The organism is Novispirillum itersonii (assembly GCF_014205675.1).
GTDB lineage: Bacteria > Pseudomonadota > Alphaproteobacteria > Rhodospirillales > Rhodospirillaceae > Novispirillum > Novispirillum itersonii_A.
In genome coordinates this window covers 57672-115212 of record NZ_JACIIX010000001.1, presented here as the reverse complement: position 1 = coordinate 115212, position 57541 = coordinate 57672, and the positions used below count along the sequence as shown (strand labels likewise).

At 66.9% G+C, this 57541-nt stretch carries 48 protein-coding genes (2 of these 48 only partly in view); 16 read left to right on the top strand and 32 right to left on the bottom strand.

The annotated features are described in order from the left end of the window. The 3 genes from FHS48_RS00470 to FHS48_RS00460 form a co-directional block, all read right to left on the bottom strand. Positions 1-388, bottom strand: the 5' portion of a protein-coding gene (locus FHS48_RS00470; RefSeq protein ID WP_184259954.1) for a LysE family translocator. It extends 236 nt beyond the left edge of the window; the window shows 388 of its 624 coding nt (coding positions 1-388); its start codon is at positions 386-388; its stop codon lies off the left edge, out of view. A gap of 76 nt (positions 389-464) precedes the next feature. Further along, positions 465-659 (bottom strand): hypothetical protein, encoded by a 195-nt coding sequence (locus FHS48_RS00465; protein WP_184259951.1) that lies wholly within the window; start codon positions 657-659, stop codon positions 465-467. Positions 660-748: 89 nt separating this feature from the next. After that, positions 749-1327, bottom strand: coding sequence for a cysteine hydrolase family protein (locus FHS48_RS00460; RefSeq protein ID WP_184259948.1), 579 nt, complete (start codon positions 1325-1327; stop codon positions 749-751). Between the two features lie 264 nt (positions 1328-1591). Here FHS48_RS00460 and FHS48_RS00455 point away from each other — a divergent pair, with 264 nt between their 5' ends. Next, positions 1592-2032, top strand: coding sequence for an Lrp/AsnC family transcriptional regulator (locus FHS48_RS00455; protein ID WP_184259945.1), 441 nt, complete (start codon positions 1592-1594; stop codon positions 2030-2032). A gap of 25 nt (positions 2033-2057) precedes the next feature. Here FHS48_RS00455 and FHS48_RS00450 read toward each other — a convergent pair whose 3' ends face one another. The 5 genes from FHS48_RS00450 to FHS48_RS00430 all read right to left on the bottom strand — a co-directional run bounded on the left by FHS48_RS00450 (position 2058) and on the right by FHS48_RS00430 (position 5498). Beyond that, positions 2058-2993 (bottom strand): GNAT family N-acetyltransferase, encoded by a 936-nt coding sequence (locus FHS48_RS00450; RefSeq protein WP_184259941.1) that lies wholly within the window; start codon positions 2991-2993, stop codon positions 2058-2060. Between the two features lie 139 nt (positions 2994-3132). After that, positions 3133-3672: a DUF2155 domain-containing protein gene (locus FHS48_RS00445; protein ID WP_260402274.1), complete on the bottom strand. Its 540-nt coding sequence runs from the start codon at positions 3670-3672 to the stop codon at positions 3133-3135. Further along, positions 3672-4154 carry an outer membrane lipid asymmetry maintenance protein MlaD gene (gene mlaD / locus FHS48_RS00440; protein WP_184259938.1) on the bottom strand — a complete coding sequence of 161 codons (483 nt, stop codon included), beginning with the start codon at positions 4152-4154 and terminating at the stop codon, positions 3672-3674. The genes FHS48_RS00445 and mlaD (FHS48_RS00440) overlap by 1 nt, the downstream gene beginning before the upstream one ends. Before the next feature lie 157 nt (positions 4155-4311). Beyond that, a complete protein-coding gene (gene mlaD, locus FHS48_RS00435) occupies positions 4312-5103 on the bottom strand; it encodes an outer membrane lipid asymmetry maintenance protein MlaD (protein WP_184259935.1) in 792 nt (263 codons plus the stop codon). Between the two features lie 44 nt (positions 5104-5147). Next, positions 5148-5498, bottom strand: coding sequence for an NADH:ubiquinone oxidoreductase subunit NDUFA12 (locus tag FHS48_RS00430; RefSeq protein ID WP_184259931.1), 351 nt, complete (start codon positions 5496-5498; stop codon positions 5148-5150). Between the two features lie 551 nt (positions 5499-6049). On the opposite strand from FHS48_RS00430, the gene FHS48_RS00425 reads away from it, so the two are divergent. From FHS48_RS00425 to FHS48_RS00400, 6 genes are all read left to right on the top strand, one after another. Next, complete coding sequence (locus FHS48_RS00425) at positions 6050-6454, top strand: nuclear transport factor 2 family protein (RefSeq protein ID WP_184259928.1); 405 nt, start codon at positions 6050-6052, stop codon at positions 6452-6454. A gap of 3 nt (positions 6455-6457) precedes the next feature. Continuing rightward, positions 6458-6673, top strand: a complete 216-nt coding sequence (locus tag FHS48_RS00420) for a tautomerase family protein (protein ID WP_184259925.1) — start codon at positions 6458-6460, stop codon at positions 6671-6673. 108 nt (positions 6674-6781) lie between these two features. After that, on the top strand, positions 6782-7855 hold the full coding sequence (locus FHS48_RS00415; RefSeq protein WP_184259922.1) for an alkene reductase: 1074 nt from the start codon (positions 6782-6784) through the stop codon (positions 7853-7855). A 1210-nt stretch (positions 7856-9065) separates the two neighbouring features. Then, positions 9066-12770, top strand: coding sequence for a vitamin B12-dependent ribonucleotide reductase (locus tag FHS48_RS00410; protein ID WP_184259919.1), 3705 nt, complete (start codon positions 9066-9068; stop codon positions 12768-12770). 676 nt (positions 12771-13446) lie between these two features. Further along, entirely contained in the window at positions 13447-14607 is a 1161-nt protein-coding gene (locus FHS48_RS00405) for a DNA cytosine methyltransferase (RefSeq protein ID WP_184259916.1), read from the top strand. A gap of 2 nt (positions 14608-14609) precedes the next feature. After that, entirely contained in the window at positions 14610-15542 is a 933-nt protein-coding gene (locus FHS48_RS00400; RefSeq protein WP_184259914.1) for a DUF4928 family protein, read from the top strand. Between the two features lie 144 nt (positions 15543-15686). On the opposite strand, the gene FHS48_RS00395 is transcribed toward FHS48_RS00400, so the two are convergent. The 4 genes from FHS48_RS00395 to adh form a co-directional block, all read right to left on the bottom strand. Beyond that, positions 15687-16928, bottom strand: coding sequence for a PQQ-dependent sugar dehydrogenase (locus tag FHS48_RS00395; RefSeq protein WP_184259911.1), 1242 nt, complete (start codon positions 16926-16928; stop codon positions 15687-15689). A 528-nt stretch (positions 16929-17456) separates the two neighbouring features. Then, a complete protein-coding gene (locus FHS48_RS00390) occupies positions 17457-17840 on the bottom strand; it encodes a DUF779 domain-containing protein (protein ID WP_184259908.1) in 384 nt (127 codons plus the stop codon). A gap of 130 nt (positions 17841-17970) precedes the next feature. Continuing rightward, entirely contained in the window at positions 17971-19122 is a 1152-nt protein-coding gene (yiaY, locus tag FHS48_RS00385) for an L-threonine dehydrogenase (protein WP_184259906.1), read from the bottom strand. Positions 19123-19683: 561 nt separating this feature from the next. Further along, positions 19684-21204 (bottom strand): aldehyde dehydrogenase, encoded by a 1521-nt coding sequence (adh, locus tag FHS48_RS00380; protein WP_184259904.1) that lies wholly within the window; start codon positions 21202-21204, stop codon positions 19684-19686. Between the two features lie 693 nt (positions 21205-21897). Here adh and FHS48_RS00375 point away from each other — a divergent pair. Both FHS48_RS00375 and FHS48_RS00370 read left to right on the top strand, forming a co-directional pair. Next, positions 21898-23811, top strand: coding sequence for a sigma-54-dependent Fis family transcriptional regulator (locus FHS48_RS00375; RefSeq protein WP_184259902.1), 1914 nt, complete (start codon positions 21898-21900; stop codon positions 23809-23811). 560 nt (positions 23812-24371) lie between these two features. Beyond that, on the top strand, positions 24372-25586 hold the full coding sequence (locus tag FHS48_RS00370) for a WD40 repeat domain-containing protein (protein WP_184259900.1): 1215 nt from the start codon (positions 24372-24374) through the stop codon (positions 25584-25586). 24 nt (positions 25587-25610) lie between these two features. On the opposite strand, the gene FHS48_RS00365 is transcribed toward FHS48_RS00370, so the two are convergent. Next, positions 25611-26942 (bottom strand): globin-coupled sensor protein, encoded by a 1332-nt coding sequence (locus FHS48_RS00365; RefSeq protein ID WP_184259898.1) that lies wholly within the window; start codon positions 26940-26942, stop codon positions 25611-25613. 472 nt (positions 26943-27414) lie between these two features. Between FHS48_RS00365 and cbiE the strand changes: the two genes are divergently transcribed. Together cbiE and FHS48_RS00355 are read left to right on the top strand one after the other, a co-directional pair. Further along, positions 27415-28653, top strand: a complete 1239-nt coding sequence (gene cbiE, locus FHS48_RS00360) for a precorrin-6y C5,15-methyltransferase (decarboxylating) subunit CbiE (protein WP_184259895.1) — start codon at positions 27415-27417, stop codon at positions 28651-28653. Positions 28654-28774: 121 nt separating this feature from the next. Then, positions 28775-29398 carry a YjbE family putative metal transport protein gene (locus tag FHS48_RS00355; protein WP_416046491.1) on the top strand — a complete coding sequence of 208 codons (624 nt, stop codon included), beginning with the start codon at positions 28775-28777 and terminating at the stop codon, positions 29396-29398. 240 nt (positions 29399-29638) lie between these two features. Here FHS48_RS00355 and FHS48_RS00350 read toward each other — a convergent pair whose 3' ends face one another. The 8 genes from FHS48_RS00350 to dctP all read right to left on the bottom strand — a co-directional run bounded on the left by FHS48_RS00350 (position 29639) and on the right by dctP (position 39383). Further along, positions 29639-31705, bottom strand: a complete 2067-nt coding sequence (locus tag FHS48_RS00350; RefSeq protein ID WP_184261329.1) for a DEAD/DEAH box helicase — start codon at positions 31703-31705, stop codon at positions 29639-29641. A 399-nt stretch (positions 31706-32104) separates the two neighbouring features. Beyond that, positions 32105-33628: an aldehyde dehydrogenase (NADP(+)) gene (locus tag FHS48_RS00345; protein ID WP_184259889.1), complete on the bottom strand. Its 1524-nt coding sequence runs from the start codon at positions 33626-33628 to the stop codon at positions 32105-32107. Positions 33629-33640: 12 nt separating this feature from the next. After that, positions 33641-34372 carry a ribonuclease activity regulator RraA gene (locus FHS48_RS00340; RefSeq protein ID WP_184259886.1) on the bottom strand — a complete coding sequence of 244 codons (732 nt, stop codon included), beginning with the start codon at positions 34370-34372 and terminating at the stop codon, positions 33641-33643. Positions 34373-34410: 38 nt separating this feature from the next. Next, complete coding sequence (gene araD, locus FHS48_RS00335; RefSeq protein ID WP_184259883.1) at positions 34411-36144, bottom strand: L-arabinonate dehydratase; 1734 nt, start codon at positions 36142-36144, stop codon at positions 34411-34413. Positions 36145-36148: 4 nt separating this feature from the next. Continuing rightward, a complete protein-coding gene (locus tag FHS48_RS00330) occupies positions 36149-36331 on the bottom strand; it encodes a hypothetical protein (protein ID WP_184259879.1) in 183 nt (60 codons plus the stop codon). A gap of 10 nt (positions 36332-36341) precedes the next feature. Then, on the bottom strand, positions 36342-37658 hold the full coding sequence (locus FHS48_RS00325) for a TRAP transporter large permease (protein WP_184259876.1): 1317 nt from the start codon (positions 37656-37658) through the stop codon (positions 36342-36344). Beyond that, positions 37648-38169, bottom strand: a complete 522-nt coding sequence (locus FHS48_RS00320; protein ID WP_184259873.1) for a TRAP transporter small permease subunit — start codon at positions 38167-38169, stop codon at positions 37648-37650. The genes FHS48_RS00325 and FHS48_RS00320 overlap by 11 nt, the downstream gene beginning before the upstream one ends. A 161-nt stretch (positions 38170-38330) precedes the next feature. Further along, entirely contained in the window at positions 38331-39383 is a 1053-nt protein-coding gene (gene dctP, locus FHS48_RS00315; RefSeq protein WP_184259870.1) for a TRAP transporter substrate-binding protein DctP, read from the bottom strand. A gap of 130 nt (positions 39384-39513) precedes the next feature. Between dctP and FHS48_RS00310 the strand changes: the two genes are divergently transcribed. Further along, on the top strand, positions 39514-40248 hold the full coding sequence (locus FHS48_RS00310) for a GntR family transcriptional regulator (protein ID WP_184259867.1): 735 nt from the start codon (positions 39514-39516) through the stop codon (positions 40246-40248). Positions 40249-40345: 97 nt separating this feature from the next. On the opposite strand, the gene FHS48_RS00305 is transcribed toward FHS48_RS00310, so the two are convergent. Together FHS48_RS00305 and FHS48_RS00300 are read right to left on the bottom strand one after the other, a co-directional pair. Further along, positions 40346-41416, bottom strand: coding sequence for a MaoC family dehydratase (locus FHS48_RS00305; protein ID WP_184259864.1), 1071 nt, complete (start codon positions 41414-41416; stop codon positions 40346-40348). 18 nt (positions 41417-41434) lie between these two features. Continuing rightward, on the bottom strand, positions 41435-42313 hold the full coding sequence (locus tag FHS48_RS00300; RefSeq protein WP_184259861.1) for an HpcH/HpaI aldolase/citrate lyase family protein: 879 nt from the start codon (positions 42311-42313) through the stop codon (positions 41435-41437). A 307-nt stretch (positions 42314-42620) separates the two neighbouring features. Between FHS48_RS00300 and pdxY the strand changes: the two genes are divergently transcribed. Further along, positions 42621-43493, top strand: a complete 873-nt coding sequence (gene pdxY, locus FHS48_RS00295; RefSeq protein WP_184259858.1) for a pyridoxal kinase — start codon at positions 42621-42623, stop codon at positions 43491-43493. Between the two features lie 248 nt (positions 43494-43741). On the opposite strand, the gene FHS48_RS00290 is transcribed toward pdxY, so the two are convergent. Further along, a complete protein-coding gene (locus tag FHS48_RS00290) occupies positions 43742-44734 on the bottom strand; it encodes a helix-turn-helix domain-containing protein (RefSeq protein WP_221443305.1) in 993 nt (330 codons plus the stop codon). Positions 44735-44798: 64 nt separating this feature from the next. Here FHS48_RS00290 and FHS48_RS00285 point away from each other — a divergent pair, with 64 nt between their 5' ends. Continuing rightward, positions 44799-46154: a cytochrome P450 gene (locus FHS48_RS00285; RefSeq protein WP_184259856.1), complete on the top strand. Its 1356-nt coding sequence runs from the start codon at positions 44799-44801 to the stop codon at positions 46152-46154. Between the two features lie 190 nt (positions 46155-46344). On the opposite strand, the gene FHS48_RS00280 is transcribed toward FHS48_RS00285, so the two are convergent. Together FHS48_RS00280 and fliI are read right to left on the bottom strand one after the other, a co-directional pair. Beyond that, entirely contained in the window at positions 46345-46770 is a 426-nt protein-coding gene (locus FHS48_RS00280; protein WP_184259854.1) for a hypothetical protein, read from the bottom strand. A 14-nt stretch (positions 46771-46784) separates the two neighbouring features. Then, complete coding sequence (gene fliI, locus FHS48_RS00275) at positions 46785-48134, bottom strand: flagellar protein export ATPase FliI (protein ID WP_184259851.1); 1350 nt, start codon at positions 48132-48134, stop codon at positions 46785-46787. A gap of 364 nt (positions 48135-48498) precedes the next feature. Here fliI and ctrA point away from each other — a divergent pair, with 364 nt between their 5' ends. Beyond that, on the top strand, positions 48499-49203 hold the full coding sequence (ctrA, locus tag FHS48_RS00270; RefSeq protein ID WP_184259848.1) for a response regulator transcription factor CtrA: 705 nt from the start codon (positions 48499-48501) through the stop codon (positions 49201-49203). Positions 49204-49300: 97 nt separating this feature from the next. On the opposite strand, the gene FHS48_RS00265 is transcribed toward ctrA, so the two are convergent. Continuing rightward, the gene (locus FHS48_RS00265; protein ID WP_184259845.1) at positions 49301-49750 is read right to left on the bottom strand and encodes a PACE efflux transporter; all 450 of its coding nucleotides are present in this window, start codon (positions 49748-49750) and stop codon (positions 49301-49303) included. Positions 49751-50211: 461 nt separating this feature from the next. Between FHS48_RS00265 and FHS48_RS00260 the strand changes: the two genes are divergently transcribed. Continuing rightward, complete coding sequence (locus FHS48_RS00260) at positions 50212-51687, top strand: methyl-accepting chemotaxis protein (protein ID WP_184259842.1); 1476 nt, start codon at positions 50212-50214, stop codon at positions 51685-51687. 41 nt (positions 51688-51728) lie between these two features. Here FHS48_RS00260 and FHS48_RS00255 read toward each other — a convergent pair whose 3' ends face one another. The 5 genes from FHS48_RS00255 to FHS48_RS00235 all read right to left on the bottom strand — a co-directional run. After that, positions 51729-52451: an ArsR/SmtB family transcription factor gene (locus tag FHS48_RS00255; protein ID WP_260402273.1), complete on the bottom strand. Its 723-nt coding sequence runs from the start codon at positions 52449-52451 to the stop codon at positions 51729-51731. A 47-nt stretch (positions 52452-52498) separates the two neighbouring features. After that, positions 52499-53458, bottom strand: a complete 960-nt coding sequence (locus FHS48_RS00250; RefSeq protein ID WP_184259839.1) for a substrate-binding periplasmic protein — start codon at positions 53456-53458, stop codon at positions 52499-52501. 204 nt (positions 53459-53662) lie between these two features. Continuing rightward, positions 53663-55111, bottom strand: coding sequence for a DnaJ domain-containing protein (locus FHS48_RS20570; protein WP_184259836.1), 1449 nt, complete (start codon positions 55109-55111; stop codon positions 53663-53665). Beyond that, entirely contained in the window at positions 55108-55557 is a 450-nt protein-coding gene (locus tag FHS48_RS00240) for a hypothetical protein (RefSeq protein WP_184259833.1), read from the bottom strand. The genes FHS48_RS20570 and FHS48_RS00240 overlap by 4 nt, the downstream gene beginning before the upstream one ends. A gap of 199 nt (positions 55558-55756) precedes the next feature. Next, positions 55757-57541, bottom strand: partial view of a hypothetical protein gene (locus FHS48_RS00235; protein ID WP_184259830.1) — the 3' portion only. Its footprint extends 108 nt past the window's final position; the window shows 1785 of its 1893 coding nt (coding positions 109-1893); its start codon lies off the right edge, out of view — the gene reads right to left on this strand; it ends in the stop codon at positions 55757-55759.

The window sequence follows — 57541 nt, the reverse complement described above, 5'->3', positions numbered from 1 at the left end:
AGATGATGTCCTTGGGGTTGGACACCGCAATGACGAATCCCCGGCGGAAGCCCCCCACCGCCGGGGATGTCCCGGCCCCGTCCGGGGCCGGAGCGGGCCGGGATCGCAACATCTCCCGGCCCATAACCGCGATATAGGCCGCCCCGGCCAGTTTCAGGGCGGCAAATGCCAGATCATTGACCGTCAGAACCCCCTGCACCATCAGGGCGGACAGGGCGATCAGCACCAGTGATGCCAGATTGGTTCCGGCGATGGTGCGCAGGGCGCGGCGCTGGCCCCCGGCCAGACCGGCCCCGGTGACCAGCAGCGCCACCGGCCCGGGGATGATGATCATCGCGATCACCGACAGGGCATAGGCCCCCAGCACATCCGCCTGAAGGCCAGTCATCTTCGGCTCCGTCCACGCTTTAAGGGTGAAGAACTCTATACGGTTTTCGTCTTTAAAGGGAATAAGGAAGACCCGGTCACAGCACGTCGGCCAGCAGGATGATCAGCATCAGCGACGCCAGATTGGCCCCGGCGACGGTGAACAGCAGGCGGCGCAGCGGGCCGGTCAGGCCATCCCAGGTGACCAGCAGGGCGAGGGGGATCGGCATGATGATCACCAGCAGCAGCAGCAGACCGTAAAAATCGGGGAGAGAGACCGGGAACAGGGGCATGCTGATCCTCGCTGATCCTCGCTGATCTTCCGGGGGAGGGGGCGGGAAAAAAGGGGAGTCTCCCGCCCCCTGCTCAGGCCGGGGCTGTCTCAGTCCGCCAGTGCCAGCACCACCGCATCGGTGGTGGTGACGGTGCAGAACTCAAACCCCAGCGTCGCCACATGGGCGGCATGGACCTGTTCCGCCGGGATGGTGCCGCCGCGCCCGTCCGGCAGGTCGAAGCAGTCGCAGGCGTCGGCGACCAGCGTCATCCGCCAGCCGAAGTTGCTGCCGGTGCGGACGGTGGTGGACACGCACATGTCGGTGGAGATGCCAAACACCACCACCTGCGTCGCCCCCAGCCGCTTCAGCCGCAGGTCAAGGTCGGTGCCGATGAACGACGAATTGACCGATTTGCTGATCACCGCCTCGCCGGGGGCGGGCTCAAAGCCGGGGCGGAAGGCGTTGCCCGGCTGGCCGGGGCGCAGGGTGGAGGCCGGTTCCGTCGAATCATGGCGGACATGCAGGATGGTGCCGCCCGCCCGCCGCCATGCCGCCAGCAGGGCCAGCCCGTTGCTGTCCACTGCCCGGTTCCAGCGGCGCGGCCAGCGCGGTTCATCGAAGGCCTGCTGCATATCCACCGGCAGCAGCACGGTGGTCTTGATGTCAAACTCGGGAAGAACGGCCATCGGGGCAGATCCTGTGCGGGAGAGCGGGGGCGGGAGATCGGGGGGAGCCGGTGTGGATCTGATCCTGCCGTGCGGCGCTGCCGGTTTCATCCGGCAAGATACCGGCGCCACCGGCATTCTGCCGGTTTGGGGGCCCCTGATGCGGTCTGCCGGATAGCGTCTGACGGTTTCAGTGATAAGATAGAACAGGATAGACGGGCGGCATGCCCTGCCGGTGGGACAGGATCGTGGTGTGACAGGGCTGGGGTGGGACAGGACAAGAGAATGGCTGCGGACACCACACTGGACGAAAAAGACCGGCTGCTGCTGGCGGCCCTGCGCCGCGATGCCCGCCGCCCGCTGGTGGCGCTGGCCCGGGATATCGGCCTGTCGCGCAGTGCAACGCAGGACCGGCTGAACCGCCTGCTGAAGACCGGCGTCCTCAGCGGTTTCACCACCGTCGAGCCGCAGGCCCCGGAAGCCCGGGCCTGTGCCCATCTGCTGATCCGCCATCACCCCGGCCACAGCTGTGCGCCGCTGCTGCCGCACCTGCGGCGGATGCCTGCCGTGGTGGCGATTCATGCGGTTGCCGGGGCCACTGACATGATGCTGCGGGTGGAGGCGGCGACCATCCGCGAAATCGAGGAAACCCGCTCCGCCGTGTTTGCCCTGCCGGGCATTGCCGAAATCACCACCCTGATCGTGCTGGACCGTTACCTCGGCTGATCCCCGGCTTTCTGGTGCGGGGCGCTTACAGCGGCAGGGTCCGCTGCATCAGGCGGTCGAACCGTTCCGCCAGCATACCGAAGCGGTTGAACAGGATGCCCTGCATCGGCAGGTTGTTGGCATCGGTGGCCAGACCGGTCAGGCTGTCATCGCCGTACAGGTCGGCCTGCCGGGCTGACAGATCGATCATCGCCACCGCCAGCCAGCCTTGCCGCGCCACCTCCGGCAGCACCCAGCCACTGTGGTAAAAGGCCTGTGTCCGTGCGGTATCCTGCCAGTGGGCCTTGGCCCAGCCGACCACCGCGCCGTGGCGATACAGCACGGCGGACAGGTCCGGGGCATCCAGACCGTGCATCAGGAACGGATCATAGCCATCCGGCACCGCCCCGGAGGCGACCAGAGCGCGGATCGCCGCCGCGTCGTCCTCGGTCAGGTCGGTCCATGGGGTCAGGGCATAGCCCCGGCGCACCAGCGCCGCCCGGTGGCGGGCGAAGGTCTTCCCCGCCGTCCGCCCCCATCCGGCCCGGCCAAAGCCCCGCACCTCGCGGGTTTCCGCCGCAGGCCAGCCGTTGGCGGCCATGAAGGCGTCATAGGCGTCGATCCCGGTGGCGGCGCTGTTATGCTGCGCCATCAGGGCGGGGGCTCCGGCATGACGGGCACAGTCCGCCGCCGCCCGCAGCAGGGCGGAGCCGATCCCCTGCCGCCGCCGGTCCGGCAGCACCATCACCGACAGCAGCCGCCCGGTGTGGCCGGGGGGGAGATGCAGCAGGGCCAGACCAACCGGGGTGCCGCCGTCATCGGCCGCACACACCGCCTGCACCGCCACCGGCGAGGACGGGTCGGCACTGTCGGCTCCCTCCGGCGGTTGCAGCCAATGCCGCCAGCGCGGATAGGTCAGGCTGGCATGGCCCGGCAGGGCGCAGGGCAGCGGGTGGACGGACAGCACGCAGGCAGCGGACATCAGGATCCCTCGACAGACAGAACCGGGGCCGAAACCATGCAGCCCCGGGCGAGTATACGCCACGGGGCTGCGGTCAGGGCGGGGGTCCGGGGTCGGGTCAACGGGGGTTGATCCGATCCCGGTCTTATCCGTTGGGGAATTATCCGTTGGGGGTGGGGGCGGTGCCCGGTTTGACCGGGGCGGGCTGGGCCGGGGCCACCGGTGTCGGCACCACAACGGCGGGGACCGGCGGCGCGGCGGGATCCTTCGCGGTCGCGTCCTTTCCGGCCACATCCTTGCAATCCAGCATCCACAGGTCATAGACCGGATGTTCCAGCGCCGACAGCGCCGGGCTGGAGGCGAACAGCCAGCCCCGGAACACGTCCTCGGTCGGCTGCCCGGCCTTGGTTTCCCACACATCGACATAGGCCGCGCTTTCCGGCGGCTCTTCCGGCGGGGTCTGCTGGCAGGCGCGGACGATCACCTGAAGGGTCTGGATGGTGACGGTCTGGTTGACCGGCACTTCCAGCGTCTGCACCCGGGCCGCGCCTTTATCCAGCCAGCGCAGCACGGCGGTGTTGCGCGACAGCGGTTCCCCCGCCATGGCCGGGTGGATTGCCAGTGTTGCGGCCATTCCGGCACAGGCGGCAAGGCCGGTCAGCAGCAGTGGGCGGAAAAAACGGCGCGGACGGGTCATCATTACGGCTTTCCGGCTCCCGGCGGGGACTGCGGCGGCGGGTCCTTGGTGGCGATGAAGATCAGCTCGCTGACCAGATCCTCCACCGACTGATAGTCGCGGGTGCGGCTGAGGGAGGCGTTGTTTTCCAGAAAGGCCCCGGACTGGCCGGGTTCCAGCTTGACGAACTTGCCGCCCAGCAGCCCGTCGGACGCCACCGAGGCGACGGTGTCAGCGGGCAGCTTCACATCGGGCAGCACCGACAGGGTGACGACGGCCCGGTAGGTGCGCGGGTCCAGCATCTGGCCGGTGACGGTGCCGACCTTGATGCCGGAGATGCGGACATCCGACCCGACGTTCAGCCCGCCGACCTTATTGAACACCGCCTTCACCGTATACCCGGACACCGGGCGCAGGCTGGCGGAATTGACCGCAAAGGTCAGGAAGCTGCCAGCAACCAGCAGCACCACGGCCCCCATCACGGTTTCGATCGGATTGCGGCTCATCTGTGCCCTTTCAGTGTTCCGGCACACCCGGCCGGGGGCCGGAATGACGGTGTGGCTCTGGGTCTTGACGGACTGTCCGACGGGTTAACGGACTGTCCGGTTAACGAACTGTCTGGGTAACGAACTGTCCGGGTGCCGGTCCCGGTGACGAATAGGGTCAGGCCGGTCCGGTTGACGGGGCGGACATCAGGCCGCTGGTCTGGCCTTTGGCACCCGGCCCGGTTGCGGGCGGCTGGGCCGGTGGCTGCCCCGGCGCGGTGCCGAAGCCGGGCTTGCCCGGAAGCGGATCGGGCGGCGGCAACACCCCGTTGGGGGTGGTGTCGGGCAGGTGTTCCAGCGCCTTGTCACCCTCTTCGGTCCGGTTGTTCAGCAGGTCGCGCAGCGACGGCACCAGTCCGCCCGGGGCCAGCAGGGCGTCGTCCCCGTCCCCGTCGTTCCCATCCGGGGCGGCGGCCGGGGCTCCGGCCCGTTCCAGTGCTTTCTGGCGGGCCTGTTCAACGATCCGGGCCAGCAGGTCTTCCAGCACCATCGCATCCTGCACATACTCAAACCGGCCACCCGGCTTCAGCATGTCCTCTTCCCCACCGGGGTGGATCTCGACGTACTTGGGGCCGAGCAGGCCGTCGGTCTCGATCACCGCCGCGCTGTCCATCGGGATTTCCACCCCGGTGTCCAGACGCAGGCTCAGTTCAGCGCGGAAGCCCCCGGCCAGTGCCTGTCCGGCCACCTCGCCGATCCGCACCCCGGCCATGCGCACCGGCGCGCCGATGGCGATGCCGTCGGTGCGCTGGAAGCTGGCGGTCAGGGTGTAGCCGTCGGCGCGGTCCTCCCGGCCCCGGTCTGCCGCATTCAGCGCAAGGGCCACCGCCAGAACCCCCAGAACGAGGGCTCCGATCAGGGTTTCACGCAGGTCGGTCAGGGCAGGGCGGGGGGCATGCGAACGTGACATGGATTCCGTCTGTCAGCAGGGGGCGGAAGCGCGGACCCGTCAGATCAGGCCGGACGCCACGGCTCGTAATCGCCGGTGGCCCCGGAACGGACACCGCCCGCACGGTCATCGCCCGGCGGCACATAGGCGGCGGCGGACCCGGTCGGGTTGGCGCTGTGGTTTTTTTCCCACGGGCGGGTTTCGGTGTCGATCGGGGTGTCGGTGGTGTAATGCAGCCACGCATGCCACTGCGGCGGCACGCGGGAGCCGTCGATGTCACCCTTGTAAATCACCCAGCGGCGGCGGCGGCGGCCCGCCTTCGGGGTCCGCTTGTCTTCATAATAGCGGTTGCCGAATTCATCGGTGCCAACCAGACGGCCATTCAGCCAGGTATCGATCAGGGTGCCGGTGATCATCCTTGCACGCTCCATTGACTCCGCCGGGGGCACCCGTCTCTCTTTCGGGGGCCGGTGCGGTTTTACGCCTACAGCACAACAGGCCCGCTCGGGGCGGGGCCTTGTAAATCGGCGCGACTATGGACCAAAACCCCGCCGGGGTCCAGCCTAAGGAGTCATTTGCAGCCCTGTCGCCCCGGCGGGGTGGGGGGACCAAAACCCCGCCGGGGTCCAGCCCAAGGAGTCATTTGCAGCTCTGCCACCCCGGCGGGGCAGGGGGACCAAAACCCCGCCGGGGTCCAGTCCAAGGAGCCCTTTGCAGCCCTGCCACCCCGGCGGGGTGGGGGGACCAAAACACCGCCGGGGTTCAGTCCAAGGAGCCCTTTGCAGCCCTGCCACCCCGGCAGGATGGGGGCCGAAACCCTGTTGCGGCGCGATGGGGCCGGTTACGGATCGGGAACCTGATAATCCGGTAACCAAAGGAAATCAGGTTGGCACCGGGGACGCCGCTGCCTATCGTTATGTCAGCGCTGCTGCTGCTGTCAGCCTGCCCCCTTTCAAGGATTAATCCGATGCCCCTCCAGCCGTCTCCGGCGGCGGATGCCCCGGCTTTTGCCCGCATCACTGCCGTTCTGCATCAGTATTTTGATGCCCTGTATTTCTGTGACACCGGCCTGTTGCAGGCGGTGTTTCATCCGCAGGCGATCTATGCCACGGCGGATGAAGCGCCGTTCCTCTACCGCACCATGGCGGAATATCTGCCGGTGGTGGCGGCCCGGCAGTCCCCGGCCTCCCGCGGGGAGCCCCGGTGCGACCACATCGATGGCATTGATCTGGCCGGGGACAACACCGCCCGCGCCCGGGTCCGCTGTTCGATCGGGTCCCGCGATTTCGTCGATTTCCTGACGCTGGTACAGGTCGACGGCCAGTGGCGGATCATCGCCAAAGTGTTCCAGATCATCGAAAACGAGGTTTGAACCATGCCCTATGTCAACATCAAGATCACCCGCGAAGGGGCCACTCCGGCCCAGAAGGCCGAGCTGATTCGGGGCGTTACCGACCTGCTGGTCCGGGTGCTGGATAAAAACCCGGCCACCACCTTTGTGGTCATCGACGAGGTGGCGACGGAGGACTGGGGCGTCGGCGGTCTGCCGGTGGAAGAGTACCGCCGCAGTCTGCGCAGTGACACCCGCTGACACTTTTCCCTCTCGCGCGACCGGCGGGGCTGTCCCTAGATGGGGTTTATCTTCCCTGTCTTCTCCGGGCGGCCCTGATCCGGGCCTGCCCCTGCCGGAGTCTCCGTTATGACCACTCTGTTTACCCCGCTGACCGTCGGCGATCTGGTGCTGCCCAACCGTGTCATCATGGCCCCGCTGACCCGTGCCCGCGCCGGGGCCGGGCGGGTGCCGACCGCCCTGATGGCGGAATACTATGCCCAGCGGGCCTCGGCCGGGCTGATCCTGTCGGAAGCCACCTCGGTCAGCCCGCAGGGGGTCGGTTATCCCGACACGCCCGGCCTGTGGTCGGAGGAGCAGGTGGTGGGCTGGCAGGGCGTGACCCGCGCCGTCCACGCCGCCGGGGGCCGGATCTTCGCCCAGCTCTGGCATGTCGGCCGGGTGTCGCATTCCAGCCTGCAAGACAATGGGGCGCTGCCGGTGGCCCCCAGTGCCATCGCCATGACCGGCCATGTCAGCCTGCTGCGCCCGAAGCAGCCTTATGAGGTGCCGCGCGCGCTGGACACCGCCGAGCTGCCGGGAATCATCGACGATTACCGCCGGGCCGCCGAGAATGCCCGCCGCGCCGGGTTTGACGGCGTGGAAATCCACGGGGCCAACGGCTATCTGCTCGATCAGTTCCTGCATGACGGCACCAACCACCGCACCGATTCCTATGGCGGCAGTGTTGAAAACCGCGCCCGCCTGCTGCTGGAGGTGACGGATGCGGTGATCGGCGTGTGGGGCAAGGACCGGGTCGGGGTCCACCTGTCGCCGCGTGGGGATGCGCATGAGGTCAGCGACAGCGATCCGCGCGCGCTGTTCACCCATGTGGCGACGGAACTGGGCAAGCGGGGCATTGCTTTCCTGTTTGCGCGGGAATCGCTGGACGGGCCGCGTCTGGGGCCGGACCTGAAGGCGGCCTTCGGCGGGGTGTATATCGCCAACGAAGGATTTACCGCCGAGACGGCGGAACAGGTGATCGCCGCCGGGGAGGCCGACGCGGTCAGCTTCGGCAAGGATTTCATCGCCACCCCGGACCTGCCGCGCCGTCTGGCCGCCAGGCAGCCCCTGAATGAGGTGCGGGCGGATAGTTTTTACGGGGTATGGCTGGAGGATAAGAGCATTGGCTATGTCGATTATCCGGCCCTGACCACGGCCTGAGGGTCGGTGTCTGCCGTTGAGGGGCTTTTCAGAAGCGGGTCGGGAACCTCCCGGAGGCCCGGCATCGCCGGGCCGACTGGGCCATTGAGGCCCCGCGCGACCATTCGCGCGTGAGGCAAGGGGGCGGACGCCCCCGCCCGCCATCTGAGGGGCCAAACATACAAGGGACTGTTCAGAAGCTGATCAGTAAATTCCCGGAGGCCCGGCTTCAGCCGGGCCGACTGGGCCATTGAGGCCCCGCGCGTGAGGCAAGCGGGCGGATGCCCGCGCCCGCCGTGTGAGGGGCCGAAAAAAGAAAGCGGAGCGTAGCGACTGGCGCGTTGAGCGCCCGCGCGACCATTCGCGCGTGAGGCAAGGGGGCGGAGGCCCCCGCCCGCCGTCTGAGGGGCAGATAAACGGAGGGCCAGCGGCCCGACTGGCCCATTGAGGGCCCGTGCCCGCGTGGGCACGTGAGCCAAGCGGGCGGAGGCCCGCGCCCGGCGTCTGAGGGGCCAAACAAACCAAGGCCCGGCTTCAGCCGGGCCGAGTGCGCCCCGTCACAGGCAGGGCAGGGCGGTTGCGGTAGCCTCCACGACATCTGGTATCCCATGTCATTTTTTCCTGCCAGCACTGGTGTTTCGCCGGTGCTGCGGTCCCCCTGTGTCCGAAGGCTGGAACCGTTCCGGGGCAGCGGAGTCGGAACGGGGGCAGCGCCGGATCCGAAGGTGTTTTCCCCCGGTGGCGGCGACGCGGCCCACGGACCAGCAGGGCGGTTTTTGCAACTGAAAAAAGGGACTCCGGACCGTTAAAAAAGGGATTGATGTGACGGGTCGTGATGCGTAGTGTTGTGGCCGCACCTGCACAAAACCACAATATGTTGTGCGGAAGCGGGATTTCTGTCCGTATTTCGGGGGGTGTCCCCTCCGGCTCGGGCCGGAGCCGTTCCGGTGGTTCCACAGGGTGCTTCCAGAGACACCGATCCGCAGAAGGCGGATGTCACGGGGTTACAGTCATCAGCGGCGTCGGGCCGGGGTGTTGCGCGGTGCGTGCGAAGGGGATGCGCGCCGGGGACACCGTGTTGCCCGGAGTGCGCCGCAGTCCTCGGCGGCGGGTCTGAGCGGGCCTGCCGATCCTCTTGATTATTCCCGGTCCGGCGACAGGGATGGCGCGGAACAAGGCCCGCGCCGGGACACCGGACCAGACAACAGGCACAGAAAGGCAGACGGCGGCGATGAAGTTCGAGCGCGTGTTCACTCAGGACGGTGTATCCCCCTATGCGGAGATTGAATTCCGCACCACCGCCTCCGAGATCCGCAACCCCGATGGATCGGTGGTCTTCCGGCAGAGCGAGATCGCCGTTCCGGCGGCATGGTCGCAGGTGGCCTGCGATGTGCTGGCGCAGAAATACTTTCGCCGCCGTGGTGTGCCCGCCGCCCTGAAGCCGGTGCGGGAGAAGGGCGTGCCGCAGTGGCTGTGGCGCCACACCGCCGATGCCGACGCGCTGGCCGCCCTGCCGGAAGAAGCCCGCATCGGCGGCGAGACCGACGCCCGGCAGGTGTTTGACCGTCTGGCCGGCACCTGGACCTACTGGGGCTGGAAAGGCCGCCACTTTGACGGCGAAGCCGACGCCCGCGCCTTCTATGACGAAATGCGCTACATGCTGGCGATGCAGATGGGCGCGCCGAATTCCCCGCAGTGGTTCAATACCGGCCTGCATTGGGCCTATGGCATCGACAGCGCCGGGCAGGGCCATTTCTACGTCGATCCGGAGACCAAGGCGCTGGTGCCGTCCTCTTCGGCTTACGAACACCCGCAGCCGCATGCCTGCTTCATCCAGTCGATTGCCGATGATCTGGTCAACGAAGGCGGCATCATGGATCTGTGGGTGCGGGAAGCCCGGCTGTTCAAATACGGCTCCGGCACCGGCACCAACTTCTCCAACCTGCGCGGCGAGAGCGAGCCGCTGGCCGGGGGTGGCAAGTCCTCCGGGCTGATGAGCTTCCTGAAGATCGGCGACCGCGCCGCCGGGGCGATCAAGTCCGGCGGCACCACCCGCCGCGCCGCCAAAATGGTGATCGTTGATGTCGATCACCCCGATGTTGAAGCCTTCATCGACTGGAAAGTGGTGGAGGAACAGAAGGTTGCCGCGCTGGTGGCCGGGTCGAAGGCCTGCCGCCGCCACCTGACCGCCGTGTTCAACGCCGTTACCGGCTGGGTGGCCCCGGGCGAGAGTGCCGCCACCGCCGAAGGCCGCTTTGATCCGGCGGTCAACCTGCCGCTGCGCAAGGCGATCCGCGCTGCCCGCAAGGCCGATGTGCCGGATAACTACATCCAGCGCACCATCCTGTTCGCGAAGCAGGGCTTCACCGCCATCGACTTCCCGGAATATGACACCGACTGGGATTCCGAAGCCTATCTGACCGTGGCGGGCCAGAATTCCAACAACTCCGTCCGCGTCACCAATGCCTTCCTCGATGCGGTGCGCACCGGTGCCGACTGGTCGCTGATCCGCCGCACCGACGGCAAACCGGCGAAAACCCTGAAGGCCCGCGCCCTGTGGGAAAAGATCGGCGAAGCGGCATGGGCCTGCGCCGACCCCGGCCTGCAATACGACACCACCATCAACGAATGGCACACCTGCCCGCAGTCCGGGCGGATCAACGGGTCTAACCCGTGTTCCGAATACATGTTCCTCGATGATACCGCCTGCAATCTGGCCTCGCTGAACCTGATGCAGTTCCGCAATGCCGACGGCAGCTTTGCCGTGGCGGCGTTTGAACATGCGGTGCGGCTGTGGACCGTGGTGCTGGAAGTCTCGGTGCTGATGGCGCAGTTCCCCTCTGCCCGCATTGCCGAACTGTCGTACCGCTACCGCACGCTGGGACTGGGCTATGCCAATATCGGCGGCCTGCTGATGGCCAACGGCATTTCCTATGACTCCGATGAAGGCCGCGCCCTGTGCGGGGCGATTTCGGCGCTGATGACCGGGGCGTCCTATGCCACCTCGGCGGAAATGGCGGCGGAACTGGGGGCCTTTGACGGCTTTGCCGATAACCGCGACGACATGCTGCGGGTCATCCGCAACCACCGCCGCGCCGCCCATGGGCTGGCCGATGGCTACGAAGGGCTGACCATCCGCCCGGTGCCGCTGGATGGCCGCTCCTGCCACGACCCCAAGGTGGTGGAAGCCGCCCGCGCCGCCTGGGACCGCGCCCTGACGCTGGGCGAGGCCCACGGCTTCCGCAATGCGCAGGTCAGCGTCATCGCCCCCACCGGCACCATCGGGCTGGTGATGGACTGCGACACCACCGGCATTGAACCCGATTTCGCGCTGGTGAAGTACAAGAAGCTGGCCGGAGGCGGCTACTTCAAGATCATCAACCGCATGGTGCCGCTGGCGTTGCAGACGATGGGCTACGGCCCGGCGGAGATTGACGCCATCATCGCCTATGCCACCGGCCACGGCACGCTGGCCACCGCCCCGCACATCAACCACGACAGCCTGCGGGCCAAGGGCTTCACCACCGCCGTGCTGGATAAGGTGGAACAGGCGCTGAAGACCGCCTACGACATCAAGTTCGCCTTCAACAAGTGGACTCTCGGCGAGGATTTCTGCCTGCATACCCTCGGCCTGTCACAGGCGCAGCTTGATGACTTCAGCTTTGATCTGCTGGCGTCGCTGGGCTTTTCCAAGGCGCAGGTGGAGGCCGCCAACACCCACGTCTGCGGTGCGATGACGCTGGAAGGCGCGCCGCACCTGAAGGCGGAGCATCTGCCGGTGTTTGACTGCGCCAACCCCTGCGGGCGGCTGGGCAAGCGCTATCTGTCGGTGGAGAGCCACATTCTGATGATGGCGGCGGCGCAGCCGTTCATCTCCGGGGCGATTTCCAAGACCATCAACATGCCCGGCACCGCCACGGTGCAGGATTGCATGGCCGCCTACGAACTGTCGTGGTCGCTGGGCCTGAAGGCCAATGCGCTGTACCGCGACGGGTCGAAGCTGTCGCAGCCGCTTCAGTCGGCGCTGATCGACGACAGCCTGCCCGATGAGGATGCCGAGGATGCGGCGCTGGACCTGATCGAGGCGATGAAGACCGCCCCGACCCCGGAACGCGCCGCCGTGGTGGCGGAAAAGATCGCCGAAAAGGTGATCCACCGCGCCGTGCGCCGCCGCATGCCGGACCGCCGCAAGGGCTACACCCAGAAGGCGGTGGTCGGCGGCCACAAGGTCTACCTCCGCACCGGGGAATACGAAGACGGCACGCTGGGCGAAATCTTCGTCGATATGCACAAGGAAGGGGCGGCGTTCCGCTCCCTGATGAACAACTTCGCCATTGCCGTGTCGATCGGCCTGCAATACGGCGTGCCGCTGGAAGAGTTCGTCGAGGCCTTCACCTTCGTGCGGTTTGAGCCCTCGGGGATGGTGGAAGGCAACGATGCCATCAAGATGTCCACCTCGATCCTCGATTACCTGTTCCGCGAAGTGGCGATCAGCTACCTCGGCCGCACCGATCTGGCCCATGTGATTCCGGAAGACACCCACCCGGATACGCTGGGCGACGGCCACGACGAAGGCGACCTCGCCCACTGGGGCGGTACGCTGGTGGAACGTACGGTGTCGAAGGGCTACGTCCGTTCCTCCGACCTCAAGAACCTTGTGGTGCTGCGATCGGGCAGCGAAGAGGCCCCCAAGGCCGTGGCCGCCGGGGCCGGTGGCGGCACGGTGCAGACCCTGCACACCCACACCCACTACGAAGCGGTGACCGTGGATGCCACTGTGACCAGCACGGTAGACACCCGCCTCGGCAAAATCCGCGAAGCCCGGATGAAGGGCTATGAAGGCGACAGCTGCGGCGAATGCGGCAACTTCACGCTGGTGCGCAACGGCACCTGCATGAAGTGCGACACCTGCGGATCGACCAGCGGCTGCTCGTAAGCGCCGCTGCGGCGACCTTGCTGACCGGACCGGGGCGTGTGTTGACCCGGTTTTAATCTCAGGCGGCCCCGGCGAGGGGGCCGCCTGAGGTGTTTGTGGACTCTCTGGCTGGGGTGTGGGATCGCCCGGCGGGCGATGGGGCGAACCCTTTTTCAGAAAAAGGGTTCATCCAAAAATGAGCTTCAGGCTTAATCCGCACCATTAAATGTCGGGGCTAAAGATCTTTGTATTGTCCGAAGTTGCAGGCGGCTCAGCCGCGGGTCGGGGTAAAGAACAGAATATCGTAGAAAAGCATGCTTCTGGCGGACAGTGTCACCATCGTAGCCCTTTTCCGTCATCTGCATGTATGGGATGACGCAATTAGGTTCCTCAACTACATGAAAATATGGAATTTTTCTGCTGGTCAGTCTGGGGTCAGCAACCCGCAGCCTGAGCAAGGGGTTGGCTCTCAGCGATATACTTGTTTTGGCACCTGTCTGGTGCCATTCTGGCCCGAGCATGAAAATTGAGCATTGCCTTAATCTCCGACCGGCACCGGAAATCTACGGGTCCATAGGTGTCTTGAGAAAGGAATTGCAGGGGAACGTTTCTCGTAATACCAGGGTCGCTCCAGCCGTTCAGGAGAAGAAAGGGCGCGATCATGCGAAAGCCGGAAGCGTGATGGAGAGACGAGACGATGCCTGAGTTTCTCGAGTTTTTTGCTGGGGGTGGAATGGCTCGTGCCGGTCTGGGAACTGGCTGGAGCTGTTTGTTCGCCAATGATTTCGACGAAACCAAAGCGAGTTCTTATCGACGAAACTGGGGTGGTGACGATCTGCTTGTCGAGGACATCAATCTGATTTCCGCTTCCCAGCTTCCCGAGCGCCGGGCTGATTTGGCGTGGGCTTCTTTTCCCTGTCAGGACCTGTCGCTGGCTGGAAATTACGAAGGTATTGGTCGCCCAGACTCGCGTTCACAGACGCGGTCAGGTACGTTCTGGCCGTTTTGGAGCCTGATGCGCCAACTTATGGAACAGGCGCGCGCACCCCGAATCATCGCTTTGGAAAATGTGTTTGGCGCGCTGACGTCCAATGGGGGGGGCGATTTTGCAGCTATCGCCGGTTCCTTTTCCGAGGCTGGGTATTGCTTTGGAGCGTTGGTCGTGGACGCCCGGCTCTTTTTGCCTCAATCCCGTCCCCGGGTGTTCATTATTGGCGTTCATCCAGATTTGAAAATTCCGCCCGAGCTTTGTGGGGAGCCGTCACCTATGTGGCATCCCCAAGCCATGCGGGACGCTTGGGCGAGGATGCCATCTAAGACCCGACAGGGTTGGATTTGGTGGAATCTGCCCTCGCCGCCAGCCATGTCGGCTCGCTTCGCCGACCTGATACAGGAGGTGCCCGAGGGCTGCGAATGGCATTCTCCTCAGGAGACGGCGAGGCTGATTGGGATGATGAACCCTCTGCATCTTGGCAAAGTCGAGGCCGCGAAGAAGGCTGGTCGGCGTGTGGTCGGTGGCGTCTACAAGCGCACCCGCATCGAAAACGGCGTGAAGATGCAGCGAGCTGAGGTGAGATTTGACGAATTGGCAGGATGCTTGCGCACTCCCGGCGGAGGCTCGTCGCGGCAAAGCATTATCTTGGTGGAGGGCGCGCGGGTTCGTTCCCGTCTACTGTCCCCGCGTGAGGCGGCAAGGCTGATGGGACTTCCCGATACCTATCTGCTACCTAGTAAATATAACGAGGCGTATCATCTGGCGGGAGACGGGGTGGCCGTGCCTGTCGTCAGATGGCTGGCCGCACAACTGTTTGAACCCATTTTGGCAAGCAACGCGTTTGTTGCCGCCGCCGCGGAATAACCATGCTTAAAGCCCTTTCTGATTTTGCCGAAAAACATAAATTCCGAGGCAAGGGACCGCTTTGTGTTGCCTTGGTTGTCACGGACCATGCGCGGGAGCGGGGGCTGCCGCTTGACCCCGCCCAACTCATCACAGAAGGCGAAGGTCAGGTGCTGGGGCTGGGCAAAGGAAAGGTCCAAGCCATCCTTGGCCGTCATGGCATTACACGCGTTTTGGCCGAGGAGGGCGGTAGAACGTCTCGCGGCAGCTTGGGGAATATGCGTGTCTATGTTGAATTCTTGAATAAGCTCTCTACTGATGACTCTGCCATCGATTTGAACGAGATTGAGCTATTTTGGATTGCCCGTGTCCGCAATTTTTTTGCGGCAAAGCCGTTTTCCCTTAAGCTTGACGGGAATTTAGGCCTTCGCGCGGTTATCCGAAATCTGATGCGACAGGCCGAGGACCGTCAGCGGGAAATGTCTGGAACAATGTTTCTGGGCACGATGTTACAGCATCTTGTCGGAGCTAAGTTGGATCTTGTGCTTGGCGAGGGCAAAGTCCAGCATCACGGCTCGAACCAGAATGATGCAGCAGAGGGCAGAACCGGAGACTTCAATCTTCACGATGTTTCGATTCACGTGAGCACAGCTCCGTCTGAGGCGCTGATTCGTAAGTGTGTGGCGAACTTGGACTGTGGACTGAAACCGCTCATTATTACGACACGACGTGGAGCAACAACGGCCGAAGGCTTATCCGAAAATGCAGGGATTTATGATCGGCTCGACATCATCGAGTTCGAGCAATTTCTTGCGGCTAACATTTATGAACTGGGGCAATTTTCTCCAGACAGGCGCATCGTTAAAATCGGGGAATTGCTGGAACGTTATAATGCGATCGTCGATGCCCATGAAACGGATCCCAGTCTGAAGATTGAAATTGCCAAGGGAAGATAGGCAAAAGATTGATCCAGTATCTGCCTATTCCGTTCATCAAAAAACGCTCTGACTGATGCTTACTCCCGGGGTACGGGGCCAATGGCCCCGTGCGGGGGCGGGCGGCAGCCCGCGCTTTTTCCCTCATCCCCCTCATCCCGCCCCCTACCGCGCCAGATCCACCCGGATCAGGGCACCGTCGTCTTCGTCGGTCAACAGCATCACCGCGCCGTCGCGGGCCACGGTAACGTCGCGGATGCGGGCGGTGCCGTCGAAGTAGCGGGCTTCGCCGGTGACGAGTTTGCTGACCGGGTCCAGCGTCAGGCGCACCAGCGCCTGTGCGCCCAGTCCGGCGATCAGCAGGCTGTTGCGCCAGCCGGGGATGCGGTCGGCGGTGTAGAACGCCATGCCGCCGGGGGCGATCACCGGGTCCCAGTAATACACCGGCTGCTCCATCCCCGCCTGTGCGGTTGTGCCGGTGCCGACCGGGTTGCCGCTGTATTCCTGCCCGTAGGTGATCACCGGCCAGCCGTAATTTTTGCCCCGCTGCGGGTGGTTCAGCTCGTCGCCGCCGCGCGGGCCGTGTTCCACCGTCCACAGGGTGCCGTCCGGGGCCAGCGTTGCCCCCTGCACGTTGCGGTGGCCGATGGACCATACTTCCGGCAGGCCGCCGGGGAAGGCCGGATCGGCCTGCATCGGCCCGCCGTCGGGGTGGATCCGCACCACCTTGCCCAGCAGGGTGGCGGGGTCCTGCGCCAGCGGGCGGGCGGCGCGGTCTGAGCGTTCGCCGGTGGTGACAAACAGGCCGCCGTCGCGGTCAAACACCAGTCGGGAGCCGAAATGCAGCGAGGAGCGCCATGCCGGGGTCTGGCGGAAGATCACCCGCACATCGGTCAGGCGGGTGGCATCGGCGGAGAGGGTGCCGGTGGCGACGGCGGTGCCGTTGCCCTCGGCACCGCGCGGTTCGGCGTAGCTCCACCACACCCGGAGGCTGGTGGCGAAGTCGTCACGCACCGCCACGTCCAGCAGCCCGCCCTGACCGGTGGCCTCCACTGCCGGAAGCCCGAGGATCGGGGCGGAGAGGCTGCCATCGGCCCGCACCAGACGCAGGCGGCCGGGCCGTTCGGTCACCAGCCAGCCGCCGTCCGGCAGCTCTGCCATGCCCCACGGGTGTTCCAGCCCGCGCGCCACCACGGTGCGCTGAAGCCGGGTGGTGTCGGCAATCACCGGGGCGCGGGTCTGGCCGGGGAAGGCCGGGCGCTGGGCGGCAGCATTGGGCAGGGCATCGTTGAAGTCGGCGGCGGTGGCCGCAGCAGGCAGCAGCAGCAGCGCGGCCGCGACCATGGCGGCGGACAGAACGGGCCGGGACGGGGAGGGCTGGGGCAGGAACGGCAGCAGGATCGGCATCGGGCAGGCTCTCCGGGCGGGGGGGTCCGGGGATGGGACTGGATCCCATATGCGGGCGGAAACGGCGGCTGCAAGAGGGGGCCTGTCCACACTGCGCGATCCGCACCGGTCTGCCAACCTTTGCCAATTACCGTCAAGCCGGGGGCAACAGCAGCAGCAGCAGCCTGCGGGTCCTCCTCCTGCTCCTCTCCCTCCTTCCCTTCCTCCTTCTCTTCCTCCTTCTCTTCCTCCTTCTCTTCCTCCTTCCCTTCCTCCTTCCCTCCCTCTCCCTCTGCGGAAGGAGTACGGTACCAGTACGGTACCGGTTCCGTACTGGTACCGAACCGGTTCCGACGTTCAGGCGGTTAAACGGCGGCCTGTTTCACATGTCCACGAATAATGCCTTTGTAGAACTTTGATTCTGCGAAAAAGATAAAAAAGAAGAAGGATGCCGTAATGGTCATCCTTCTTTCTGATGCCGCACAGAAAAACCCGTTCCTGCCAGAGGGTCATCCGGTCCTTCCGCTGTGCCGGAAGAGGGGGCCGGGTTTACCGGCTGCCGGTCTCCTGCGCCTCCAGCGCCGCCACCTCGGCATCGGTGAACACCCGGGAACGGGTGAGGAAGCGCAGCCCCTCCGGCCCTTCCAGTGAGAACATTCCGCCCCGGCCCGGCACCACATCAATGGCCAGCTGGGTATGCTGCCAGTATTCAAACTGGGCGCGCCCCATGTAGAACGGGCAGCCGCCGATCTGCCCCAGCAGCACATCGCTGTCCCCGGTCAGGAACTCGCCGAGCGGGTAGCACATCGGGGCGCTGCCGTCGCAGCAGCCGCCGGACTGATGGAACATCAGCGGCCCATGCTTGCCTTCCAGCAGGCGGATCAGGTCCAGCGCGGCATCGGTGGCCAGAACACGCGGGGGTGTGGTGCTCATTGCGTTCCCTTTCAGGCAGGTGTCAGGCAGGTCTCAGGCGGTGGGGGTCCCCTCCGGTTTTCCTCCCGGAAAAAAAAGCAGGGGGGACACCCTGAGAGTGTCCCCCCTGAAGGTGGGGAGGAAAACCCGGTTACGCCGCGGCGCGGAAGATGGCTTCGATCTCCGCCTGATCTGCCCGGCGTGGATTGGTCAGGCCGCAGGCATCCTTCAGGGCGTTGGCGGCCAGCACCGGAATGTCAGCCTCCTTCAGCCCCAGTTCGCCCAGTCCGGCGGGAATGCCGATGTCGGCGGACAGGCGGCGGATGGCCGCCAGCGCCACCGCCGCGCCGTCGGCATCCGACAGCCCGGCCACCGGCTCGCCCATGGCCGCCGCCACGTCCTTCAGGCGGGCGGCGCTGGTCTGCACGTTGAAGGCTTCCACATGCGGCAGCAGCACGGCGTTACACACCCCGTGCGGCAGGTCGTAGAACCCGCCGAGCTGGTGCGCCATGGCATGGACATAACCCAGCGAGGCATTGTTGAACGCCATCCCGGCGAGGAACTGCGCATAGGCCATCGCTTCGCGGGCCGCCAGATCATCGCCATGCGCCACCGCCTGCCGCAGGTTGGCAGCAATCAGGCTGACCGCCTTCAGGGCGCAGGCATCGGTGATCGGGGTGGCGGCGGTGGAGACATAGGCCTCCACGGCGTGGGTCAGGGCATCCATGCCGGTGGCGGCGGTCAGGCCCGGCGGCTTGGCCAGCATCAGGTCGGGATCGTTGACCGACAGCACCGGGGTGACGTGCTTGTCAACGATGGCCATTTTCACATGGCGGGCTTCATCGGTGATGATGCAGAAGCGGGTCATCTCGCTGGCGGTGCCGGCGGTGGTGTTGATCGCCACCAGCGGCACCTGCGGCTTCGCCGAGCGGTCAACGCCTTCGTAATCGGCGATGGATCCGCCGTTGGCGGCACACAGGGCGATGCCCTTGGCGCAGTCATGCGGCGATCCGCCGCCGAGGGACACCACCACATCGCAGGCATTGGCCCGCAGCAGGGCCAGCCCGGCGTCAACATTGGCGATGGTCGGGTTCGGTTTGGCACCGTCGAAAACGGTGACGGTGATCCCGGCGGCCTCCAGCAGGGCGGCAACCTTGGCGGCGACGCCGATTTTGGCCAGCACGGCATCGGTGACGATCAGCGCCCGGCCATAGCCGTAGCTTTTGATGCGCGCGACGGCATCGGTCAGGCAGCCGGAACCCATCAGGTTGACGGATGGAATGTAGAATGCGGTCTGGGACATGACCAACCCCTCTTGTTTCTTGAGTTTTTGACGCTTGAGTCGGGCGGTAAAAAACCGGACGGAGGGTTCCGCTCCCTCCGTCCGGTTCCTGAGGGACAGCGCAGGTCAACTGATCCGGCACTGCCCCCAAGGCCCCCGCCGGGGCCGTAGCAGCGGCATGAACACTATTCCCTCAGCCACAACGGAGCGCAGCGACTGGGCCCGCCGCCTGAGTGTCCCCAAACAAACGGAGCGCAGCGACTGGCCCATTGAGGGCCCGTCCGCCCGTGCGGACGTGAGCCAAGCGGGCGGACGCCCGCGCCCGGCGTCTGAGGGACTTAACAAAACAACAAAGCGCAGCGACTGGCCCATTGAGGGCCCGTCCGCCCGTGCGGACGTGAGCCAAGCGGGCGGACGCCCGCACCCGGCGTCTGAGGGACTTAACAAAACAACAAAGCGCAGCGACTGGCCCATTGAGGGCCCGCGCGACCATTCGCGCGTGAGGCAAGCGGGCCGGATGGCCCGTGCCCGCCGCCTGAGGGACCTAACAAAACCTTCTAAAGTCCCGGCGAAGCCGTGACTTTAGAAAAATCCCAACGCCTTCGGGCTGTAGCTGACCAGCAGGTTCTTGGTCTGCTGGTAGTGGTCCAGCATCATGGCGTGGGTTTCGCGCCCGATGCCGGACTGCTTGTAGCCCCCGAAGGCGGCATGGGCCGGATACAGGTGGTAGCAGTTGGTCCACACCCGGCCCGCCTTGATGCCCCGGCCGAAGCGGTAGGCGCGGTTGCCGTCACGGGTCCACACGCCGGAGCCAAGGCCGTACAGGGTGTCGTTGGCCAGATGCAGGGCCTCTTCCTCGTCCTTGAAGGTGGTGACCGCCACCACCGGGCCGAAGATTTCTTCCTGGAAGATCCGCATGCGGTTGTGGCCCTTGAACACGGTCGGGGTGACGTAATAGCCGCCCGACAGGTCGCCGCCCAGATCAGCGGCCCCGCCGCCCGCCAGCACCGAAGCCCCTTCCTCCTTGCCGATGGCAATGTAGGACAGGATCTTTTCAAGCTGTTCGGAAGAGGCCTGCGCCCCGATCATGGTGGTGGTGTCCAGCGGGTTGCCCTGCTTGATCGCGGCGACGCGGGCCAGCGCCCGTTCCATGAAGCGGTCATAGACGGCCTCGTGGATCAGCGCCCGCGACGGGCAGGTGCAGACTTCGCCCTGATTGAGGGCAAACATCACGAAGCCTTCAATCGCCTTGTCGAAGAAGTCGTCATCGGCGGCGGCCACATCGGGGAAGAAGATGTTGGGCGACTTGCCGCCCAGCTCCAGCGTCACCGGAATCAGGTTCTGGCTGGCGTACTGCATGATCAGGCGGCCGGTGCTGGTCTCGCCGGTGAAGGCGATTTTGGCAATGCGCGGGCTGGAGGCCAGCGGCTTGCCCGCTTCCACCCCAAAGCCGTTGACCACGTTGATCACCCCGGCGGGCAGAATGTCGGCGATCAGCTCCATCAGCACGAGAATGCCGACCGGGGTCTGTTCGGCGGGCTTCAGCACCACGCAGTTGCCCGCCGCAATCGCCGGGGCCAGCTTCCACGCCGCCATCAGGATCGGGAAGTTCCACGGAATGATCTGGCCGACCACGCCGAGCGGCTCGTGCAGGTGATAGGCGACGGTGTCGGCGTCCAGCTCGGCCAGGCTGCCTTCCTGCGCCCGGATGCACGAGGCGAAATAGCGGAAGTGGTCAATCGCCAGCGGAATATCAGCGGCCAGCGTCTCGCGGATCGGCTTGCCGTTATCGACCGTCTCGGCATAGGCCAGCTTTTCAAGGTTGGCTTCCATGCGGTCGGCGATGCGGGTCATCACCAGTGCACGCTCGGCAACGCTGGTGTGGCCCCACTTCGGGGCGGCGGCATGGGCGGCGTCCAGCGCCATTTCGATGTCTTCCGCCGACGACCGGGCCGCCTGGCAGAACACCTTGCCGGTGGTCGGGGTCACGTTGTCAAAATACTGGCCCTTGACCGGGGCAACCCACTTGCCGCCGATGAAATTGTCGTAACGGGCCTTGAACTGCACCGGAGCATCAGCGGAACCGGGGGCGGCATAGATCATGAACGGTACTCCCTGTGGGTTTCTTCTGTTACGGCCCGGCGTTGTGCCACCGGCCTGCTGAACACTCCGCACAGGGCGTGCCAGACAGCAATGCTGTGTTTTCAGCCTGTTACCGCGCCCGCAGCATGTCCCGCTCCGGGACAGGTGTGTCAGAATGGGACAGTTGCGCCGCACACTCAGGAAACCGTTGCGCTGCACCGCCGCTGTCCCCGACACTCAAACAACGCAGGGTTTCAGGTCTGTCTTTGGGGGAATGGCCCTGCATTCTGTTTTCCTTGGGGCTTTGCCCCAAACCCCACAAGGAGCCTTAGGCTCCTTGACCTCAGGACTTTCAGGGGAGCCTTGGGCTCCTTGACCTGATGAAGAGGGGGAGCCTTGGGCTCTTTGATCTCAGGGCTTAAAGGGGGGGGGCGTGCGGTTTGTGTTGCAGGGCAAAGCCCTGCGGAAACAGGAAAGGGGCGGAAGTGCTCCGGCCTATGGCCCTAAAAACGGAGGTCCCCAAGAAAGGGGATCCAAGGGCCTAAGGCCCCAAAAAGTGGGATCCAAGGGCCAATGGCCCTTGGTGGGTGCGGGCAAAGCCCGTTTTTATAGGTCTGTCGGCAAGGCCGATGGGGCAGTGGTTTACGATAGGTCAAGGTGTGTGCTGTGACGAAAGGGGCATAAAGCCCTGTCAGAAAAACGGGAGGATCGTTGATGGATCTGGCCAAGGGGGTTCCGCCGGGGCAGGCGTTGCGGCAGGCGCGGGCCTGTCTGGAGCGGGGGCAGGTTCTGCCGTCCGGGTTGATCCATCCGCTGGTGGAACGGTCGTGGCGGCGCAGTCAGGGGGCCGGTCTGGCGCCGTGGCGGGCGGCGCAGGCCCCGCATCTGGCGGCCCCGCTGCTGCGGGAGGCGCAGGACCGCCGCCGTGATCTGGTGATGCGGGCCCGCCCGGTGATGGAATACCTGCATGCGCAGACGCGGGGGTCGGGATCGATGGTGATTCTGGCCGATGAGCGCGGGCTGCTGCTGGAAACGCTGGGCGACGCCGATTTCCTCAGCCGGGCGGAGCGGGTGGCGCTGCTGCCCGGGGCGTCGTGGCACGAAAACCACCGGGGCACCAACGCCATCGGCACCGCACTGGCGGAAAGCGCGGCGGTCAGCGTGCATGGCGGCGAACATTTTCTGGATCAGAACAGCTTTCTGACCTGCACCGCCGCCCCGGTGGTGGCGCCGGACGGGCATCTGCTGGGGGTGCTGGATATCTCCGGCCATCACCGCAGCCGCCACCCGCATACGGCGGGGCTGGTCAGCGCGGCGGCGCATATGATTGAAAACCGCCTGTTCGAGGCCCGGCACGGCACCGCCCTGCGGCTGCATCTTCACCCGCAGCCGGATGGCATCGGCACGCTGGCGGAAGGGCTGCTGGCGGTGGATGGCGACGGGCGGATCTGCGGCGTCAACCGGGCGGCGCTGGCGCTGCTGGGGCTGACCCATGCCCGGCTGGGGGAGCGGCTGGAGGCGGTGCTGGAAACCTCCGCCGGGCGGCTGGCCGATCTGCTGCGGCAGGGCGGAGACCCGGTGGCAGTGCGCACGGTCGGCGGTCAGGCGCTGTTCCTGCGGGCGGAGGGGCTGGCCCCCACCCCGGCCCCCGTAACGGCGGGGACCCGCCTGCGGTCTGTCCCGCTGCCCCGGCCTTCGGCGGCGGATGCGCTGGCGGCGCTGGACAGCGGCGACCCGCAGATGGCACAGGCCATTGACCGCGCCCGCAAGGTGGCGGGCAAGGATATCGCGCTGCTGGTGATGGGGGAATCCGGGGCGGGGAAAGAGGTGTTCGCCCGCGCCGTGCACGACAGCAGCCCGCGCGCCAAGGCCCCGTTTGTGGCGGTCAACTGTGCCGCCCTGCCGGAACACCTGATCGAGGCGGAGCTGTTCGGCTACGCCCCCGGGGCCTTCACCGGGGCGCGGCGTGAAGGCGCGCCGGGGCGGATCCGGCAGGCGCAGGGCGGCACGCTGTTTCTGGATGAGATCGGCGACATGCCCGCCGGATTGCAGACCCGCCTGCTGCGGGTGTTGCAGGACCGTCAGGTGGTGCCGCTGGGCGGCGGCAAGCCGGTGGCGGTGGATTTTGCCCTGATCGCCGCCACCCACCAGCCGCTGAAACAGGCGGTGGCTGACGGGCAGTTCCGCGCCGACCTCTATTACCGCCTGAACGGCCTGACCCTGACCCTGCCGCCGCTGCGCAGCCGCAGCGACCGGCTGGCGCTGGCCGGGCGGGTGCTGGATGGTCTGGCCCCCGGCAGCGGCATCACCCTGTCTGATCCGGTGGCGGCGGCGTTTGACCGCTACGGCTGGCCCGGCAACCTGCGGCAGATGGCCAACGTGCTGCGCACCGCCGTCGCCCTGCTGGATCCCGGTGATACCCGCATCCACTGGCACCATCTGCCCGATGACGTGGCGGAGGAGATGCGCAGCCCCGACCCCACCCACAGCCCGCAGGACGGGGACCTGCGCAGCCTGTCGCTGGAGCTGATGGAACGCACGGTGACGGCCTGCGGCGGCAACATGTCCCGCGCCGCCCAACGGCTGGGCATCAGCCGCAATACCCTGTACCGGCGGCTGCGGGGGTAGGGCCGCAGGGGGTGGCCCTGCATCGTGTTCTTGGGGGCTTTTCCTTGGGGCTTTGCCCCAGACCCCACCCCGCAGGGCTTGGCCCTGCATCCTGTTTTCCTTGGGGCTTTGCCCCAAACCCCACCCCGCAGGGCTTGGCCCTGCATCCTGTTTTCCTTGGGGCTTTGCCCCAAACCCCACAAGGAGCCTTGGGCTCCTTGACCTGAGGACTTTCGGGGGGGAGCCTTGGGCTCCTTGACCTGAGGAATTTCGGGGGGATCCTTGGGCTTCTGACACCCGGTTTTTTGATCAAACGATTATTAAGGGGATCAAAGGGCCTGAAGGCCCTTTGCGGGGTGCTCCAGCGGGGCAGAGCCCCGCCGGTTTCCTGTTTTTCTGGGGGGCAGAGCCCCGCCGGGTTTCCTGTTTTTTGGGGGCAGAGCCCCGCCGGGTTTCCTGTTTTTCTGGGGAGGAGGGGCTTCATCTTAAGCCCTCCTTCCGGTGTTAGGGCTGTCCTGATCGGGGCGCGTAAGGTAGAACCGAACGGAGATCAGCCGATCAGACACAGAGAGGGGGCAGGCATGGCGACGCGGGTGTTGCGGCGGATGGGCGGGCGGATGCGGACCGGGGTGCTGCTGGCCGGACTGGCGGCGCTGCTGGCCGGATGTGCCGGTGGCGGCGCACAGACGGCGGCCCCGGTCGCCCTGACCCCGCCGGGTGCCGAAATCAGCCGTTTTACCGCGCCGGAGCCCCTGCACGCCCTGAGCTGGAGCAGCGATGGCAGCCTGCTGGCGGCGGTGTCGGCCTCCGACACGCAGGTGTATGTGTGGAACACCGCCACCGGGGTGTTGCAGTGGCAGGCCAACCGCGCCGCCGTGGCGGGGGCGGAGATCCGCTCGCTGGCCTTTACCGCCGACGGTCTGGCGGTGGTGACGCCGACGGCGGGGGTGGCGTCTGACACCCCGGAGGCAGCGCTGACCCTGCTGTCGGTGCTGCATGGCCGGGTGATGCGCACCGTTTCCACCCGGGAAAGCCCGGGCGCGGTCAATCAGGCCACCGCCTTTGCGCTGGATGACGGGATGGCAGCGGTGGCGCTGGGCGGCACGCGGATCGGCCTGTTTGAGACCGGGCGCTGGCGGCTGCTGCGCAGCCTTGACCCCGGCATTTCCGCTGCGGCGGCCCCGGTGTCCGCCGTGGCGGTGGACCGCCGCCGCGACCGGCTGGCGCTGGCCAGCGGCGGGCAGGTGCAGCTGTGGGCCCTGAGTGATGGCCGCCGGGTGGCGGACTTTACCGCCGTTTCCGGCGGGCAGGTTTCGGCGCTGGTGGTCAATCCGGCGGATGGGTCGCTGCTGACCGCCGGACCGTTGCGGGCGACGGCGGCAGAGCCGCCGCGGGGCGAGGTGAAGCGCTGGTCCGCCGGGGGCGGCGGCCTGCTGATGACCTATGCCACCGGCCTTGCCGGTCCGCAGGCGCTGGCGGTCAGCCCGGACGGACAGCGGGTGGCTGCCGCTGCCGGAAAGACCGCCGGGGCCGCCAAGGGCTATGTGCTGGTGTGGGATATGGCCAGCGGCGCGGTGGTCGGCGGGCTGGTGCATGATGATCCGGCCCCGGGCACGGTGGCCTTCAGCCCGGATGGCGGGCGTCTGGCCTACAGCGTCGGGGCCGATGTGGTGCTGCTGGATCTGACCCGCCCCGCACCGCCCCGGGTCCCGGAACCGCCGCCGGTGACGGTGCCGCCGGTGCCTGCTCCCGCCGGTTCTGTTCCGGCGGCAAGCCCGCCGGGAGTGGTCAGCTAAGGCCCGGGATCGGGAAAGGCCGGGTTACGCCACCCGGATCTTTTCGACGAAGTCGCGGACCCGGTCCTTCAGGCCGCCGGATTTGACGGTCAGGTCCTGCGCCGTGGCCAGAACCTGACGGGCGGCGGCCCCGGCCTCCATCGAGGCGCTGGACACCCGCGAGATGCGGGCGGTGACGGCATTGGTGCCGTCGGAGGCCTGTTGGGTGTTGCTGGCAATTTCCTGGGTGGTGGCGCTCTGTTTTTCAATGGCACTGGCGATGGCAGTGCCGACCACGTTCATTTCGCCGATGGTGTCGCTGATCGCCTGAATGGCGACCACCGCATCGCGGGTGGCCTTCTGCACCGCGCCGATCTGGCCGGAAATTTCGCTGGTGGCCTGCGCGGTCTGCCCGGCCAGACTTTTCACCTCGCCCGCCACCACGGCAAAGCCTTTTCCGGCGCTTCCGGCGCGGGCGGCCTCGATGGTGGCATTCAGGGCCAGCAGGTTGGTCTGGCTGGCGATGTCGGAAATCAGCCGCACCACGGTGCCGATGCGGTCAACGGAGGTTGACAGGCCGTCGACCAGCGCGTTGACGCGCTGCGCCTTGACCACCGCCTCGCCGGAGATGCGGGACGACCCGTCCATCTGGCGGGCGATTTCACTGATCGAGGCATGCAGCTCGACGGCGGCGGCGGCAACGGTCTGCACATTGGTGGCGGCGGCATCGGCGGCCTGTGACACCTCCTGCGCTTCCTGACTGGTGGTGTCGGCGCTGCGGGCCATGGCGGTGGAGCACTGTTCCAGTTCAGTGGCGGCATCGGTGACCATGGCGACCATGCCATCCACCTCGCGCTCGAACACCTCAATCACCGACAGGGCGGAGTCCCGCGCCGTCTGGATGTAGATCGACACCGCCAGTTCCATGTCGAGGAACACCACCTTGTTGATGGCGCAGATGATGCGGGCGGCCTGATCGGTGGCCTTGCCGTAGTGGCGGCGGACCAGATCGACCATTTCATTCAGCACGTAGCAGTAGGCGGCCATGTACCAGCGTGGTTCCAGCCCGACCCGTTCGTGGGTGCGGCCGATGATGGTGACCTGCTTCATGTAGTCGTCATCAAAGGTTCCGGTGAACACCCCGTTCAGCCAGTGCTTCGCCTGCATGGTGCGGGCATGGCGCAGCGTATCGGGGTTGCTGAACAGTTTGGCCAGATGCGGCACCGATCCGACCTTGGCGTAGAATTTGTCCAGCATCGGCTCCAGATGCTTTTCCAGCAGCGGCCGGAATTCCTGCACGGCGGCGCGGGTGCCCGCATCAATGTGCAGGAAGGCGAGGCGGGCATCGCGGTCAAGGCTGATGGCAGTGCTGGTCATGGAGGGTCTCCGCTGGATGCCGCGAGGCCTGCTGACCATACGGCTGAAAACGTTTTCGAAAGCTGTAACAGCAAACTCTGTGCCACTTGCCGGAGTTGAAAAGCGGCCTGATTTCAAGGGGGCAGAGCAGGCTTTCCGGGATTGTCCATGGGCCGGATGGCTGGGGGGAGTTGCCTTCTTTAGAACCATTCTGACAGCGGGCTGCCCAATTGCGCCGCATTTTGCGAGAGTGCGGATCAACCGGGAGCGACCGGTGATTGATCCTTCATAATACAGGCCTTGATTTGTCCGAAGGCCTCCGGACAGGTTGAGGCTGATCAGACATATATATTCACACATATAAAATAACGGTGATGAAAGGGGCTGGCATCTTCGCTTTTTCAGGCAGGCCGCCGCGAAGCCGTAGCCGGGGGCGGCCCGGATGTGGCATCTGTGGGGACCGAAGAAGGCATGCAGAACAGGAGACTCCGGGATGGCCGCATGGCTGACGGTGGTGGGATTTGGCGAAGACGGGCTGTCCGGGCTGGGCGATGCCGCCCGGCAGGCGGTGACGCAGGCGGCGGTGGTGGTCGGCGGGGCCCGGCATCTGGCGCTGGTGCCCGATCAGCCGGGGCAGATCCGGCTGCCGTGGCCGAGCCCGTTTGCCGGGGCTTATCCGCTGCTGGCCGGGCTGTATCCGCAGCCGGTGTGTGTTCTCGCCAGCGGTGACCCGATGTTTTATGGCATCGGCGCGACTTTGGCCGCCGGGCTGGCCGGGCTGCTGCCGCCGGAGGCGGTGACCCCGCAGGCGGTGCGGGTGCTGTCGGCCCCGTCCTGCGTCAGTCTGGCGGCGGCCCGGCTGGGCTGGCCGGTGCAGGATGTGGTGGTGATTCCTGCCCATGGCCGCCCGCTGGCGCGGCTGGCGGCGCATCTGCACCCCGGGGTGCGGGTACTGCTGCTGGCCGAGGGGGCGGAGACCCCGGCGGCGGTGGGGCATCTGCTGGGGCTGCGCGGGTTTTTGGCCAGCCGGATCACCGTGTTCGGCCATCTGGGCGGGCCGCGCGAAACCTGCTGGCAGGGGACGGCAGCGGCCCTTGGCGATGGACCATTCCCCGATCTGGCGGTGATCGCGGTGGAGCCGGTGGCGGACCCCGGCACCGTGCCGCTGGCAGTGACGCCGGGGCTGCCGGATGCGGCCTACCGCCATGATGGCCAGTTGACCAAGCGCGATATCCGGGCGGTGACACTGGCGCGGCTGGCTCCGCGTCCGGGGGAGCTGCTGTGGGATGTCGGGGCGGGCAGTGGCTCCATTGGTATTGAATGGATGCGCAGCCACCCGTCGTGTCGGGCGATTGCCATTGAATCGCACCCGGAGCGGCAGGCCAACATCCGCCACAACCGCGATGCCCTTGGCGTGCCGGACCTGCATCTGGTGGAAGGCCGGGCACCGGAGGCCCTGACCGGCCTGCCGGGGCCGGATGTGGTCTTCGTCGGCGGCGGCATCACCCGCGACGGGGTGGCGGAAGCCTGTTACGACGCCCTGAAGCCGGGCGGACGGATGATGGCGACGGCGGTGACGGTGCAGTCAGAAGCCCGGCTGGTGGCGCTTCAGGCCCGTTGGGGCGGTGATTTGCTGCGGCTGTCGGTGGCACAGGCCCGCCCGGTCGGCAGCTTTCTCGGCTGGGACACGGCGATGCCGGTCACGTTGTGGTTTACCGGTAAAACAGGCTGACCCAAAGGGTCTGTGCCCCTGCGTCGGCTTGTCATCGCCGGACCGTTGCTGTATCCGGACACCATGAGACCGGAGCGCCGGGGTTTAGGACAGGAAGAGCGGGATAATGGATGCAGGTTTGATGTCGGAACTGACAGCCTTTTTACAGGTGCTGTTCATTGATCTGGTGCTGGCCGGGGACAATGCGATTGTCGTCGGCATGGCGGCGGCCTCGGTGCCGCTGGCGCAGCGGCGCAAGGTGATCCTGATGGGGATCGGTGCGGCCGTGGTGATGCGCATCGCCTTTGCCGTGCTGGCGACCAAGCTGCTGGCAATCATCGGCCTGACGCTGGCCGGGGGGCTGCTGCTGGCGTGGGTGTGCTGGAAGATGTGGCGCGATCTGCGCAGCGGCCATGAAGAGGAAGAGGCCGCCGATCTGGTCGCCGATGGCACGGGCGGGGCTGCCTCCGCCGGGCCGGGGAAGACGGTGATGCAGGCGGTGGTGCAGGTGGCGCTGGCCGACCTGTCGATGTCGGTGGATAACGTTCTGGCGGTGGCCGGGGCCGCCGGGGACCATACCTGGGTGCTGGTGTCCGGGTTGGTCCTGTCGGTGGTGCTGATGGGGGTGGCGGCCACCTACATCGCCAAGGCGCTGACCAAGTACCACTGGATCGGCTATCTGGGGCTGGCGATGATTGTCTGGGTGTCGCTCAGCATGATCTGGCGCGGCAGCAATGAAGTGCTGAAGACCGTCGGCTGGCTGTAAGGCCGGGCGGTTCAGGCAAGAACGAAGGGCCGGGGCAGAGTCTCCGGCCCTTTTTCTGTGCCGTCCCCTGCCGGGACGGTGACGGTCAGGCACCGCCCGGGCCTGCTGGCCGCCAAAAACGGACCATGTCACCGGGCCACCGGTCTCCGTCTGCCCGGTGACCCTGCTGTCAGGGCAAAAAAACACCCCCCGGCCTGCGCTGGGGGGTGTTTCTGTTTTTCCGGCTGAACCGTTACCGCTTTAGGCGGCGTCGGTCTTGCGGAGCTTGGAGAAGGCAGACTTTTCACCGAAAGCCTTCTTGCCGCCGAAGGACTTCTTCTCGCCCTGCGGACGATCACCGAAATCCTTGCGCGGGGCCTTCATCGGGCGGTCACCCACCGGACGGTCGCCATGGTCGGCGGCGCGGTACGGACGGTCACCGCCGAAGTCGCCACCCTTGCCAGCGGCGAATTCACCCTTGCCCTTGAACGGGCGCGGCATGGAGTCGCGGCGGGCCGGCTTGTCGCCGAAGGAGCGTTCGCCCTGCGGACGGTCGCCGAACGGACGGTCACCCCGGTTCGGGCGGTCACCGAAGGAACGTTCGCCATCGCGCTGCGGACGGTCGCCGAACGGACGGTCAGCCCGCTGCGGGCGGTCACCGAACGGACGGTCACCCCGGTTCGGACGGTCACCGAAGGAACGTTCACCCTGCGGACGGTCGCCGAACGGACGGTCAGCCCGCTGCGGGCGGTCGCCGAACGGACGGTCACCGCGGTTCGGACGGTCACCGAAGGAGCGTTCACCCTGCGGACGGTCGCCGAACGGACGGTCAGCCCGCTGCGGGCGGTCACCGAACGGACGGTCACCCCGGTTCGGACGGTCGCCGAAAGAGCGTTCGCCGTCGCGCTGCGGGCGGTCACCGAACGGACGGTCACCCCGGTTCGGACGGTCGCCGAAGGAGCGTTCGCCATCGCGCTGCGGACGGTCGCCGAACGGACGGTCACCCCGGTTCGGACGGTCGCCGAAGGAGCGTTCGCCATCACGCTGCGGACGGTCACCGAACGGACGGTCCCCACGCGGCGCGCGGTCGCCGAAGGAACGGCTCTGGCCGTCGCGCTGCTGCGGCGGGCGGCGGCCCTGCGAGGCGGCACCGCGCTTCGGCATCCGGGTCGGCCAGTCACCGGCCAGAATGTCCAGATCGTGGCCGGTCAGGCGCTGAATGTCGCGCAGATACCCGGCTTCATCGCTGGCGCAGAACGACACGGCAACGCCGCTGGCGCCGTTACGGGCGGTGCGGCCGATGCGGTGCACGTAGCTTTCCGGCACGTTGGGGATGTCGTAGTTGATGACGTGCGACACCGCCGGGATATCAATGCCACGGGCAGCGATATCGGTGGCGATCAGCACGCGGCTTTCCCCGGCGCGGAAGCGGTCCAGCGACTTCTGGCGGGCGGCCTGGCTCTTGTTGCCGTGCAGGGCTTCGGAACGGATCCCGGCCTTGAACAGGTTTTCGCTCAGGCGGTTGGCGCCGTGCTTGGTGCGGGTGAAGACGATGGTGCGGGTGATGCCCTTGTCTTCCAGCAGCTGCACCAGCAGGTCCTGCTTGGCGCCGCCTTCCACGAAGTAGACGTGCTGGTCGATCTTGGCCGGGGTTTCCCCGGTGCGGGCCACTTCGACGCGGACCGGATCGGTCAGCAGGGTCTGCGCCAGCGAGGCCACCTGCGGCGGCATGGTGGCGGAGAACAGCATCGACTGACGGTCTTCCGGCAGGGCGTTGGCGATCTTGCGCACGTCGTGGATGAAGCCGAAGTCCAGCATCTGGTCGGCTTCGTCGAGCACGAAGTGGCTGACGAGGTCAAGGCGCAGGTCGCCGGTGCTCATCAGATCGTTGATGCGGCCCGGGGTGCCGACGACAATGTCAACGCCACGGAAGATGCGGTCCACCTGCGGGCGGCGGCCGACGCCACCGAGCACGGCGAAGGAGCGCAGACGGGTGTGCTTGCCCAGCTGGCGGATGGCGTCGTCGATCTGCACCGCCAGTTCGCGGGTCGGGGCCAGAATCAGGGCGCGGATGTGGCGCGGCGGCATCTTGCCACGCGATTCCACCAGCGCATTCATCATCGGCAGCACGAAGGCGGCAGTCTTGCCGGTGCCGGTGCGGGCAATGCCCAGCACGTCATGGCCCTTCAGGCCGTAGGGGATGGCTTCCGCCTGAATCTGGGTGGGGGAGGTGAAATTATTATCAGTCAGGCCCTGCATCAGGGCCGGAGCCAGCGACAGGGAGGCAAAAGTGGTGGACTGGCCCGCAACGGCGGCGCCGGTTTCCATATCGGTCACGTCAAAAATCCTTTGAGCGCCCGATCTTCCCCGCAGGGACCAGACTCGGGACGCAGTGTGTCCGCTCACCACGCGCGACGGGGGACCGGACGGTTTCGCTTTCAGAAGGGCTCGGGAAAGACGATTAAGGCGCCCGGCATATCCACCTGGGCGCCACCGTCATTCGCGCGATCGCGAGACAATCGAGGGGGAGATAACCACGTCTGCGCGGCGCGGTCAACAGAATGTTTGCACTGCGACGGTTGCACTGCGACAAAGACCGCAGAACGCGGGTGCCTTCTGCGGTCTTCAGGTCAGGGGGGCTTAACGGGGTCCATGAAGGGCCGGTCTGCGCTGCATGGCAGCGGCGCCCGGCCTTTAGAAGGCCAGAACGCCGGTCTGCTGCCGTGGTTACGGGAAAGCGGCCAGATCCTCCGGCAGCAGGCTGTCCGGCAGGTTCTGGTAGCATACCGGCCGCAGGAAGCGCCGGATCGACAGGGTGCCGACGCTGGTGGCGCCAAAGTTGGTGGAAGCCGGATACGGCCCGCCATGCACCATGCTGTCGGCGACCTCCACCCCGGTGGGGAAGCCATTGGCCAGCACCCGCCCGGCCTTGTGCTGCAACACCTGTAGCAGGGCGCGGCCGGTGTCGGCGTCGGCATCGTCCAGATGCAGGGTACAGGTCAGCTGGCCGTGCAGACTGTTGGCGACGGCCAGCATTTCGGTGGCGTCGGTGACGGTGACGATGATCCCCAGCGGGCCGAAGACTTCCTCCGACAGGCCGTCATCGGCCAGCCATGCCGCCGCAGGGGTGCGGAACAGGTGCGGTGCGGCCTGACGCGGCCCGGCGGGCCCGGCCAGCAGGCTGCTGACCCCCGGCGTGGCCCCGATGCGACCGCAGCCCTGCCGGTAGGCGGCGGCGATGCCATCGGTCAGCATGGTCTGGGCGGCCACGGCTGACAGGGCTGCGGTGGCGGTGGCGGCAAAGGCATCGGCCTCCGGCCCGGCTGGCAGCACTGCCACCCCGGGATTGGTGCAGAACTGTCCGGCCCCCATGGTCAGGGATGCCGCCCAGCCGGTGGCGATGGCCTCGCCCCGGGCGGCCAGCGCCTGCGGCAGCAGGAACATCGGATTGACCGACCCCAGTTCCCCGAAGAAGGGGATCGGGTCCGGGCGGGCGGCACACAGATTGAACAGGGCGCGTCCGCCACCGAGCGACCCGGTGAAGCCGACCGCCCTGATCGCCGGATCGGTGACCAGACTTTCCCCGACGGCGCGGTTGCCCCCCTGAATCAGCGAGAACACCCCGCCGGGCAGCCCGCAGCGGCGGCGGGCGGCGTCCACCGCCCCGGCGATGATTTCTCCGGTGCCGGGGTGGGCGGAATGGCCCTTCACCACCACCGGGCATCCGGCGGCCAGCGCGGCGGCGGTGTCGCCCCCGGCTGTGGAGAACGCCAGCGGAAAGTTGGAGGCCCCGAACACCGCCACCGGCCCGACCGGCAGTTGCATCAGTCTCAGGTCCGGGCGGGGCAGCGGCTGGCGGTCCGGCAGGGCGGCGTCGTGGCGGCGGTCGAGGTAGGCCCCGTCGAGGATGTGGCGGGCAAACAGCCGCAACTGTCCGGTGGTGCGGCCGCGTTCGCCGGTCAGGCGGGCGGCGGGCAGGCCGGTTTCGCTGGTGCCGATGGCGGTGATGGCCTCGGCGCGGGCCTCAATCTCGTCGGCGATGGTGTTCAGGAACGCCGCCCGCTCCGCCCGGCTGGTGGCGGCATAGGCAGGGAAGGCGGCAGCGGCGGCGGCGCAGGCCTGCCTGACATCGGCCGGGGTGCCGACGGCAAAGGCATGGGCCGGGCCGGTGGCCGGGGCAGAGGGGAAGGTGGCGTCACCGGCCACCCATTCTCCGGCGATCAGGTGACGGCCATGGGGGGTAAAGGTCATGGTGCGGATCCCTCAGCGGCCGGTCCTGTCGCGCCAGGCGGCATAGTCGGCCTGTGCGGCGTCGGTGGTGGGCGGATACAGGCCGATCACGGCGGCCCCGGCGTTGACCTGCTCCAGCACGAAGTCCTCGAAGCTTTCCATCCCGGTGCATTCGGCGGCAATCTCGTCGGCCAGCGCCGCAGGGATCACCATCACGCCGTCGCCGTCGCCCAGCAGCACGTCGCCGGGGAACACCGGCACATCGCCGCAGGCGATCGGCACGTTGAGATCCAGCGCTTCATGCAGGGTCAGGTTGGTGGGGGCTGACGGGCGCTGGTGGTAGGCGGGCATGTCCAGCGCGCCGATCCCTTCGGCATCGCGGAAGCCGCCGTCGGTGACGATGCCGGCGCAGCCCCGCCGGGCCAGACGGGTGACAAGGATCGACCCGGCAGAGGCGGCGCGGGCATCCTTGCGGCTGTCCATCACCAGCACCCAGCCCGGCGGGCAGGTTTCCACCGCCACCCGCTGCGGGTGGTCGGCATTGCGGAACACGGTGATCGGGTTGCGGTCTTCCCGCGCCGGAATGTAGCGCAGGGTGAAGGCCTGTCCGACCATCCGCCTGCCCTTGTAGCAGACCGGGCTGACCCCCTGGATGAACTGGTTGCGCAGCCCGCGCTTGAACAGCGCGGTGGCGACCGAGGCGGTGGAGACGCCTTCCAGCCGGGCCCGGGTTTCAGCGGAAAGAGTGTAGGCGGGGGTGGTCATGATGGATGTCTCCGGGGGAGAAGAGGAGAAATAAGGGATCAGTAGATCACCGGCTCATCGACCGGGCGGCCGTAGTCGCTGCGCAGGAAGTCGAAGTCACAGCCCTTGTCGGCCTGTTCGATGTGCCTGCTGAACAGGGTGCCGTAGCCCCGTTCATAGCGTGGCGGCGGCGGGGTCCATTCGGTGCGGCGGCGGGCCAGCTCGTCGGCATCGACCAGCATGTTCAGGCTGCGGGCGGGGATGTCCAGTTCCACCCGGTCGCCGGTGCGCAGCAGGGCCAGCGGCCCGCCGATATAGGCTTCCGGGGCGACATGCAGCACACAGGCCCCGAAGGAGGTGCCGGACATGCGGGCGTCGGACAGGCGCACCATGTCGCGCAGGCCCAGTTTCAGCAGGGCCTTGGGCATCGGGATCATTCCCCATTCCGGCATCCCCGGCCCGCCCTGCGGCCCGGCGTTGCGCAGCACCAGCACGGTGTCGGGCGTCATCGGATAATCGGGGTCGTCGATGATCTTCTTCAGCTCGGGGTAGCTGTCAGCCACCAGCGCCGGGCCGGTGTGGCGGTGGAACTTCGGGTCGCAGGCGGCAGGCTTGATCACCGCGCCATCGGGGCAGAGGTTGCCCTTCAGCACCGCCAGAGACCCTTCGTGATAGACCGGGTTGGACAGGGGGCGGATCACGTCCTCGTTCCAGATCCTCACCTGATCCAGCCCGTCGGTCAGCGGTTTGCCGGTGACGGTGATGGCCGCGGAGTCCAGCCTGTCGCCCAGTTGTTTCATCAGGGCGCGCAGGCCCCCGGCGTAATAGAAGTCTTCCATCAGGTAGCTGTCGCCGGAGGGGCGGATGTTGGCAAGCACCGGGGTGGTGCGGCCGATGCGGTCCAGATCCGCCAGCTCCAGCGGCACACCGGCGCGGCGGGCCATGGCGATCAGGTGGATGATGGCGTTGGTGGAACAGCCGGTGGCCATCGCGACGGTGACGGCATTGGTGATGGCGGCCGGGGTCAGGATTTTATCCGGAGTCAGGTCTTCCCACACCATCTCCACCACCCGGCGGCCGCACTGGGTACTCATCCGCTGGTGGTTGGCATCGGCGGCGGGGATCGACGAGGCCCCCGGCAGGGTCAGGCCCATGGCATCGGCGATGGCGGTCATGGTGCTGGCGGTGCCCATGGTCATGCAGTGGCCATAGCTGCGGGCGATACCGCCTTCAATGCCCTGCCATTCTTCCTTGCTGATGGTTCCGGCCCGGCGTTCGTCCCAGTACTTGAAGCCATCGGTGCCCGATCCCAGAAACTTTCCGGCATAGTTGCCGCGCAGCATCGGTCCGGCGGGCAGGTAGACGAAGGGCAGGCCCATCGATACCGCCCCCATCACCAGCCCGGGGGTGGTTTTGTCGCAGCCGCCCATCAGCACCGCCCCGTCCACCGGGTGGGACCGCAGGAGTTCCTCGGTCTCCATCGCCAGCATGTTGCGGTAGAGCATGGTGGTCGGCTTGACGAAATTTTCCGACAGCGACAGGGCAGGCAGCTCCATCGGGAAGCCCCCGGCCTGTAGCACGCCGCGCTTCACCCACTCCACCCGGTCCTTGAAGTGCATGTGGCAGGGCTGGGCATCGGACCAGGTGTTGATGATGGCGATGATCGGGCGGCCTTCCCAGTCCGTGGGGTCGTAGCCCATCTGCATGGTGCGGGAGCGGTGGCCGAAGGACCGCTGGTCGTCCGGCACCATCCAGCGGGCGGAGCGGAGCCGGTCGTATGTCTTGCGAGTCATGGCCTTACCCTCTGAAGGCGAATGAGAACCAGATCAGCACGACGGTGCCGATCAGGCCGATGAATTCCGGCCAGTTGCCGAACAGGCCGTCGTCATCGGCGGCGAAGTCGGCGGGGGGAATATCCTCATCCCCCTTCAGCAGGTCGTGGGTCAGGCCGGTTGTGGGGTCTGTTGTGGGCTTTGTCATGGCTGCCTCCTTATTTCAGCAGCGCGGGGATGGTGGTGGCGATCTGCGGGAAGAACAGCACCAGCATCATGCCAACCCCCTGTAGGGCGATGAACGGCAGGACGGAGGCGAAGATGTCCTGTAGGCTGATTTCCTTCGGGGCCACCGACTTCAGGAAGAAGCAGGCCGGACCAAACGGCGGCGACAGGTAGTAGATCTGGATGTTCATGGCAAACAGCACGCCAAACCACACCGGATCGAAGCCAAGGGCCACCACCACCGGCGCAAAGATCGGCACGGTGATGAACAGGATGGCGATCCATTCCAGAAAGGTCCCCAGCACCATCACGATCAGCATCATCACGATGATCACAACGATCGGGGCGACATCGAGGGAGGTCAGCACGCCGCGCAGGAAGTCGCCGCCGCCGATGCGGTTGTAGATGCCGATCAGGGCCACGGCCCCCAGCACCAGCCAGATGATCGACCCGACGGTCTGCACGGTCTGGCGCATGGCATCGCGCAGCATGATCCAGCTGAGTTCCCGGCGGATGGCGGCCACCGCCACCGCCCCGACCGCGCCGATGGCGGCGGCTTCGGTGACAGTGGCAATGCCGGAATAGATCACCCCCAGCACGGCCCCGATCAGGATGCCGGGCAGGATCACCCCTTTCAGGAAGGGCAGGCGCTTCAGGAACGGCAGGCCGGTTTCCGGGATGTCATAGACCGGGGCCAGCGCCGGGTTCAGGCGGACCCGGATCAGGATATAGGCGATATACAGCGAGGCCAGCAGTATCCCCGGCCCGATTGAGGCGGCGAACAGCTCGGTGATCGACACCTGTGCCGCCAGCCCGTAGACGATCAGCACCACCGACGGCGGGATCAGGGTGGCCAGCGCCCCGGCGGCACAGATCAGGCCGATCGCCAGCTTCTTATCGTAGCCAAGGCGCAGCATCTGCGGCAGGGCGATCAGGCCCAGCATCACGATCTCGCCGCCCATGATCCCCGACATTGCCGCCAGCACCACGGCGACGATGCAGGTCTGCACCCCGACCGAGCCGCGGAAGCGCCCGCCCATGATCGCCATCGATTCAAACAGTGACCGGGCAATGCCGGACCGTTCCAGGACATTGGCCATGAACACGAAGAAGGGGACGGAGATCAGTTCATACTTATGCAGCACTTCCGTCACGTTGGCGGTGACGATGAAGAATCCGGCGCGTTCGCCGAAATACAGGATGGCCGTGCCCAGCGACACCAGCAGCGTGGTGATGCCCAGCGGAATGCCAAGCGCCATCAGCCCCAGCAGGGCGGCGACGATCAGCAGGGTGATGATTTCAATGCCCACCGGGGATCTCCTTCTCGGTGCGCTGGACCCAGCGGATGATGTTGGCTGCCAGTTGCAGCAGGTACAGGCCGCAGCCCACCAGCAGCAGCACCTTCAGATAGCTTGGCTGGAGGGAATTCATGGCGGTGCCGGAGTATTCGGGGCGGGCAAGGACCTTCATCGCCGGTTTCCACAGCGCCACGGTCAGGGTGCCGACCGCCAGCACCGAGGCCAGCATCTGCACCAGCCGCAGGCGGCGCCATGCCGCCGGGCTGATCAGCCCTTCGATCATGGTGATGGCAATGTGGCGGTTGCGTTGGGTGACACTGCCGACCGCCAGAACCCAGGCGGTGGCGCACAGGGTCATCGACAGTTCGGTGGACCACAGGGTCGGGCTGTCGAAGCCATAGCGCAGGAGGACTTCGACGGCGGAGGCGAGGATACAGGCAAACAGCAGCACGGAACTGCTCTGCCCGATGAAAATGCTGATCCGGTCTATGCCGGTCGCAGCGCAGGACAGCAGGCGTTTCATGATGGCCTCGGGGGCAGGGGCGCAGGAAGGGGACCGGCCACCCGGCCCGATCAGGCGTGACCCGACAGGGGTGAGCGGTCGGGGAACCCGACAGGGGTGAGCGGTCGGGTCACCCTACGGGGGCGTCTGGTCGGGTGGCCGGGGTGGTCCGTTAACCCGGATCAGTCTTTGAACAGGCCGATCTTCTTCATGTAGGCGATGTGCGCGTTCAGGGCTTCGCGGGCCAGCGGGCTCTTGTCGGCGTACTTCAGCCATTCACCGCGGGCGACACCCCGCATCCTGTCGCGGTCGTTCTGCGCCCAGTTGATGATGTGGATCTTGCCGGCGGCCCTGTCGCTGGCGACCCGGGCCCTGTCCTGCTCATCAACGACCTTGATCAGGTCTTCCATGGCGGCATACCACCAGTCGCGCAGGGCCGCGCGGTCGGCGGCCGACATTTTCGACCAGCGGTCCTTGCTGAGGGTGAACTGCATCAGCGGCATCGAATGAATGCCCGGATACAGCGGATAGGACGCCACATCATGCAGGCCGGTGGTGGCGTTGTTGATATAGGCCGAGGCATCGGCGGCATCGACGATGCCCTTTTCCAGCGCCCCATACACTTCCGAAAACGGGATCGACACCGGGCTGGCCCCGGCGGCGGCGAACACGGCAGAGGCCAGGCCTTCCGGGGCGCGGATCTTCTTGCCCTTCATGTCGGCAAAGCCGTTGATCGGCACGCGGGCGGGCAGGGATTCCCGGCTGTAGGGGCCGCAGCCGACCACCTGCACATCGCCGTGGGCGACGGTGTCGACGATCTTCTGTTCCATCGCCTCGCCCTGATCGGTCTTGCAGAAGCCCAGCATCTGCTCCGGCGTGTCATAGCCGGAAATCAGGTCGGCCATAATGGCGAAGGCCGGCTCAAGGCCAGAGAAATAGTTGACCGAGGTGAAATCCCCGTCCAGCACGCCGGAGGCGGTGGCGTCGATGGTTTCCTTGGCCGGCACGACCGATCCGTTCGGCTTCAGGGTGATGGCATAGCGCCCGCCGGTCACCTGCGGCACCTTCGGCAGCCAGTGTTCGGTCAGGTACTGCATGGTGAAGTCGCCGGCGTTGAATGACGACTGGATGTTCAGGGTTTCGGTGGCGCTGGCGGCGGTGCCGGAAAGGGCAAAGGACAGGGCAGCGGCGGCGCAGGCGGCGGTCAGGCCGCGCCGGAGTGACGTCTTGGTCATGGGGTCCTCCCGTTATGGACAGTGGGCCGGTGACTCGGCTCTTGTTCTTCTGCACCACTGCACTAATATATTAGTTCCGCACTGTCAACAGCCCCGGTATAGTGGGCGGACTTCAAAAGGGGCCAGCCGGATGTCCGTTACCCACCGATCCAGTCTTCACGCCGGTTCTGCCGGGCCTGCCCCGGCTGCGGGGTCTGTCACGGCCCTGCGCCGGACCTCCACCGCCCATCAGCTGTATAACCTGCTGCGTGGGCGTATTATGGCGCTGGAGCTGGAACCGGGGATGCAGTTGTCCCGCAATGATCTGGCCGCCCAGTATGGCGTCAGCCAGACCCCGGTGCGCGATGCCCTGCAAATGCTGGAACAGGAAGGTCTGGTGGCGGTGATCCCGCAGTCGCGGACCGAGGTGACGCGGATCGACGTGCAGCAGGCGCGCGAAACCCAGTTCCTGCGCCTGTCGCTGGAACTGGAGGTGGTCCGGTCGCTGTGCGGGGCACCGGGCACGGCGGCACAGGGGGTGGCGGCGCGGATTCTTGACCAGCAGGAAACCGCCCTGACCATCGACCGGGATGTGGAGCGCTTCGGCCAGTTGGACCGGCAGTTCCATCAGGGGATGTACGAGGCCGCCGGGGTTCCTGCCCTGTGGGATCTGATCCAGTCCCGCTCCGGCCATATCGACCGCCTGCGCAAGCTGAACCTGATGGACCCCGGCAAGGGGGCCACCATTCTGTCCGCCCACCGGGAGATCCTGACCGCCATGCAGGCCGGGGACAGTGCGGCGGCGGAGGATGCGGTCCGCCGCCATCTGTCCGGGACGCTGGCCCGGGTTGACGACATCCGCCGCGCTTACAGCCAGTTCTTCTGACGGATCCCGGAACAGCAGACTCCGGACACCAGACTCCGGAACACCAGCCCCCGGGCCGCGGCGGGCGACCCGGGGGCTGTCATGACGGCCGGGCCGCTCAGCGGCGCGGCATCAGCACCCAGTAATCAAAGTCCAGCACCACGTTGGGCAGGTATTTGCCCTCGGCATCCTTATAAGGATGTCCGGCGCAGGGCAGGTCTTTGGTGGCGACGGTGCGCAGGCGCAGCGCCCCGACATCGGCGCGTTCCGGGAAGGCGGCCTTCTCCAGCACTTCAGTCCAGCAATGGATGGTGTCGCCGGAGAAGGTCGGGTTGCAGTGGCTGCCGGCGTTGATCGCCACCAGCTTGCAGGCGTTGCCCAGCCCGTTGAATGACAGGGCGCGGGCCAGCGAGATGATGTGCCCGCCGTAGATCAGCCGCTTGCCGAACCGGCCCTTGGCCTGTTCAAACTGGTTGAAGTGGACCTTGGCGGTGTTCTGGTACAGCCGGGTCGCCAGCATGTGTTCGGCTTCTTCAATCGTCATGCCGTCAACATGGTCGATCTTTTCGCCGGGGGTGTAGTCGTCCCACAGGTGCGGGCTTCCGGCCAGAACTGTGTCGTAGGCTTCGCTGTCGAAGCTGACCCCGGCGGGCACTTTCAGGGCGGCGACCGGTACGGTCTTCGGCAGGTCGGGCACCACCTCGGCCGGGGCCGGGGTGGCGGCGTCGCGCTTGTTGACCATCACCCAGCGCACATAGTCCACCACCATTTCGCCCTGCTGGTTGACCCCGCGCGAGCGCACATAGACCACCCCGGTCCTGCCGTTGGAGTTTTCCTTCAGGCCGATGACGGTGGAGGTGGTGGTGATGGTATCCCCGGCATAGACCGGCACACCGAAGGTGCCGTCGGCATAGCCGAGGTTGGCGACTGCGTTCAGCGAGATATCCGGCACCGTCTTGCCGAAGACGATATGGAAGGCCAGCAGGTCATCGGCGGGCATGTCCTCGAACCCCAGCCCGGTGGCGAATGCGGCGGAGGACTGCACGGCAAAGCGCGGGCCGTAAAGGGCGGTGTAGAGGGCGATGTCGCCTTCGGTGACGGTGCGCGGGGTGGCGTGGGCCAGCACCTGACCGATGCGGAAATCCTCGAAGAAATTGCCGCTGTTGGTCTTGTTGGACGGAGTGGTCATCGTCATGCGTCCTTCGGCTCAGGCGGCGGCGGCTTCAAGGGCGGCGATCTGCCCGGCCAGTGCCACGGTCTGGCGGGCGGTGACGACGTGCAGGTTTTCGATCAGCTTGCCGTCGACCACCACCACCCCCTTGCCCTCGGCCTCGGCGGCGGCATGGGCGGCGATGATGGTGCGGGCCCAGTCCAGTTCCTTTTCGGTCGGGCCGAAGGCGGCATTGGCGGCACCGATGGTCTTGGGGTGGATCAGGGTCTTGCCGTCAAAGCCCAGCTCGCGGCCCTGCTGGCAGGCGGCGGCGAAGCCCTCATCGTCAGACAGGTCAAGGTACACGCCATCGAGGATCGCCAGCCCATAGGCGCGGGCGGCCATCACACACAGGTTGAAGGCGGCGATGAACGGCAGGCGCAGGGTGGTGTGCAGGCAGCGCATATCCTTGGCAAGGTCGCTGGTGCCCATCACAAACCCGCCGAGGCGTGGGGTGGCGCGGGCGATTTCTTCCACATGCAGCACGCCCAGCGGGGTTTCGATCATGCACCAGACCGCCATGTCGGCGGGGGCACCGCTGGCATTCATGATGGCTTCGACCTGCCGCACCATATCGGCGCTTTCCACCTTGGGAATCAGGATGCCGTGCGCCCCGCTGCGGGCGGCGGCGGCGATGTCGTCATGGCCCCACGGGGTGCCGAGACCGTTGACGCGGATCAGCACTTCGCGCTGGCCATAGGTGGCGGCGAAGGCGCAGACATTGGCGCGGGCCTCGACCTTGGTGTCGGGGGCGACGGCGTCTTCCAGATCAAGGATCAGGGCATCGGCGGCAAGGCCACGGGCCTTTTCCAGCGCCCGGGTGTTGGACCCCGGCATATAGAGCATGGAACGGCGGGGACGGGACTGCGTCGGCATGGTAGGGGAACCTCCCGGATGGCGTCGGTCTTGGCCGGACCAGACGCAAGATGATTTTTTGGATTGGTGGTGCGTCTTTAACAAAGTTGCGCATTCGCGCATGCAGCATAGTACCGATTCCGGGGCGGGGTACAAGACCACAGTGCGTTATGGCGGGGGTGGGGGCGACGGTATGACCGGCGGAGGCCGATGCGGAAAATCGGAAACCGGACTGGTGGGTATTGCAAAAAAGCCTCTTTCCGGCAGGCCGGAGTGGTTCTAGGGTCTGGGGTGGTTGAGGGACCAAACCTGATAAAGGACCAAAAGAATGAGCCGTAAGCGCACCGTGGTGTCAGTGCAGTCGCATGTGGCCTATGGCCATGTCGGCAATGCCTCGGCGGTGTTTCCGTTGCAGCGGCTGGGGTTCGAGGTGTGGCCGGTGCATACCTGCCAGCTGTCCTGCCGGATCGGTTACCCCGATGTGCGCGGCGAGGCGTTTACGGCGGACCATGTCGGCGACATTCTCGACGGGCTGGCGGCGGCCGGGCATCTGGGCCGGGCCTCCGGGCTGGTGTCGGGCTATCTGGGCCGGGCGGAAATCGGCGGGGCGATCCTGCGGGCGGTGCAGGCGCTGCATGCCGGGGAGGGCACCGGCCTGTACCTGTGCGACCCGGTGATGGGCGATGACGATGCCCACGGGCAGGGGCGGATGTATGCGGCGGCGGATATCCCTGATTTCATGCGGCTGCATCTGGTGCCGCAGGCCGATGTGGTGGCCCCCAACCGGTTCGAGCTGCACCTGCTGACCGGCCTGCCGGTCACCACCATCGCCGAGGCGGTGACGGCGGCCCGGGCGGTGCTGGCGATGGGGCCGAGGCTGGTGGTCGGCACCAGCATGCCGCTGCCGGACCGGGGGGAAATCGGCTGTCTGGCGGTGACGGCGGAGGAGGCATGGCTGGTGCGCACCCCGCGCCTGACCCTGCCGCAGCCGATCCATGGCACCGGCGATGCCTGTGCCGCGCTGATGCTGGGCTGCCTGCTGAACGGCGAAGCGCCGCCACAGGCACTGTCGCATGCGATGTCGGCGCTGTATGCGGTGATCGACCTGACCCTGCGGCTGGGCGAGATTGAACCGCAGCTGGTGGCGGCGCAGGATCTGCTGCCGGTGCCGCCGAAGCTGTTCCTGCCGGAACGCCTGTAAGGTTTCTGTTTATCTGCCCCTCAGGCGGCGGGCGCGGGCGTCCGCCCGCTTGCCTTACGCGCGAATGGTCGCGCGGGGCCTCAATGGCCCAGTCGGGCCGTTGGCCCTCCGTTTATCTGCCCCTCAGGCGGCGGGCGCGGGCGTCCGCCCGCTTGCCTTACACGCGAACGGTCGCGCGGGCGCTCAACGCGCCAGTGGCTGCGCTCCGCTCCGCTTTCTTTTGTTTTGTCCCTCAGACACTCTGGCTTTTAAACCCACAGCCGGTATAGCCAGAACGACTCATCCTGCTGGAAGCGGCGGGCAAAATCCCCGGGCGGGAAGCCGGTGATGCGTCGCACCTCGCGGCTGAAATGGGCCTGATCGGCAAAGCCTTCCTCAGCGGCCAGTGTCGCCAGCGGCAGGGGGGTGCCCCGGTCGGCGTGGTCGCGGGCGGCATGGAAGGCGGATTCGGTCCGCACCAGCGCCTGCCAGTCCCGCAGGGACCGGCCACTGAAGGCGCGGATCCGCCGTTCCACCTGCCGTTCGCTGTGGGTGCCGCGCCACTGCCGGGCTGACAGCGCCAGCGTTTCCACCCAGTGCCGCCCGGCCCGGCGCAGCGGCGTCAGGATTGGCACGCCCGGGCGCAGGGCCTGCCAGCGCGGGCCAAGGTGGCGGATCAGGGCCGCCAGCACCGCCGCGGCATCGGCGGCGGCCCGCAGGTCATCCAGCAGCGGATGCAGATCCCCCGGCAGCACGGCGCTGGCCCCGGTGCAGCGATCCTGCACCGCCGCCGGATCCAGCCCCAGCAGGCTGCGGGCGATATCGGCGGTGAAGCACACCATGCCGGCCCGCACCGGCCCGGGGAACCAGCTGGTCACCGGGCGGGCCTGACTGCCGGAAACGCAGGCGTCGGCAGGCAGGGGGCGCCAGCCGTCTCCGCTATGCAGCAGGCCGCCAGAGACATCGGAATACCAGTGCAGGGACAGCAGCGGCGAGGCCGGAAAGTGGCTCAGCCGCTGCTCCGCCGTCAGGGGTACGCCGTGGGTGTCGCGCACAATCACCGCCACCAGCGCCCCTTGCAGGGCCGGGGGAGCGGGCAGGAGCACGGTGGGGCAGGCCGGGGCGCGGGGGGCGCGGGCCTCCGGGGCGGGCGGGGTGGAGGATTCAGCGGTCATCGCGACAGGATAAAACGGTTTTCCGGCGGCAGCCTGCGGTTTTTTGCGCGGGCTGTTCTGCCGGTCCGGGGTGTCGGTTCCGTTCAAGACCGTCCGGCGGGGCCGGGGCTAGGCTGCCGTCCGGTTGCTGTCCCGCAGAAGGAAGACTCCCATGGCCCTGTTTCCGTTTGCGCCGTCCTCCCCCGTCTGGCCGCCGGGGCCGCCCTCCGGCCTGACCGGCTGGGGGCTGCTGCGGCAGATGGCCGCCGATCTGCCGGCCGCGCTGGCCGGATGGCGGGAGACCTACGGCGATGTGTTCCATCTGCGGATCTGGCCGGAACATCAGGTGGTACTGGCGGACCCGGAGCTGGCGCGGGCGGTGCTGATCCGTCACCACGACGGCCTGACGCGGTGGGAGCATGGGCTGCGGGTGTTTGCCCGCATCCACGGCGACAGCGTGCTGGTGGCGGAGGGCGAGGACTGGCTGCGGCAGCGCCGGGCGTTGCAGCCGCTGTTTTCCCCGCAGGCGGTGGCGGCGTTTCAGCCTGATCTGGCGGCGGTGGCGGCGGAGACGCTCGACCGCTGGCAGCCCGGTCCGGTCCGCCCGGTGGAGGAGGATCTGACGGCGCTGACCATGGCGGTGATCCTGCGCCGTCTGGCCTCGGCCGGGGGCGGCGATGCGGCAGCGGTGGCGGTGGCCCTGTTCACCCTGTCCCGGCAGATGGATGCCGATTTCTACCGCCCGCTGTCTACGTTCCTGCCGGTCGGGCGGCAGCAGCGGCAGGCGCTGGCGGTTCTGCACGGCGTGATTGACCGCCATGTGGCGGCGCGGCTGGCGGTGCCGCCGTCGCAGCGGCCAGCGGATCTGCTGACCCACCTGCTGACGCTGCACGGGCAGGACCCGCAGGGCTGGCCGTTGCGCTGGGTGCGGGATGAGGCGGTGACGGCGTTTTTGGCCGGGTTTGAAACCACGGCGGCCACCCTGACGTGGTGGGCGTGGTGCATGGCCAGCCATCCGCAGGAGCAGGAACGGGCGCGGGCCGAAGTGTCTGCGGTTCTCGGCGGGCGGGCCCCGACGGCGGAGGCGCTGGGCCGTCTGCCGGGCCTGACCCGCAGCGTGCAGGAAGCCTTGCGGCTGTATCCCCCGGCACCGGTGCTGTTCAGCCGCCGCACCGCCGCGCCGCTGGATCTCGGGCGCTGGCGGATTCCGGCGCGGACCCTGCTGATGATTCCGGTGATGCTGATCCAGCGGGACCCCCGCTGGTTCCCCGATCCGGAGGCGTTCCGCCCTGACCGCTTCGCCCCCGGCGCGGCGGAGATCCCGCGCGGGGCGTGGATGCCGTTCGGGGCTGGTCCCCGGGTGTGTCTGGGGCAGGGGCTGGCCATGGCGGAAGCGGTGACGGTGGCGGCGCTGCTGCTGCAACGGTTCCGGCTGGCGGTGTCGCCACAGGCCCCGGCGGTGCACCCGGTGATGCGGGTGACGCTGCGGCCGGAGCGGTTCCTCCGGCTGGATCTCCAGCCGGTGTAATAAAAGGAGTGGCTGGATCTCCAGCCGGTATAAGATGAAGAGAGTGTGTGACGGATCCCGGGCACTCGTCCGGTTTCGTCCCTGTTTATCGGGCTCTCGCCCGAACCCATCCGGGGATGATATCCCCAGACCCCTTTTCTTTTTTCAGAGCACCCAAAAAGGGAAGGGTTGGAAGGGTCTGGCTTCCGGGTCAGGTTTTCTGCTTGCGGCGGTGGGCTTCCTGCCCGATGTCGTCGAGCATGATCTGGGTCTTGCGGTCCTGCTCGGCGCGGGCGGCGGCTTCGCGGTTGGCCTGCGCGATCTCGAAGGTTTTCAGCTCCTTGAAGGCCTGCGCCACCGCATCCTGCGCCTGTTCAATCTCCCGCCGCACCAGCCCCAGCACGGTTTCCAGATCCTGCTGCTGCTTGCGGGCCCACTGGGTATAGGCCCCGAAGGTGAACCCGGCCCCGGTGCTGTCGCGGCGGACCATCTCCGCCTCGGCCTTTTTCTGCTCGGCCAGCTGGCGCATGAAGTCGAGGATCTGGTCCTCGCGCTCCTGCAACTGGCGCAGGACGCGGCGCTTTTCATCGACATCCCATTTGCGCAGGCGGATGACGCCCTTCAGGCCCTTGGCCATGCGGTTCTATCCCCTTATCCGTACTGCGGCGGCGGCGGTTCCATGCCGATCGCCTGTGCCAGCATGGTGTAGGAGGTGTTCAGGTCGGTCGGCTCGGTCTTGCGCTGGCGCAGCACCTCCTCGATGCGCGGATACAGCTCGATGGCGGCATCGACCTCCTCGTTCGATCCGGCGCGGTAGGCCCCCAGCCGGATCAGCTCCGCCATATCCTCGTAGGTGGAGATCACCTTGCGGGCGGCGCGGACCAGATCGTTCTGTTCCGGGCTGTTGCAGCCGGGCATGGTGCGTGACACCGACCGCAGCACGTTCATCGCCGGGTAGCGGCCGCGTTCACCGATGGAGCGTTCCAGCACGATATGGCCGTCGAGGATCCCGCGCACGGCGTCGGAGATCGGTTCGTTGTGGTCATCGCCTTCCACCAGCACGGTGAACAGGCCGGTGATATTGCCCTGTCCGCGTGCGCCCGGCCCGGCGCGTTCCAGCAGCTTCGGCAGTTCGGCGAAGACGGTGGGGGTGTAGCCCTTGCTGGCCGGGGGTTCCCCCGCCGACAGGCTGATTTCGCGCTGGGCCATGGCAAAACGGGTGACGCTGTCCATCAGGCACAGCACGTTCATGCCCTGATCGCGGTAGTATTCGGCAATCGCCATGGTCAGATAGGCGGCCTGACGGCGCATCAGCGGCGGCTCGTCAGAGGTGGCGACCACCACCACCGAGCGCTTCAGGCCCTCTTCACCCAGATCGTCCTCGATGAATTCCCGCGCCTCGCGCCCGCGTTCGCCGATCAGCCCGCAGACGATAATATCGGCGGAGGAGAACTTGGCCATCATCGACATCACCGACGACTTCCCGACCCCGGAGGCGGCGAAGATGCCCATACGCTGGCCGATGCAGCAGGTGGTGAAGATGTTCATGCAGCGGATGCCAAGGTCCAGCTTGCCGCCGACCCGCTGGCGGCTGTGGGCCGACGGCGGAGTGTTGCGGATGGTGTAGGGGACTGGCCCCTGCAACAGCGGGCCGAGTCCGTCCACCGGTTCCGCCATGGCGTTGACCACCCGGCCCAGCCAGCTGGCATGGGGCTGCACCGATGGGGCCCCGGCCACCACCTCCGCCCGCGCGCCGAGGCTGATGCCGTCAACGCTGCCGAAGGGCATCAGCAGGGTCTTGCCTTCACGGAACCCGACCACCTCGGTCGGGATCATCTTCCCGGCCCGGCCCATCACCAGGATGCGGTCGCCGACCGACACCGCCGACTGCACGCCGCCGACCTCAACCAACAGTCCCTGCACCCCGACCACCCGGCCGAACACCTGATGGTCCGGCACTCGGCCAAGTTCGGTCAGAAAATTGTGGACCAGACTGCTCACGGCGGGGACTCCGGCACAGGAAAAACGCAGAGACGACACAAAAACGCAGAGATGACACAAAAACGACAGGCGGCCTGAATCTTCGCTGTGAAACAACTGACTGATCCACAGGAAAAAGATCAGAAATTCCAGATACAGGGATGGTTAGACCCTTGCCAGACTGAATCAAGCATCCTATCGTTAACGACGGGTTAACCGAGGTTAACGCCGGGATTTGCCGGATCCCGGTTCCGCCGCTGCGCCAGACAGGTCCGCAGCAGCCGGAACCGCCGCGCTGCCCGGTTGTCCTTGACCCGTCTCTTTATACCGGACCGGCCGCCGCCGGGCCTTGTTTTTCTCCCACCGTGCTGTCACAGGGGCTGGAATGCGCGTTTTAGTCGTCGAAGACGATCCGTCGATGCGTCAAACCATCGAGCTCATGCTCCGCAAAGAACAGTGGGTGGTCGACTCCACGCATCTGGGCGAAGACGGGCTGGAGATCGGCAAGCTTTACGATTACGACATCATCCTGCTGGATATGATGCTGCCGGACATGGACGGTCTGGACGTCATCCGCCAGCTGCGGGCGGCACGGGTGGAAACCCCGGTGCTGATCCTGTCCGGGCTGTCAGACTCCGACCGCAAGGTGCGCGGGCTGGGGGTCGGGGCCGATGATTACCTGACCAAACCGTTTGACCGGGCGGAACTGGTGGCGCGGATGCAGGCAATTGTCCGCCGCTCCAAGGGTCATGCCCAGTCGGTGGTGTCGGTCGGTCGCCTGAATGTCAATCTGGACACCCACAGTGCGATGATCGACACCAAGCCGCTGCATCTGACCGGCAAGGAATACGGAATCCTTGAGCTGCTGGCGATCCGCAAGGGCACGACGCTGACCAAGGAACAGTTCCTCAACCACCTTTACGGCGGTATGGACGAACCGGAACTGAAGATCATCGACGTGTTCATCTGTAAGCTGCGCAAGAAGCTGGCGCAGGCTTCTGATGGGGATAACTACATCGAAACCGTCTGGGGCCGGGGCTATGTGCTGCGCGATCCCAGCCAGCCGGAGCAGGCCAAGGCGGTCGGGTAAGAGCCCGTACAGGACCCAATGACACAGCCGGGCGGCAGATCCTTCTGCCGCCCGGCTTGTTTCTGTCCGGCCCTTTATCTGTCCCGGCCTTGAGGACTCAGGCCGCCGCGTCTTCGCTGGCGCTGGCGGTGGCGGTGGTGCGCACCGGGAACACCGTGTCGTAGGCCCAGGTGAAGACAAAGGCATAGACCAGATAAAACGCCGAGAAGGCGATATCGACCAGCAGGGCCTCCCACAGGCTGACGCCCAGCCACCACGCGGTGACCGGCAGGAAGCCGACGGTCAGCCCGGCCTCGAAGGCGATGGCATGGATCACCCGCTGCGGCACGGTTTTGCGGACATGGCCCTGCCAGCGCAGCAGCGCATGGTCAAACAGCCAGTTGAACAGATAATTCCATCCGGTGGCCATGCTGGCCCCGATGATGACCAGCACCCCGAAGTCTTCGGGTTTGGCATCAAACACCCACGCCCCCAGCGGCGTGGCGATCATCAGTCCCAGCAGTTCAAAGCTGACCGCCTGACGGAGTCGGTCCCACGGTGTGCGCATAGTCTGCGGCCCTTTCACAGCGGGCCGTCCCGAGTGCTGATCCCAGAATGGGGGAGGTCGTCCTCCTGCCTGAAGCGGGCCGAGACTGGCAGATCCGGCCACGGTTTTCAACCGCCGGAAGCCGGGCGGGGGGCCCGGCTGTCAAACCGGTGTCTGCCCGGCCACATCGGTGCCCCGGAGATTGTCTGTATGCAAATTGCGATACATCCTATCGGGGAAAATTTCCGGCAGATCTCCTGAAGGGCCGGAAACGCGGCGGCCTGCTCACGCCTTGGTCTTAAGAAGCCGGGCGTGGCATTAATTAGAATGATTTAAAAAAAGAAAAATCCACAAATAAAATCAATATTTAACATAGTCCAATCGCCCCATGGCGGGCTGGCGGACGCATCCATAAACTACAGCGGATAGACCGGACAATCACGAAAACAGACCTGAAACCGCCGGAAGAAGGGGCGCCAATTATGTTCATCAGAAGACTGGACCCTGATTCTGCGGATCTTCTGCGGGCGCTGCACGCCACGCAGGCGGTGATCTCCTTCAGTCCGGACGGTTCCGTTCTGTCGGCCAACCAGATCTTTCTTGATCTGATGGGGTACAGCCTCAGTGAGATCGTCGGGCAGCATCATCGCCTGTTTCTGACTGACGAAGACCGGAGCAGCCCCGGGTATGCTGATTTCTGGACGGCGCTGGGCCGGGGCGAAATCCAGCGCCGCCAGTTCCGGCGGATGACCAAGGATGGCAGGATTGTCTGGCTGCGCGCCAGCTACACCCCGGTTCTGGATGCCCACGGCAGGGTTGAGAAGATCATCAAATTTGCCACCGATGTGACCGACACCAAGATGGAACACATTGATCTTCTGGGGAAGATCAACGCCATCCTGCGGGTTCAGGCGGTGATCGAGTTCAATCCGGATGGCACGGTCATCACCGCCAACGAAAATTTCCTGACGGCGCTGGGCTACCGGCTGGACGAGATCGTCGGCCAGCATCACCGCATTTTCATGCCTGCCGGGCAGCGGGAGAGTGCGGAGTACCGCGCCTTCTGGCAGACCCTGCGGCAGGGGCAGTATCAGGCCAGCCAGTACCGGCGGATCCGCCGCGATGGCACCGATATCTGGATTCAGGCCAGTTATAACCCGGTGTTTGATCTGGATGGCACCCTGATCAAGGTGGTGAAGTTTGCCACCGACATCACCGGCCATGTGCAGCTGCTGCATCAGCTGAAGGAGATCATCGAGGTTAACTTCCGCGAAATTGATGAGGCCATCATCCATTCCAACCAGCTGACGCAGGAAACCGGCAGTGCCGCCTCGGCAACGCTGGAGAACGTGCAGGCCGTGGCGGCGGGGACTGAACAGCTGGTGGCCTCGATCGGCGAGATTTCCGCCAGTATCTGCCAGTCGCAGCAGGCCAGCACGCTGGCCAGCGAAACGGTGCAGGTGGCCGACGGGTCGATTCACCGGCTGGCGGAGGCCACGCAGGAAATGACCGGCATCGTCGGGGCCATCAACGGTATTGCCGGGCAGATCAATCTGCTGGCGCTGAATGCCACCATCGAATCGGCCCGGGCCGGGGATGCCGGAAAGGGTTTCGCGGTGGTGGCCGGAGAGGTGAAGACGCTGGCGACGCAGGCGGCCCGGGCCACCGACCTGATTTCCCGCAAGATTGAAGGGGTGCAGAAGGTCTCGGCGGAGGTGATGACCTCCCTCGGCTCCATCCGCCGCTCGATTGAGACGGTGCGGGATCAGGTGGTCTGCACCGCTTCCGCCGTGGAGGAGCAGAGCGCGGTGACCCGCGATATCTCCTCCACCATGCAGACGGCGGCGCGGTCCGTGGCCCGGGTCACCGAGAATGTTGTCACCATCAGTGCCGCCGTGGCACAGGCCCAGAGTGCCTTTGACCGGACCCGCGACGCGGCGGCGGTGCTGGCCCATTAAGGGGCGGCCCCCCCTGTCGTCGGGTGTTCTATCGCCGGGGATCAGATCTCCGGGGTCATCAGGGGCCGTAACGCCGCCTGCCCGTTTGCGGTCAGGGTCAGGCTGCGGCCGGGGCCGCGCAGGATCCAGCCGTGCGACAGGGCATGGTCCAGCAGAGCCGCCCCCAGACTGCCGCCCAGATGGTGGCGGCGTTCGCTCCAGTCCAGACAGGTCCGGCACAGCGGGCGGCGGCGGCCTTCCAGTGGTGTGGGGTCAAGACCGAGGCGGCTCAGCAGGGCCCGGCCATGGTCGGTCAGGCGCGGCGGGCTGTCCGCATCGGCCCCGGGGATCAGGGCCTGCTGACGGTACAGGCCATCCAGCAGGGCGACCCCGGTTTCCCCGGCCAGATGATCGTAACAGACCCGGGCCTGCCGCAGGGCACTGTCACGCGGGCCGGTGCGGGTGCGGGTGGCCCCGGCGCGTTGGGCCAGCCCCATCAGCCCTTCCAGCACGGCGGCGACATCCGGCCCGGACAGGCGGAAGTAACGGTGGCGGCCCTGCTTTTCCATCACCAGCAGCCCGGCGGCACACAGGCGGGCCAGATGGCTGCTGGCGGTCGGGGCGGTGATTCCGGCGGCTGCGGCCAGTTCGCTGGCGGTCAGCGCCCGGCCGTCCATCAGGGCGGTCAGCATGTTGGCGCGGGCCGGATCCCCGATCAGGGCGGCGACGGTGGCGATGACGGGGCCGTCTTTCAGGCCGTCAGGGGCGGCGGGGGTGTTGATCATCCTTCGATCATACCCGAAGGATGGTGGTGCGGCAAGGAAGCCCTTTTTTACCGGGTCTGGGCTTTGGCCCCGGGGGAGCGCAGCGGCAGCCGCAGGGACGGATCCATCATCACCGTCGGCAGATGCGGATCGGGCACTGACAGGTCGATGACATGGCGTTGATCCAGTTGCAGCACGTCAAGATCGCGGCCGAACCACTGCCGGAACAGGGCATCGAACCGGCCATCGGCCACTGCCCGCTGGAGGCCGGTTTCAATCCGCCGGTGCAGCTCGGGGTGATTCGGGCTGACGTAGATGTAGAAGGCCAGCGGCATCCGCAGCAGCAGGGCCGTGTCGATCACCGTATCCGGATAGTCGAAGCGCATTTCCGTCTGCTCGCGCAGCACCTCGGTGGCCCCGCGCGAGATCAGGTCGAGGCGGCTGCGGTCCAGCAGTTTGTACAGATCCTCAAAGGTGGCCACCACCTCGGTCGTCAGGCCGTTATGGCGCAGGATGTCGGTCAGCTGCCAGCCGAGAACACTGCCGATGCGGACCTGACTGAGATCGCCGAGGGAGCGGATTTCGCTGAAGCGGCTGCGGTCCTCGGTGCGGACCACCCCGACCCGCAGGCCCAGCAGTCCCCGGTCCACCGGCACCGCCACCCGCAGGAACCGGGAATCGTAACTGTTGGCCCCCGGCATCAGGTAGACGTTGATGCGGGATCCCTTTTCCAGCTGCGCCTCAATCCGCAGCCGTTCCTGCGGGCTGGTGGAAAACACCACATAGCCCGGCCCCTGTTCCGGGGTTTCGGCAAAGGCCAGCTCGATCAGCGCCTGCGTGTAATAGGCGCGGGGGTCATCATCCATCAGCGGGGCGGGGAAGCGGGCGATCATCGGCCCGCCGTGGCTGCTGCCGGAAGCCGGGCGCACCGGTTCCGGCCGCTGCGCTGCCAGCGCCGGCCACAGGGACATGATCAGGAACAGGGCTGCCAGGATCAGGGGCGGCAGCCCCCGGATGGGGAGGGTCATCGGGGTCCGGATACCGGAAGAGAGGGCGGAACGGGCAGCGGGGTGGGTGACTCCCGCCGCAGGGGCCGCTGTGTTCATCAGAATGACATCTAGGGGGAATACGCGGGTCGTACAATCAGCAAATTGGTATTAGGCAAATGAATATCCTTCATCACATCGGCGTATGCCTTGGTGTCAGGCCGGGCTGCTGGCTCCGGCCCCGCCTCAGGGCCGCCCGGTGCGCTTCTGCTCCCGCCGCAGGGCCTCGGCCCGGGCCGGGTCGGTCAGGGACAGAGCCCGGCTGCTGATGAAGCCGGGGCGGCCGTCCAGAGTCTGCACCCGGGCCCACTGACCGTCGCTGGCAACCTCGGTCACCATCACCGTTTCCCCGGCCCCCAGCAGCAGCAGGGTCTGGAATTCCTGCCCCGGCCCGGTGCGCAGGGCGGTGGCAGCGACCCGGATATCGTGATACTGCCCGGCCCGGACCCCGCCTGCCGACAGGGACACAATCGGCGGCGGAGCCGCCGGGGACGGGGCTGGCGTCGTGGCGGAAGGCACCGACTGCGGGCCGCCGGGCCGGGCCGGAACCGCGCCTGCCGGTGATCCCGCCGTCCCCGAAGGGGCCGGTGCCGCCGGGGCGGACACCGGAGCGACCGTCGCTGGCGGGGGATCGATGTCGTCGTCAGCCGCCTGACGGCCCGGCCAGAACAGCAGGGCCAGCACCACAATCAGCACATAGACCGGCAACAGTTGCAGCAGTTGCAGCAGGCTGGCCCCGCGCCAGCGGTCTTTCAGCGGCGGCAGGGTTTTCCCGGGGGCGGCGGCGCGGATCTGCGCCAGAAGCTGATCGGTCTGAAGGCGGCTGACCCCGTCCGGAGCGAACATCTGTGCCTGAAGGGCCACGGCATGGGCCATCATCGGGTCCCGCTGTGCCAGAAAGGCCTGCGCCTGTTGCATCAGCAGGGCGTGATTTTTCTGCCGGGGCAGCCGCCCGCCGCGCAGGGCGATGCCAAGGGCGCGGAGGGTCTTCAGCGGGCCACCCGGCGACCACCATCCGGTCAGCCAGCAGCGGGCCGCCACCTTCAGCGCGGTGCGGTCGGCGCAGGCGCGGCAGTACACCCCGTCTGTCCACTGTTCGCGGGTGTGGCGCAGGGTACCGGTGACGGTGACAAATTCGACAAAGCGCGGCTGGGCCGCCACCTTGCCGCAGCAGCAGCACGACAGCGGCGGCGCGGCGGCGCGCCCCGGCGGCGGGCGCTGCGCCGTCGGGCGTTGCTGGGTCCGGGCCTGCGTCTGGCGGTAGGCCCGGGTCGGGTCGTTGCCCTGCGGCTGCCGGGCCTGCGGGCCGCTGCGGCTGCCGGAGGAGGCGGTATGGCGGGAGGAGGGGCGTTCCTGACCCGTACCCTGTCCCGTACCCTGCTTTCCGGCAGCGCCGGTGCGGCGGCTGTCGTAGGCCGCCCGGCGGGCCGGGTCTGACAGCACCTCATAGGCAGCGGTCAGGCGGTGGAAGGCTTCCTTGGCCCCGGGGTCGGGGTTGCGGTCGGGGTGCAGGTCCTTGGCGCGGCGGCGGAAGGCGCTTTTAATCTCGGCGGGGCTGGCGGTGGGGGCCACTTTCAGCATGGCGTAAAAGCCGCGGGGATCGGCGGGATCAATATCAAACCGGCCGCCGCTCATACCGGGGTCTCCGGCAGGCGCGGCAGCGGGCGCAGGGCCGACCCGATGGCATCATCGGTGTACAGGCGGTTCATCAGGTCGGGGTTGGCCCAGCCGGGCTGGCGTTCCTCCAGCCGCACCCGGTGCCCGGCGGTCTCCGGCGGGCCGCTGTGGCGGGTGACGGTCACTTCCAGCCAGCGCGGCACCAGCTGGTTGGCACAGTCCGACAGCACGGCGGCGGCCAGCCGTTCCGGGATATCAGCGGCAAAGCCGTGTTCCGGCTGGTCCAGCAGGGTGGTATAGGCCTCCCACGCCCCGGCGGCCAGCACGTGACGGTCCGGCACAAAACGCACCTGTACGGCGGTGCCACCGGACAGGGTCCGCCACAGCACGGCAACGGCATCCAGCCCCGGGGCCGGGGTGGGCCGGGTCAGCAGAGGGGCGCGGCGGATCTCAGGGTCAGTCATGGTCTCGGAAACTGCCGGTGGGCGGCGCAGGATAATCCATGCTGCGGAGTATCATCTTTTTGGCCCGCCGCACACGGGAAAGTATGCCGGAGCGGTGCCAACCGGCTGAAAGCGGGGGGATCGGGCGGGGTCAGGCGGTAAATCCTCCGGCCCCCCCCGATCATCACCTGCCGGGGGGGCCTTCGGGGATGGGGTGGTTTCAGGCGGTAAATCCTCCGGCTCCCCCGGCGGCCCCCCCGGCGGCCCGCAGCGACGGTGGCAGAGCCTCCGCCGGGCCGGGGAAGGCGGCGGAGACCTGAAACGACAGGCTGCCGGTCAGGCCCATCGCTTCCGACGACTGGCTGAACAGGCCGAGGATGGTGCGGCGCACGTCCGGCTCCAGCGGGCGGCTGGTGCGGATCAGCAGCGACAGGCGGCGGTGGCCGGGTTGCCCGGCAGGCCCGCCCTTGTACAGACCATCAAACTGCATCGGCCCCATCTGCGACAGATCCAGCGCGAACAGGAACCGCACGCCGCCACCCTGACCGCTGCCGCCGCCGGATCCGTCCTCGTCAACGGCGGCACTGCCGGTGCGGCGGGTGACCAGCGTGATGCGGTCAACCTGACCGCCGAAGCTGAACGGCAGGTTCATCATCCGCCAGTCGCCGCCGCCGTCGCGGGCCGGGCGGGTGGTCTCACGGGTGGACTCTTCCAGATCTTTCAGCACGGCGCGGCCCCGGCCTTCCGGGCGATCCAGCGCCTTCACCGGCCGCTCGCCCAGCCAGCTTTTGGGGTCGACACTGCGGGCGGCGGTGGCCACCGCCATCATCGTGGTGACCATCCGGCCATCGGCGGCGGGGATGGCCCGGGTCAGGGCCTGCGCGGCCTCGGCATCGTTCTGCGCCAGAAGGTCCTGTGCCTCCGACAGGGCGGCGAAGGTCTGCATCCCGCCGCTGGCGGGCACGGTCGGCCCGGCGCTGGCGGCAGTGGGGGGCGTCACCGCCAGAACATCCAGATGCACCTGACTGTTGACCGGCAGGGGGGACCGCACATCGACCAGCAGCATCCCCTGCGGGGTCTGGATCACCGCCGTTCCGCCGCCGGGGGTGGCGGTGACGGTGCCATCCAGTGATGCCAGCGGCAGAGTGGCCGAAGCAGAGGGGGCGGTCAGGGCCTGTGATCCGCCGGGCAGCAGCACACTGGTCAGCCGGACCTGCGTCTGACTGCCCGGGGGCAGCAGGGGGCCTGCCGGGGCCGGGGCGGGAGAGTGGGGGCCTGCGGTCTCAGCGGCGGCTTCGGCCACCGCATGGGCGGCATGGCGCAGGGCGGCCAGCAGGCCGTGCGGGGTCAGGGCTCCGGCAAAGCCGCCCGCCGGGGGGGCGGCTCCCGCGCCCGGCACTGTGCCGGGGCTGGCCGGATTATCGGCGGGAACACCGGGGAGGGGGGCGGTGGCGGTCCCCGCTCCGGTCCCTGCCGGAGAGGCCGGACCCCCGGGCAGCGCACCTGCCGCCAGCGGCCCGGCGGTCAGGAAAGATGCCGGTCCGGGAATGACGGTGGCGGCCAGCGGCTTGCCAAGGCTGAGGGCGACCGCATCCCCCTGATCAGCGGCCTGTAACAGGCTGCCGGGGGCGCGGGGGCCGAAGACGGCGAGAGGATCCCCGGCGGCGGTGCCGAACAGGCCGCCGCCCGGCAGGAGCCCCCCGGGTTGAAGAGCGCCGGGCAGGGAGGGCATGGCACCGGGGATGCTCCCCGCCGGGGGCAGGGTGCCGGGCAACGGGACTGTGGCCGGGGATCCGGCTCCTCCGGCAACCGGCAGGCCGTTCACCGCCAGCAGACGGAAGGCGACGCCATCGCCGGGGGTGCCGATCAGCATCAGGCTCAGGCTGCTGTTGGCGGGCAGAACCGGCAGTCCGCCGCGCAGGGTCAGGCTGCCGTAGTCACTGCTGGCCTGCACCTGCCCGCGCACCAGATCGGCCAGCGTCGTGACCTCAATCCGGGTGCCGGG

Coding starts and splice junctions, on each gene's coding strand:
- FHS48_RS00405 (WP_184259916.1), top strand. CDS start 13,447: ATGCCTGAGTTTCTCGAGTTTTTTGCTGGGGGTGGAATGGCTCGTGCC.
- FHS48_RS20570 (WP_184259836.1), bottom strand. CDS start 55,111: ATGAGCGGCGGCCGGTTTGATATTGATCCCGCCGATCCCCGCGGCTTT.
- FHS48_RS00395 (WP_184259911.1), bottom strand. CDS start 16,928: ATGCCGATCCTGCTGCCGTTCCTGCCCCAGCCCTCCCCGTCCCGGCCC.
- FHS48_RS00345 (WP_184259889.1), bottom strand. CDS start 33,628: ATGACCTTTACCCCCCATGGCCGTCACCTGATCGCCGGAGAATGGGTG.
- FHS48_RS00355 (WP_416046491.1), top strand. CDS start 28,775: ATGTCGGAACTGACAGCCTTTTTACAGGTGCTGTTCATTGATCTGGTG.
- dctP (WP_184259870.1), bottom strand. CDS start 39,383: ATGACCAAGACGTCACTCCGGCGCGGCCTGACCGCCGCCTGCGCCGCC.
- FHS48_RS00285 (WP_184259856.1), top strand. CDS start 44,799: ATGGCCCTGTTTCCGTTTGCGCCGTCCTCCCCCGTCTGGCCGCCGGGG.
- FHS48_RS00265 (WP_184259845.1), bottom strand. CDS start 49,750: ATGCGCACACCGTGGGACCGACTCCGTCAGGCGGTCAGCTTTGAACTG.
- FHS48_RS00410 (WP_184259919.1), top strand. CDS start 9,066: ATGAAGTTCGAGCGCGTGTTCACTCAGGACGGTGTATCCCCCTATGCG.
- FHS48_RS00450 (WP_184259941.1), bottom strand. CDS start 2,993: ATGTCCGCTGCCTGCGTGCTGTCCGTCCACCCGCTGCCCTGCGCCCTG.
- ctrA (WP_184259848.1), top strand. CDS start 48,499: ATGCGCGTTTTAGTCGTCGAAGACGATCCGTCGATGCGTCAAACCATC.
- pdxY (WP_184259858.1), top strand. CDS start 42,621: ATGAGCCGTAAGCGCACCGTGGTGTCAGTGCAGTCGCATGTGGCCTAT.
- FHS48_RS00460 (WP_184259948.1), bottom strand. CDS start 1,327: ATGGCCGTTCTTCCCGAGTTTGACATCAAGACCACCGTGCTGCTGCCG.
- FHS48_RS00445 (WP_260402274.1), bottom strand. CDS start 3,672: ATGATGACCCGTCCGCGCCGTTTTTTCCGCCCACTGCTGCTGACCGGC.
- FHS48_RS00465 (WP_184259951.1), bottom strand. CDS start 659: ATGCCCCTGTTCCCGGTCTCTCTCCCCGATTTTTACGGTCTGCTGCTG.
- FHS48_RS00300 (WP_184259861.1), bottom strand. CDS start 42,313: ATGCCGACGCAGTCCCGTCCCCGCCGTTCCATGCTCTATATGCCGGGG.
- FHS48_RS00425 (WP_184259928.1), top strand. CDS start 6,050: ATGCCCCTCCAGCCGTCTCCGGCGGCGGATGCCCCGGCTTTTGCCCGC.
- FHS48_RS00240 (WP_184259833.1), bottom strand. CDS start 55,557: ATGACTGACCCTGAGATCCGCCGCGCCCCTCTGCTGACCCGGCCCACC.
- FHS48_RS00455 (WP_184259945.1), top strand. CDS start 1,592: ATGGCTGCGGACACCACACTGGACGAAAAAGACCGGCTGCTGCTGGCG.
- yiaY (WP_184259906.1), bottom strand. CDS start 19,122: ATGTCCCAGACCGCATTCTACATTCCATCCGTCAACCTGATGGGTTCC.
- FHS48_RS00320 (WP_184259873.1), bottom strand. CDS start 38,169: ATGAAACGCCTGCTGTCCTGCGCTGCGACCGGCATAGACCGGATCAGC.
- FHS48_RS00420 (WP_184259925.1), top strand. CDS start 6,458: ATGCCCTATGTCAACATCAAGATCACCCGCGAAGGGGCCACTCCGGCC.
- mlaD (WP_184259938.1), bottom strand. CDS start 4,154: ATGAGCCGCAATCCGATCGAAACCGTGATGGGGGCCGTGGTGCTGCTG.
- FHS48_RS00370 (WP_184259900.1), top strand. CDS start 24,372: ATGGCGACGCGGGTGTTGCGGCGGATGGGCGGGCGGATGCGGACCGGG.
- FHS48_RS00250 (WP_184259839.1), bottom strand. CDS start 53,458: ATGACCCTCCCCATCCGGGGGCTGCCGCCCCTGATCCTGGCAGCCCTG.
- FHS48_RS00430 (WP_184259931.1), bottom strand. CDS start 5,498: ATGATCACCGGCACCCTGATCGATACCTGGCTGAATGGCCGTCTGGTT.
- FHS48_RS00400 (WP_184259914.1), top strand. CDS start 14,610: ATGCTTAAAGCCCTTTCTGATTTTGCCGAAAAACATAAATTCCGAGGC.
- FHS48_RS00415 (WP_184259922.1), top strand. CDS start 6,782: ATGACCACTCTGTTTACCCCGCTGACCGTCGGCGATCTGGTGCTGCCC.
- araD (WP_184259883.1), bottom strand. CDS start 36,144: ATGACTCGCAAGACATACGACCGGCTCCGCTCCGCCCGCTGGATGGTG.
- FHS48_RS00310 (WP_184259867.1), top strand. CDS start 39,514: ATGTCCGTTACCCACCGATCCAGTCTTCACGCCGGTTCTGCCGGGCCT.
- FHS48_RS00375 (WP_184259902.1), top strand. CDS start 21,898: ATGGATCTGGCCAAGGGGGTTCCGCCGGGGCAGGCGTTGCGGCAGGCG.
- FHS48_RS00350 (WP_184261329.1), bottom strand. CDS start 31,705: ATGGAAACCGGCGCCGCCGTTGCGGGCCAGTCCACCACTTTTGCCTCC.
- FHS48_RS00390 (WP_184259908.1), bottom strand. CDS start 17,840: ATGAGCACCACACCCCCGCGTGTTCTGGCCACCGATGCCGCGCTGGAC.
- mlaD (WP_184259935.1), bottom strand. CDS start 5,103: ATGTCACGTTCGCATGCCCCCCGCCCTGCCCTGACCGACCTGCGTGAA.
- adh (WP_184259904.1), bottom strand. CDS start 21,204: ATGATCTATGCCGCCCCCGGTTCCGCTGATGCTCCGGTGCAGTTCAAG.
- FHS48_RS00340 (WP_184259886.1), bottom strand. CDS start 34,372: ATGACCACCCCCGCCTACACTCTTTCCGCTGAAACCCGGGCCCGGCTG.
- FHS48_RS00365 (WP_184259898.1), bottom strand. CDS start 26,942: ATGACCAGCACTGCCATCAGCCTTGACCGCGATGCCCGCCTCGCCTTC.
- FHS48_RS00305 (WP_184259864.1), bottom strand. CDS start 41,416: ATGACCACTCCGTCCAACAAGACCAACAGCGGCAATTTCTTCGAGGAT.
- FHS48_RS00280 (WP_184259854.1), bottom strand. CDS start 46,770: ATGGCCAAGGGCCTGAAGGGCGTCATCCGCCTGCGCAAATGGGATGTC.
- FHS48_RS00330 (WP_184259879.1), bottom strand. CDS start 36,331: ATGACAAAGCCCACAACAGACCCCACAACCGGCCTGACCCACGACCTG.
- FHS48_RS00260 (WP_184259842.1), top strand. CDS start 50,212: ATGTTCATCAGAAGACTGGACCCTGATTCTGCGGATCTTCTGCGGGCG.
- FHS48_RS00255 (WP_260402273.1), bottom strand. CDS start 52,451: ATGATCAACACCCCCGCCGCCCCTGACGGCCTGAAAGACGGCCCCGTC.
- cbiE (WP_184259895.1), top strand. CDS start 27,415: ATGGCCGCATGGCTGACGGTGGTGGGATTTGGCGAAGACGGGCTGTCC.